Source organism: Streptomyces sp. NPDC048643, assembly GCF_040650615.1.
In the GTDB taxonomy this organism is placed as follows: domain Bacteria; phylum Actinomycetota; class Actinomycetes; order Streptomycetales; family Streptomycetaceae; genus Streptomyces.
Genome location: NZ_JBEZHO010000044.1, coordinates 1 through 57,132, shown reverse-complemented (window position 1 = coordinate 57,132; position 57,132 = coordinate 1). Strand labels below are relative to the sequence as shown.

The window sequence follows — 57,132 nt, the reverse complement described above, 5'->3', positions numbered from 1 at the left end:
TCCACGACGGTCTGGCGGACGCTGCCCGCCTCGAAGTGCCGGCCCACACCCTTCGCGAGGCTGTGGAAGCCGGACGCGACGGCGGCGAGGTGTTCGCTGTCCTCCCGGGTGAGGTCCTTGGAGGCCCCGGTGGGAAGGCCGTCGCCGGAGAGCACGATCGCCTTGCGGATGCTGGCGACGCGGTCGACGAGTTCGTCGAGCAGCCAGTTCAGATCACCGGTCCGGTTGCTGGTCTCGGTGGGTCCTGCGGCCTTCGGTGCGGTCATCGACCGTCCCCCTTTGTCGTTCGTGGTGCTGAGCCGTCCTGGGCCTGGTCGCCCACGGCGTTCTCCTCGCGGCCGCGCTGCCAGCCGCGCTGGAGCGAGGCCATCCTGCTGCGTACTTCGTCGGCGTCCCGTTCTGCGGGGTCGGGGCCCGCGGCGTCGCGGCTCGTGTCCCGTTCGGCGAGGCGCGCCGGTCCGTCCTTCAACTGCGGTGCCAGGCTGGCCTGTCGGACCCGTCGGGGCAGCGGCGTCGTACTCGTTCCCGACTCCCCCGTGTCCCTGTCGGAGCGCGGGAGGGTGTCGTCCGGGTCTGTCGGCGCGGCGGTGCCGCGGGTGCGCTGGGGCAGTGCCGGGGCATCGCGGAAAGCGGCCGCACCGCGGCCTGAGGCCTCCCGCGGGTCGGGGGCCGTGCGCAGACCGGGGATGCCGGGGCGGTCGTCGCCGCGCCGGGTCGGGCCGGAGGAGCGCTCACCGCGCCGCTGGGGCAGCGGCTTGGCGCCCTCGAACTGCGCGGGACGGCGCTCGGGGCGATCCGCGCCTTCCACGGTTGCCGGACCGGAGGGGGCGCTGCGGCCCCGCACGGGCTCCAGGTTCTGCGCCGACTCGACCTTGTCGGACACCCCGTCCTGGGTCTCGCCTCGTCGCGATCGCGTCGGGGAGACGGGACGGCCGTGGGAGCTGACGAGCTTGGGCGTCCGACGCCGCGGCAGGGGCACCGGTCCGGCGCCCGGGCGGTCGCTGTCCCCGGCCCGTGCGGGCTCGTCGCTGCCGTCCCGGGCCTGCTGGTGGTGCTCCGCGGGGACTCCGGCTATGGAGCTGCGCGGGCGGAAAATGCCGCCGCGTTCGCTGTCGTCGTCGCCGAGGGCGCCGGGGAACCCGGTGATCGCGTCGAGTTCGACGGGCGCCTCCAGCTCGACGGGGCCGTCCAGGATCGAGGCCGGCAGTCCCGGCAGCCGCACGGGCGTCTGGGAGAGTGCCGCCGTGCGGCTCTCCTCCGTCTCGCCCTCCTTGGTGGGCAGGGTGCGGTCGAGGCGGAAGCCGATGCCGTTGGTGTCCGGTACGTCGTCCGTGAGCAGGGCGTCCGCGATGAAGACGACCGCAGTGGTCCCGCCGTACGGGGACGGCTGGAGCGAGACGCGGACGTTCTGCCGCTGGGCGAGCCGGCTCACCACGAAGAGTCCGAGCCGGTCGGTGTCGGAGAGCTCGAACTCGGGGGTCTCGGCGAGGCGCAGGTTCGCGTCGAGCAGCGCCTCGGCGGCCATTCCGAGGCCGCGGTCGTGGATCTCCAGGGTGAAGCCGTTGGCGACGCGCTCGCCGACGACCTGGACGGCCGTGTGCGGGGGCGAGAACACCGTGGCGTTCTCCAACAACTCGGCGACGAGATGGGTGAGGTCGGCGACAGCGGGTCCCGTGACGGCGACGCGCGGCAGGCGACGCACCTCGATGCGCTCGTAGTCCTCCACCTCGGCGACGGCGGCACGGACGATGTCCATGAGCTGGACCGGCTTGCGCCACTGCCGGGACGGCGCGGCGCCGGACAGGATGACCAGGCCCTCGGCGTGCCGACGCATGCGGGTGGTGAGGTGGTCGAGGCGGAACAGGTCGGCCAGCTCGTCCGTGTCCTCGGTCCTGCGCTCCATGGTGTCGAGCAGGGTGAGCTGCTTGTGGAGGAGCACCTGGCTGCGGCGCGCGAGATTGACGAAGACCTCGGAGACGCCCTCGCGCAGTTCGGACTGCTTGACGGCCGCTTCGACGGCGGCGCGCTGAAGGGTGTTGAGGGCCTGGCCGACGTCACCGATCTCGTTGCGGTCGTACTCCAGTCGGGGCACTTCGGTCTCGACGTCGACCTGTTCGCCCGCGGAGAGACGGCGCATGACGCTGGGCAGCCGGACGCCGGACGCCTCGTGGGCCTCCAGGCGCAGCCGCCGCAGATCGCGGATGAGGCTGCGTCCGATACGAACGGACATGACCAGGGAGACGAGCAGGGCGATGAGGCCGATCACTCCGGCGATCACGGCCTTGAGGATGACGCTCATGGCCACGGGCCTGACGCGGTCCTGGTAGCGGTCGCCGGCCCGGTCGTCGAGCGTGCCCAGGTCGTCGAGCACCTGGCCCGCGGCGCTGTCCCAGGTCTTGGCGGTGACGCCGCGCGGTGAGCCGGCCGGGGAGGTGACGACAGCCTGCTCGGCCACGCGCAGGGGTGCCGTGTCGGCGTTCTTCCAGTACCGCTCGTAGCGTTCACGCTCCGAGGAGGGCAGGAGCGGAAGGCTGACGTCGTAGAGCAGGGTGCGCTGGGCGATGAGGTCGGAGATGTCGCGCAGCTCGTCGCGGGTGGTGCGGCCGGCGACCAGCGCGGAGCCGAGGAGCGCGTCCTCGCGGGAGAGGAGTTCACGTGCGCGGGCCACGTTGACCAGGGCACGGCCCTCCTTGTCCACCTCCACGTCGTCCACCACGTGAAGGTTGGCCAGCAGGACGTAGCAGGGGTCGATCAGCCGGTTGTAGAGGTCGAGGGCCTGGGACCGGTTGACGGTGCCCTCCTCGACGCTGCGGCGCAGCGAGTCGATCCCGTCGACGGCGTCGAGGATGGAGGTGAGTCGCTCGGCGGTGCCTTCGTCCATGTCCTCGCGCACCTCCTTGTCGCGGGAGTTCTCGCGCACCTGGGCCACGATCCGGTCCGTGGCGGCGCGGCTCCGCTTGAGAGCGGCGAGGCCGTCGGAGGCCCGCGGGTCGGCCAGGTAGACGAGCGTCTGGCGGCGTTCCTGCTGGAGAACCCTGACGGTGTCCTCGGTCGGGTATCCGATCTTCTTCACGATGTCGGACACGCTGAACAACTGGTCGGCCGCACGCCCCGTGAGCACGGTGGCGAAGGCCCAGATCGCGGTCAAGGACACCAGCGGCACGAGGAGCAGCGCCACGATCTTCCGGCGGATGGACTTCCCGCGAAAGCGCATGGCCTCCCCCAGCTCGACCCCTCCGGTTCAGGGGGGTACACCTGTGCGTCAACAAACGGCGTGAGCCTACTACTGACACACAGGTAACTCGAAGACCTGTCCGCACCCACTCCGGCCCCGACAGGGAACGAGACATGGGGAGTTGTCCGTTCATTGGGGGAGATTGCCTCCCCGAATCCGGCTCGTGGGGCCGGATCACAGTGAAGGAATAAACTTGGTCAGTTGGCCGGAATTCTTCGCTCGTCGGGAATCTTCGACGCAGGTCGTTCGTCTTTCTGTACGGGAGTTGAGGGCGGAATCGGCCACAGGCGCCGCATGACGCACTCAGGCGGCGTAAAAGAGCGCAAGCCGGGCAGCCACTGGGGAGCGGGTGTTGCAAGACACTCGTGCGAGATGGCTGCTGGGCGGTGGGGAGTGACGAGTTGATGGGCACGGCGGAGCGGAGCGGGACACTCGAGGCACGGGTTGCGACCCGCGAGGCGGCACAACGGGCCCCGCAGGCACCGGATCGCGACATACCGGCAGCTGGGAGCGATCAGCGGGACCGGCCGCGAGCGGCGACGGATGAGCGTGAGCGGGCGGGAGCCCGGCAGTCGGCTCGGGGCAGGCAGGACCGGGCCGACGAGAAGGGCGCCGTCACGGACGCGTACGCATACGAAGAGGACGAGGCGCGGGCGTACTACCGGCCGCTGTGGATCGAGGAGCCCGCGCGCAAGCGGCGGTTGCCCGATCCGGTGCGTACGTCGGCGGTGCGGGCGGTGGTCATCATCTCGGTGACGCTGACCCAGGCGGTCGTGGCCTTCCTGTGCACGGTGACGGGGTCGTGGCTGGCCTTCCCGATGGTTCTGAGCAGCGTGGCCAGCACGGTCGTGGCCACCTGGGCCGCCCTGGACGTCTGGGTGACCCGGCAGGTGTGGAACCAGCGGCACGGCGTGGTGTCGGAACCGAGCAGCACCGCACGGGCGCTGCGGCGCGAGCGTCGCAAGGCCCGGCGTCACGCCCGGGTCTCGGCGCGGGCGCAGGAGCGGATACGCAGGCGGGGCCGAGCCGGACAGCTGTCGCACTCGTAGCGGGCCCGAGGCCGGTTCTCAACGAGACGCCGGCTCCACCGGGTCGGCGGTGCGCGCCAGTTCGCGGCGGACGCGCATGAAGGGGCGGGGCCGGTTCACGGAGAGCACTGCCGTCGTGCGGTCTCCTCGCTCGTACAGGGCGAGGAGACCGCCCGCCGCCGGTGCGCCGTCGTCGAGGTCGCCCTCGACGATCCGGACCGTGTCCGCACTGTGGCGTCGTCCGGCGAACTGGATGCGCGCCCCGTACTGGTCGGACCAGAAGTAGGGCAGCGGCCGAGCGGTCTCGACCGTGCGTCCGGCGAGCAAGTTGGCCACGGCGGCGCGGGGTTGTTCGGTGGCGGAGGTCCAGTGTTCGGCACGGCCGCCGCCGACCTGGGCGACGTCGCCCACGGCGACCACGTTCGGCAGAGCGGTCACGCAGCCGTCGTCGCAGACCACGCCGTCCTGGAGACGGAGCCCCGAGTCGGCCAGCCAGCCGGTGTTCGGGACGGCGCCGATCCCGACGATCACGACCTCGGCGGGCAGCACGCGGCCGTCGCGGAGTGCCACTCCGGTGACGGCGCCGGGAGCGGCTCCGCTCACCCGGAACCCCGCGACCGCCGCTCCGGTCACGAGACGGGTGCCCGCGCGTCGGTGCAGCGCGGCGCACACGGCGGCCATTTCCGTGCCGAGTTGAGGCACGAGGGGCAGTGGGGCGGCCTCGACGACGGTGACGTCGTGGCCGAGGGCGGTGCAGGAGGACGCCGTCTCGGCGCCGACGAAGCCTCCGCCGACGACCACCACACGGCGTGGTCCCGCGGTGAGTTCGGCGCGCAGGGCGCGGGCGTCGTCGAGGGACCGCAGTGTGTGCACGCCCGGGAGGCGGTCACCGGGGAGGCACCGGGCGGAGGCTCCCGTGGCGATGACGACGCCGTCCGTGGGGACGGTGCGGCCGTCATGGAGGACGACGGCGCGGCTCCGGGTGTCGAGGCGGCGGGCGCGGCAGCCGAGGATCCAGGCGGCGTCGAGTTCCGCCCTCTCCTCGGCGTCGGTGAGGGCGAGTTGGTCCTCGCCGGCGTGGCCGGTGAGGAAGTCCTTGGAGAGGGGAGGTCTGTCGTAGGGGAGGTGGCGTTCGTCGCCGACGATCACGAGTCGCCCGTCGAAGCCCTGGGCCCGCAGCTCGCGGGCGGCGTACAGGCCGGAGAGGGAGGCACCCACGACGGTCACGGTCCTCATCCGGGCCACCTGCCCTCGGGGACTTCGTGCTGGGGCAGCTCACACTCGGGCCGTTCGTACTCGGGCAGTTCGTGCTCGGGCCGCTCATGAGGGAGGCTGTCGGCTTCGACACCGCTCCCGGGCCAGCCATGGCGAGTGCGGGCGGGAGATACGGCCTTCATGCGGCGGTGCCCTCCTCCGCGGCGAGGTGGACGTGGATGATCCCGTCGTCGACGGTGACGCGGTGCGTACGGACCGGGCGGCGCGCGGGGAGGCACGTCGGCAAGCCGGTGCGGAGGTCGAACGAGGCCGCGTGCAGCGGGCATTCGATCAGACAGCCCTCCAGCCATCCCTCCGAGAGGGAGGCGTCCTGGTGGGTGCAGGTGTCGTCGATGGCGTACAGCTCGCCGTCGGCGTTGAACACGGCGACCGGTGGTGTGGTCCCGACACGGACGGATTCGCCGACGGGGAGGTCTTCAAGGCGGCAGACGGGAATCATGGGCCCCCCTCTCGGTCCGGACGGTTCGTCCGCGACCTCTCAGGTCCAGGGGCGTCGGGAACCTTCCCGGTTCCGGACGCTTCGGTAACATGATGTTTCGCATGGCGCACGAGGGAGCGCTATGCGCAACAGAATCCGCGCGGGGGTCCCGTCACGTCAAGGGCTTCCCGCAGATGCGGCCCAAACCGGGCCGTCAGGTGGTGAGAGTTGACCTATGACCCGCACGCAGAAGCAGGCTGAACGCACCGAGGACACCCCCGAGAAGCAGAGCGGCCGGGGCGCGGGAAGCGCCGTCCAGTCGGTGGACCGCGCCGTGAGCGTGCTGGAGATCCTCGCCCGGGTCGGCGAGGCGGGCGTCACGGAGATCGCCGAGGAACTGGACGTGCACAAGTCCACGGCCTTCCGGCTGCTCGGGGTCCTGGAGAACCGCGGCCTGGTCGCGCAGGCCAAGGACCGGGGGAAGTACTACCTGGGAGCCGCTGTGCTGCGGCTCGCGGGGGCGGCGGCGGTGCGCCTCGACATCTCCCAGGAGGGGGTGCCGGTCTGTCGCGAACTCGCCGACGAGCTGGGCGAGACCGTCAACATCGCGGTGCTCGACGACGACGCGGCGGTCAACATCATGCAGGCCCGCGGCACCGCGTCGGTCACCGCGCAGAACTGGCTGGGAAGACGCACCCCGCTGCACGCGACCTCCAGCGGAAAGGTGCTGCTCGCGCACATGCCGCCCACGCTGCGGGAAGGCCTGCTGGCGCGGACCCTGCCGCGCTTCACGGAGCGCACGATCACCGGACCGTCCACGCTGCGGGGCGAGTTGGAGGCGGTGATCGAGCAGGGGTACGGGCTCACGCTGGAGGAGCTGGAGTTGGGGCTCGCCGCCGTCGCGGCGCCGGTGCGGGCACACGACGGCAAGGTGATCGCGGCGATCAGTGTGTCCGGGCCGGTGTACCGGATGAACGCGGACCGGTTGCCCGAGCTGGCGAAGCGGACGGTGGCGGCGGGAGCCGAGTTGTCCCGTCGGATGGGGTACGGCTTCTGAGGCGCTGGGAGTGGTCCGGTGCTCCGGGGCGGCGTGGTGCGCGGCGGCCGGCCGGTAGGAGAGCCACGTAAGGGAGTTGACGGTCCGGGTCCGAGCGCGAGCAGGCCCGTTCGTCGGTGACGCGGGGCCGGGGTATCCGGCCCCGCGTCGTTGTGTGTCCGCCGCGTTTCGGGGCTCCCCGGTCCTTTTGCCAAGGGTTAACTCCCACCCCTTGACGGCTCCCTGACGGCATTCTCAAGATGTTCCTCATCACGCAACCCATCGTGCAATGCGCAACAGCAGAGGAGCTTGTCGTGCCCCACGAGGTCCGTGCCGTAGTCGCTGTGAAGAAGGGCGCACCCGTCGAGGTGCAGACGATCGTCGTTCCGGACCCGGGACCGGGTGAGGTGCTCGTCGACGTCCAGGCGTGCGGGGTCTGCCACACGGATCTGCACTACAGGGAGGGCGCGATCAACGACGAGTTCCCGTTCCTGCTGGGCCATGAGGCCGCGGGAACCGTCGCGGCGGTCGGCCCGGGTGTCGTCGATCTCGCACCCGGTGACTACGTGGTCCTGGCGTGGCGCGCGCCCTGCGGCACGTGCCGTTCCTGTCGCCGCGGCCGCCCGTGGTACTGCTTCGACTCGCGCAACGCCACCCAGCCGATGACCCTCCTCGACGGCACCCCGCTGAGCGGCGCACTCGGGATCGGGGCCTTCGCCGAGAAGACCCTGGTCGCCGCGGGACAGGCGGTGAAGGTCGATCCGGCCGCACGTCCGGAGGCCGCGGGGCTGATCGGCTGCGGGGTGATGGCCGGATACGGCGCCGCGGTCAACACCGGCAACGTCGGGCGCGGTGACACCGTCGCCGTCATCGGCTGCGGTGGTGTGGGCAACGCGGCCATCGCGGGCGCCTGCCTGAACGGCGCGATGAAGGTCATCGCGGTGGACATCGACGACAGGAAGCTCGACCTGGCGGAGAGGTTCGGCGCCACCTACACGGTCAACTCGCGCGGAACCGACCCGGTCGAGGCCGTCCGGGCGCTGACCGACGGCTTCGGGGTCGACGTCGCCATCGACGCGGTGGGCCGACCGGAGACGTACAAACAGGCCTTCTACATGCGTGACCACGCCGGTGTGCTCGTCCAGGTCGGCGTCCCCGACCCCGAGATGACGGTCGACCTTCCGCTGATCGACCTGTTCTCGCGCGGCGGCGCCCTGAAGTCCTCCTGGTACGGGGACTGCCTGCCCAGCCGGGACTTCCCGTTCCTCATCGACCAGTACCTGTACGGGCTGCTCGACCTGAACGCGTTCGTGAGCGAGACGATCGCGCTCGACCAGGTCGAGGAGGCCTTCGCGAAGATGCACCGGGGTGAAGTGCTCCGGTCCGTGGTGGTCCTGTGACGGGACCGGAGGACTCGGCCTCGACGCCCGTACACGGCGAACCCGTCCTCACTTCCGAGCGGTTCGACTCCCCGGCCCACTGAGCGCTTCCACTCCCCCACCCGGCAAGGAGGGGCATGTCCAGCACTCCCGCACTCCGTCCCCGTGTCGTCGTCATCGGCGCCGGCATCGTCGGCTGTTCCCTCGCCGACGAGCTGACCGCCCGCGGCTGGACCGACGTCACCGTTCTCGAGCAGGGCCCGCTGCCCGCCCCGGGCGGCTCCACCTCCCACGCACCGGGCCTGGTGTTCCAGACCAGCCCGTCCAGGACGCTCGCCGCGTTCGCGCGGTACACGGTCGAGAAGTTCTCCTCGCTCCAGGTCGACGGCGCCTCCTGTTTCGACCAGGTGGGCGGCCTCGAACTCGCCACCACCCCCGAGCGTCTGGCCGAACTGCATCGCAGGGCCGGTTACGCCACCGCCTGCGGTATCCGCGGCGAGATCGTCGGCGCCGACCGGTGCGAGGAACTCTGGCCGCTCATCGACCGGTCGGCCGTCCTCGGCGGCTTCCACACCCCGGACGACGGACTCGCCCGCGCCGTCCTCGCGGCCCGCGCCCAGCTGGACCGCGCCGCCGGAAGAGGAGCCCGCTTCCTCGACCGTCACACGGTCACCGGGATCGAACAGGCGGACGGCCGGGTCACCGGCGTCGTCACCGACCGGGGCACGTTCCCGGCCGACCACGTGGTGTCCGCGGCCGGCTTCTGGGGCCCGGTCATCGGCCGGATGGCCGGCGTCGACGTACCCCTTCAGCCGCTCGCGCACCAGTACGTGAGGACACGGCCGCTCCCCGACCTGGCCGGAGCGGAGGCAGAGGCCTCGAAGCCCATCCTCCGGTTCCAGGACCGCGACCTCTACTTCCGCGAGCACCACGACCGCATCGGCATCGGCAGCTACGCCCACCGACCGCTGCCGGTCGACCCGTTCGCGGTGCTTCCGTACGACGCGGCACGCGCGCGCGGGATGAAGATGCCGTCCTCGTACCCCTTCACCGAGGAGGACTGGGCGCCGAGCTGGGAGGACTGTCGCCGGCTGCTGCCCGCGTTGCACGAGACGGAGATCGAGGAGGCGTTCAACGGCGTCTTCTCCTTCACGCCGGACGGCATGCCCGTCCTCGGGGAGTCCCGGCAACTCCGCGGGTTCTGGCTGGCGGAGGCCGTGTGGGTCACCCACTCGGCAGGGGTGGCGAAGGCCGTCGCCGAATGGATGGTCGACGGGCGTGCCTCGGTCGACCTGCACGAGTGCGACCTCACGCGATTCGAGGACGCGCAGCGTTCACCGGCGTACGTCCGTGAACGGGGTTCACAGCAGTTCGTCGAGGTGTACGACATCCTGCACCCGCTCCAGCCGATGGAACACCCGCGCCCGCTGCGCGTCAGTCCGTTCCACGCCCGGCAGGAGCAGCTCGGCGCGTACTTCCTGGAGGGCGGCGGCTGGGAACGCCCGCACTGGTACGAGGCGAACGCCCCGCTCGTCGACTCCCTCGGCCCGCTGCCCGCGCGCGACGCCTGGTCGGCCCGCCACTGGTCGCCCGTCGCCGCGGCGGAGGCGAGGGCGACCCGCGAGAAGGTCGCCCTCTACGACATGACCCCGCTGCGCCGTCTCGAGGTCACCGGCCCCGGCGCCCTCGCCTTCCTCCAGCGCATGACCTCCAACAACCTCCGCAAGAAGCCCGGCGCGGTCACCTACACCCTGCTCCTCGACGAGAGCGGCGGTGTGCGCTCCGACCTCACCGTCGCCCGGCTGGCTCCCGACCGGTTCCAGGCGGGCGCCAACTCCCCCGCCGACCTGGACCGGTTCCTGCGCCATGCGCCGCGGGACGTGCACATCAGGGACATCACGTCCGGCACCTGCTGCATCGGGGTGTGGGGACCACTGGCGCGCGATCTGGTCCAGCCGCTGACCCGCGACGACTTCTCGCACGAGGGCTTCGGCTACTTCCGCGCGAAGGAGACGTACATCGGCCATGTCCCGGTCACCGCGATGCGGTTGAGCTATGTCGGGGAGCTGGGCTGGGAGCTGTACACCACGGCGGACCTGGGACTCCGGCTCTGGGACACCCTCTGGGAGGCGGGCCAGGCATACGGCGTGATCGCCGCCGGGCGATCCGCCTTCAACTCGCTCCGCCTGGAGAAGGGATACCGGGCCTGGGGCACCGACATGACCGACGAGCACAACCCCTACGAGGCGGGGCTCGGCTTCGCCGTCCGCATGGACAAGGACGGCTTCGTCGGCCAGGAGGCCCTCCAGGCGCCGGCCGCGCGGACACCGGCGCGCCGGCTCACCGCGCTCCTCCTCGACGATCCGGCCGCCGTCGTCCTCGGCAAGGAACCCGTCCACGTCGACGGCGCCCCCGCCGGCTACGTCACGAGCGCCGCCTACGGCTACACGCTGGGCCGCTGCGTGGCCTACGCCTGGCTGCCCTCGCTGCCCGCCGGAACGGGCGTCCACGTCGACTACTTCGGCGAGAAGATCCCCGCCACCGTCTGCGACGAACCGCTCTTCGATCCGGAGATGAACCGAATCCGCCGTTGAATCCGATGAAGAGGCAAGAGCCGGACAAAAGGATCGAGGAGGCCCCGTGTCCCCCACGTACGACGTGATCGTGATCGGTCTCGGCGGTATGGGCAGCGCCGCCGCCCACCACCTGTCGGCGCGCGGCGCCCGTGTGCTCGGGCTGGAGAAGTTCGGCCCCGTGCACAACCGGGGTTCCAGCCACGGCGGTTCACGCGTCACCCGCCAGTCCTACTTCGAGGACCCGGCGTACGTCCCGCTGCTGCTGCGCGCCTACGAGCTGTACGACGACCTGGAGCGGGCCACCGGCCGTGACATCGCCACCCTCTGCGGCGGCGTGATGGTGGGGACGCCCGAGTCGCGGACCGTCGCGGGTTCCGTCCTCTCGGCGCGGCAGTGGGACCTGCCCCACGAGATGCTGGACGCGGCGGAGATCAGGCGCCGCTACCCCACACTGAACCCGCGCGACGACGAGGTGGCGCTCTTCGAGGCCCGGGCGGGACTGATCCGTCCCGAGAACACCGTCGCCGCGCACCTCCAGCTCGCCACTCGGCAGGGCGCCGACCTGCACTTCGAAGAGCCGATGACGCGCTGGGAGCCGTACCGGGACGGGGTGCGCGTGCACACGGCGGAGAACACCTACACGGCTGGCCAACTCGTCATCTGCCCGGGCGCGTGGGCCCCTCGGCTGCTCACCGATCTCGGAGTGCCGTTCCGGATCGAGCGGCAGATCATGTACTGGTTCCAGCCGCGCGGCGGGACCGGCCCGTTCGTGCCCGAGAGGCACCCGATCTACATCTGGGAGGACGCGGCCGGCGTCCAGGTGTACGGCTTCCCCGCCATCGACGGACCGGAGTTGGGCGCCAAGGTCGCGTTCTTCCGCAGGGGCGGTGTCGAATGCACCCCCGAGGACATCGACCGGACGGTGCACGAGGAAGAGATCCGGGCCATGGCCGACCAGATGTCGCGCTGCATCCCCGACCTGCCCGGCACCTTCCTGAAGGCCGCCACCTGTATGTACTCCAACACCCCCGACGAGCACTTCGTCATAGCGCGTCATCCCGCGCATCCGGAGTCCGTCACCGTGGCCTGCGGTTTCTCCGGACACGGTTTCAAGTTCGTGCCGGTCGTCGGCGAGATCCTCGCCGACCTCGCCCTGGACGGCTCGACCGAGCATCCCATCGGCCTGTTCGATCCCCACCGCCTCGCCGCCGCGCCCGCCTGAGGAGCACGCCCGTGACGACGACCCCCGCCTCCCCGTCCCCGCTCTCCCCCAGCCTCATCACCACCCTCCCCGGGCGGTACTACACGGACCCGGAGATCTTCCGCCAGGAACAGGAGCGGCTCTTCGAGTCGATGTGGTTCTGCGCGGTCCGCTCCGGCGACCTCGCGCGGCCGGGAGCCTTCCGCACCGTGCAGATCGGCCGCGAGAGCGTGCTCGTGACCCGCTCCCGCACCGGCGAACTGCGCGCGTTCCTCAACATCTGCCGCCACCGGGGCGCCCGGTTGTGCACCGAGGAGTCGGGCGAGGTGCGGCGCAACCTCCAATGCCCGTACCACGCCTGGACGTACGACCTCGACGGCAGGCTGGTGGCCGCTCCGAACCTGGTGAAGATGCCGGACGTCGACCGCGTCGCGTACGGCCTGGTCAAGGTCGCGCTGCGCGAGTGGCTGGGCTATGCCTGGGTGTGCCTGGCCGCCGAACCACCCTCCTTCGAGGAGACGGTGAAGGGCGCGGCCGTGGAGCGTCTCGGCACCGCGGCGGCCATCGAGCACTACGGCACGGAGCACCTCGCCCTCGGCCGGCGGGTCACCTACGACGTGCGGGCGAACTGGAAGCTGATCGTCGAGAACTTCATGGAGTGCTACCACTGCGCGACGATCCATCCGGAACTGACCGAGGTGCTACCGGAGTTCACCGAGGGATACGCCGCTCAGTACTACGTGGGGCACGGAGCCGCGTTCGGGGAGGAGATCAGGGGGTTCACGGTCGACGGCAGCGAGGGCTTCGCCAGACTGCCCGCGGTCGCGGACGAGCAGGACCGCCGCTACTACGCGATCACGGTGAAACCGACGGTCTTCGTCAACCTGGTCCCGGACCATGTCATCCTGCACCGCATGTTCCCGCTCGCCGAGGACCGTACGGTCGTCGAGTGCGACTGGCTCTACGCCCCCGAGGTCGTCGAGTCCGGTGCGGACCTGTCCAAGTCGGTGGAGCTGTTCCACCGGGTGAACGAGCAGGATTTCGAGGCGTGCGAGCGGACCCAGCCGGCCATGGCGTCGCGGGCCTATCGCGACGGTGGTGTGCTGGTCCCGACCGAGCATCACATCGGGATCTTCCACGAGTGGTTGATCGCGCGACTGGGAGGCCCACGTGCCTGACCTGTACATCGACGGTGGCTGGCGCGGCGCACTCGACGAGCGCACCCGGGAGATCCGTTGTCCCGCCGACGGCTCGCCGGTCGGCGTCGTCGACGAGGCGGGCGGCAAGGACACGGTGGAGGCGATCGCCGCGGCGCGCCGCGCCTTCGACGAGGGGCCCTGGCCGACGACCCCGGCGGCGGACCGCGGGGATCTGCTGCTGCGCGTGGCCGACCTCCTCGTCCGTGACAAGGACGCGCTCGCCCGTGCCGAGTCGCTGGACACCGGCAAGCGGCTCGTCGAGAGCGAGTACGACATCGACGACATCGCCAACTGCTTCCGCTACTTCGGACGGCAGGCCACCGCCGAGGCCGGCAGGGTCGTCGAGACGGGCACGCCGAGTGTCGACAGCCGTGTCGTGTACGAACCCGTCGGGGTCTGCGCGCTGATCACGCCCTGGAACTACCCGCTCCTGCAGACGGCCTGGAAGGTCGCTCCGGCACTCGCCGCGGGCAACACCTTCGTTCTGAAGCCGAGCGAGCTGACCCCGCACACGGCGATCCATCTGATGCGGATCCTGGAGGAGGCGGGTGTGCCGCCGGGGGTCGCCAATCTGGTGCTGGGCGCGGGCCCCGAGGCGGGCGCCCCGCTCGCCGACCACCCGGACGTCGATCTCGTCTCCTTCACCGGGGGCCTGGCGACCGGGCGCGCGCTGATGGCCGCGGCGGCCGGCACGGTCAAGAAGGTCGCGCTCGAACTCGGCGGGAAGAACCCCAACATCGTCTTCGCCGACGCCGACTTCGAGACGGCCGTCGACATGGCGCTGACGGCGGTGTTCCTGCACTCGGGGCAGGTGTGCTCGGCCGGCGCGCGGCTGTTGGTGGAGGACGGCCTGCACGACCGGTTCGTCGACGACATCGTGCGGCGCGCCTCCCGGATCAGACTGGGCGGGCCGTTCGACGAGCGGGCGCAGACCGGGCCGTTGATCTCGGCGGCGCACCGGGAGAAGGTCGAGGCGTACGTCGCCCGGGGGCTGGCCGAGGGGGCGGTGCTGCGCTGCGGAGGCGAGCGGCCGACCGGTCCCGGCCTGGACGAGGGCTTCTACTATCCGCCGACGGTGCTGGACGAGTGCAGCGGCGACATGTCCGTGGTGCGGGAGGAGTCGTTCGGGCCCGTGCTCACGGTGGAGCGCTTCAGCGGCGAGGCCGAGGCGGTACGGCTCGCCAACGACACGATCTACGGTCTCGCCGGCGCGGTGTTCAGCACCGACGAGGCGAAGGCGCAGCGGGTCGCGGCCCGGCTGCGGGTCGGCACGGTGTGGATCAACGACTTCCACCCGTACGTCCCGCAGGCCGAGTGGGGAGGGTTCAAGCAGTCCGGATCCGGGCGCGAACTCGGCCCGTCGGGTCTGGCCGAGTACCGCGAGACGAAGCACATCTGGCGCAACACCGATCCCTCCCCGCAAGGCTGGTTCGGCTGACCCACCACCGGGGACGGCCCCGGTGCACCCCGCGGACATGGCGCCCGCGCACGAACCAGCCCCTCATGGAACCCGGCACCCGCTCAGGCCGCTCCCTCACCCCTCCCCCAGGACCACCTGGAGTCCGCTCATGTCCACCACCGAGCAACCGACAGGACCACAGCACGACGACGCCGAACTGGCCGCGTTCGGGTACAGACCCGAACTGAAGCGCACCCTCGGCAGCTTCCACACCTTCGCCGCCGGCATCAGCTACATCTCCATCCTCACCGGCACCTTCCAGCTCTTCTACTTCGGCTACGGCAGTGGCGGTCCCGCCTACTGGTGGTCCTGGCCGATGGTCTTCGTCGGCCAGTTCATGGTGGCGCTCTGCTTCGCGGAGCTGGCCGCGCGCTATCCCGTCGCCGGTTCCGTCTACAACTGGTCGAAGAAGATAGGCAATCCGCATCTCGGCTGGCTGGCCGGCTGGATGATGCTCATCGCCTCCATCGTGTCGATCTCGGCGGTGGCGCTGGCCTACCAGCTGACGCTCCCGCAGATCTCGGACGTCTTCCAGTTCGTCGGGGACGGGACGGGGAAGTACGACGTCGCCACCAACGCGGTGGTGCTCGCCACGGCGCTCATCCTGTTCACGACCCTGGTGAACGCCTTCGGCGTGAAGCTGATGGCCACGATCAACAGCGCGGGCGTGTTCATCGAGCTGATCGCCACCGTCGTCCTCATCGTGCTGTTCGCCGTCCACATCACCCGAGGTCCGCAGGTGGTCACGGAGACCGCGGGCACGGGCGCCGGTCATACGACGGGGTACCTGGGCGCCTTCCTGGTGGCCTCGCTGGCCTCGGCATACGTCATGTACGGGTTCGACACGGCGGCTTCGCTCGGCGAGGAGTCCTTGGATCCCTCGCGCAACGCGCCGCGGGCCATCATCCGCGCCATCGTGGCGTCGTTCGTCCTCGGCGGTCTGGTCCTGCTGCTGGCGCTGATGAGCGTGTCCAGCCTGAAGGGCGAGAAACTGTCCACGGACGGGCTGCAGTTCGTGGTGCTCGACGTGCTCGGTCCGACGGCGGGCAAGGCGATGCTGTGGTGCGTGCTGATCGCGGTCACGGTGTGCGCGCTCGCGGTGCACACGGCGGCGATCCGGCTGGCCTTCGCCATGTCACGGGACAACAATCTGCCCGCGTCGTCCCTGATGGCCCGGGTCAGTCCGCGCTTCCGGACCCCGGTGCTGCCGGCCGTCGTCATCGGGGTCCTGGCGGTGGCGATCCTCGTCGTGAACATCCGCCAGCCGCAGATCTTCACCGTGGTCACCAGCATCGGCATCATCATGATCTACCTCGCCTACCTCGGGGTGACCGCGCCGATGCTGGTGGCGCGACTGCGCGGCCGGTGGCAGCCGGCGGGCGAGGGCAGGTTCTCGTTGGGCCGGTGGGGTCTGCTGGTGAACATCGTGGCCGTGGTGTGGGGCGCGGTCATGACGGTCAACCTGATCTGGCCGCGCGCCGAGGTGTACAACGCGGCGGCGCCGTTCCACTGGTACCTGCGCTGGGGCGCGGTGCTGTTCGTGGCGGTCATCGCCGGCGGCGGTTTCGCCTACTACTGGTTCGTCCAGCGGCACCGCACCGGTGTGCTCGACTCGCACCGGCCGGATCGCGCCCCGACGGCCCCGCTCACCGCCCCGGCAGCCGACTGAAGGAGGGCAACAGCGCATGAGCATCGATGAGTTCGACTATGTCGTGGTCGGCGGCGGCACCGCGGGCAACGTGGTCGCGGCACGGCTGTCCGAGGATCCGTCCGTCACCGTGTGCGTCCTGGAGGCCGGTCCCAGCGACGTCGGTGACGAGGACGTCCTCCGACTGGAGCGCTGGATGGGTCTGCTGGAATCCGGTTACGACTGGGACTACCCGGTCGAGCCGCAGGCCAGCGGCAACAGCTTCATGCGGCACGCCCGCGCCAAGGTCCTCGGCGGCTGTTCGTCGCACAACTCGTGCATCGCCTTCTGGGCTCCGGCGGAGGACCTGGACGACTGGGCCGCCGCGGGCTGTACGGGCTGGGGCTCCGCCGATCTGTTCCCGTTGTACCGGCGGCTGGAGTCGAACGACGCCCCCGGCGATCACCACGGCCGCACCGGGCCGGTGAAGCTGCGCACGCTCAAGGGTGAGGACCCGTGCGGCGCGGCCCTGTTGGCGGCGTGCGCCCAGGAAGGCATCCCGACGACCCCGTTCAACAGCGGGAGGACGGTGGTCCGGGGAGCCAACTGGTTCCAGATCAACTCCGACGAGAACAACATCCGGCAGTCCTCGTCGGTGGCGTACCTGCACCCGGTCATGGGCAAGCGGCCGAACCTCTCGGTGCGGACGGGCGTGCGGGCGAAGAAGCTGGTCCTGGAGGGTCGGAGGTGTGTGGGCGCGCAGTATCTCGACCCGGATCTCGTCCACACCCGGACGGTCCGCGCCCGTCGCGAGGTGATCGTGTCCTGCGGTTCCGTCGACACCCCGAAGCTGTTGATGCTGTCGGGGATCGGGCCCGCGAGGCATCTGCGCGAGGTCGGTGTGGAGGTGGTCGTGGACGCGGCGGGGGTCGGCGAGAATCTCCAGGACCATCCCGAGGGGGTCATCATGTGGGAGGCCCGGCAGCCCATGCCCACCACGTCGAGCCAGTGGTGGGAGGCGGGGATCTTCTACGACACGGAACCGGGCCTGGACCGGCCGGACCTGATGTTCCACTACGGCTCGGTGCCGTTCGACATGAACACCGCGCGGCACGGATTCCCCACGTCGGAGAACGCGTTCTGCCTCACCCCCAATGTGACCCGCGCGAAGTCGCGCGGCACGGTGCGGCTGCGCACCCGCGACTACCGGGACAAGCCGATGGTCGACCCGCGCTACTTCACGCACGAGCACGACGTGCGGGTCATGACGTACGGGCTGAAGCTGGCCCGGCGGATCGCCGCGCGGCCCGCGCTGAGCGGCTGGGCGGGCGCCGAGCTGGCCCCCGGCCCCGACGTCGGCTCCGACGACGAGCTGCTGGACTACATCCACAAGACCCACAACACCGTCTACCACCCGTCCTGCACCGTGAAGATGGGCGCGGACGACGACCCTTCGGCCCCGCTCGACGCCCGGCTGCGGGTCAAGGGGGTCGGGGGTCTGCGGGTCGCGGACGGATCGGCGATGCCGGATCTGATCTCCGTGAACCCGTGCATCACGACGATGATGATCGGCGAGAAGTGCGCCGACCTGCTGAAGGAGGACGCGCGGACGGGCCCCTGAGGACCCGGCGGCCAGCCGGGGAACCGCCCGACCGGCCGTGACCGGTGCGCGGCTCCCCGAGACGGGCCCCTACGGGGTGACCGGCGCCGGGCGCTTGTACATCCGCGTCGCGGTGATCTCCGTGTGCACGGCCTCTCCGGCCGGGGCCTCCTTCGGGAGTCCCGGCCGGAGGTGTTCCTCCACGCTGATGTACTTCAGGCCGGCGCGCAGGTCCGCGTCGTTGCGCAGGCGGATGACGAGCGGGAACTCGGCGAGCGCGGTCGTGTCGAACAGGCCGGTGGTGTAGAGGAGTTGGACGCCGAGCGCGTCCGAGACGGCCCGCTGGAGCTCCAGCAGGTAGGTCGCGTTGGCGCGGCCGATGGGGTTGTCGAGGAAGAGGGTGCCCGCGTGCCGGTGCTTGTCCCGGCCGCGGTCGTTGCTCCGCAGGGCCGCCATCGTGCAGTACAGCGCGATGGCGGCGGTGAGCAGCTGACCGCCGGAGAACACGTCTCCCATCTGCCCGACGGGGACGCGTTCGGCGCGCAGGACGGCGTCCGGCTTGAGGATCTCGACGGCGACGCCCCGGGGCTGGAGTGCGGCGCCGACCCCGCGCAGCAGCAGGGACATGCCGTCGCGCCGCATGTCGGAGTTCTTCTTGACCGCGGCGCGGGTCGCCTCGTCGACGACCTCGCCGAGCCGCTCGGTGAGGGTGGCCTGGTCGGGCTCCTCGAAGCGGATGCGCAGGAACTCCTGCCCGGACCACTCGCCGAGACCTTCCGGGAGCCGGGACAGCCGCTGCGCCGACCGCAGGGTGGCGAGGGAGGACTCCACGAGTCCCCGCAGCCGGTCCACGATCGAGTCCCGGTTGCGCTCGAGCTGCTCCAACTCGTCGGTCAGGACGCGCAGCCGGGGCGCGAACGCGTCCGCCCACTTGTGCGCGTGCTCCGGCAGCGAGGAGGCGGGCAGCTCACGGATCTGCTGCCGCGCGGGGGTCCGCACCTGCTCGTAGCGGGTGGAGTTGGCGTGCCGTACGAGGATGTCGCAGGCCTCGCGGACGGCACCCTCGGCCGCGCTGAGGTCGGCGGCGCAGCCGCGCAGCGAGCGGCGGCTCTCGGCGGCGGAGTGCCGCGCCTCCTCCAGGCTTCCGGGGTAGGGCTCGGGCTCCTCCTGCTCCTCGTCGGAGTGCTCCCGGAGCAGGTCCCTGAGCAGGGCGGACGTCTCGTCGAAGCCGCCGGCCGCGTCCTCGGCCGACCGGTGGGCGCCGAGGAACTCGCCGTGCGACTCCCGCGCCCGCTCCAACGCCTCGGCACGGGTGGCGAGTTCACTGGTGGCGGTGCGGAGCAGGGCCTGGGCGTGCTCGGCGTCGCGGGGCACGAGGTCCTCCGCCAGCTCGGTGTGCGCGTCGCCCTCCTCGGGCGCGTGCCGCTCCGCCTCGCCGCGCAGCCGGCCGAGCTGCTCGCTCGCGGTGGACATCCGGGCCTCCAGGAGCTGCACCAACTCGTCGGCGCGCGCGACGGCTGCCTGCCGTGAGGGGCCGTCGGATCCGTCGGGCGACTCCAGGAGCTGGGCCGCGCGGGTGCGGACCTTGTTGCTGAGGCGGTCCAGATCGGCGAGGGCCGCGCTCTCGTCGCTCTCGGCACGCGCCTGCTCGGCCCGCAGGTCGGCGCCGACCCCGACCTTCTCGTAGAGCTGCGACGCGGCCCGGTAGGCCTCCCGCAGGGCAGGCAGCGAGGACTGCGCGGCCGTGTCCTCCTGTGAGACGTCGTCCGGTGCGCCGGCGATCTCCGCACGCTCGGCCCGCAGGGCGCGGGCCGTACGGCGGGCGTCGTCGGCGGCGCGCTGGGTGGCGCGGCGGTCCTCGTCGGCGGCACGGGCGCGCTCCAGGCACTCCTGGGCACGGGCCTCGGACTCGGCGGCCTCGTCGGCGAGTTCACGGAGGCGGACCTGCCAGCCGGCGCGTTCGCGGAGCCGGAAGGCGAGTCCGGCGAGGGCGTCGGCGGCGCGCCGGGCCTTCTGCGCGGCCTCCTGCCGCTCGTCGCGTACGTGGGCGGCGTCGGCCGCGGTCTCGTCGGCCTCCGCCCGGACGGTGCGTGCCTCGGTCAGCTCGGCCTCGGCCTCCTCGGCGAAGGCCCGCGCGTCCCGGGCGGTCGCGGCCAGCTCGATGAGCCGTCCGGCCGGGCAGCCGGTGCGCCACGACGCGAGCCGTGCCGCCAGTTCCCGGTCCTTGCCGAGGCGGGCGGCGAGCGTACGGATCTCCTCGTCCCGCAGACCCGCGCGGGCCCGCAGCGCCTGACGCTCCTCGTCGGCCGCGTGCTCGTCGTGCATGGCCGGGTTCGGCGGTACGAGGAAGACACCACTGTCTCCCGCGTCGTCGGCCGGAGTCGGGGCGAGCAGGGCGGCGGCGGTGCCGACGGCGACCGCCGACCGCGGCAGCAGGGCGGCGTCACCGAGCGCCTCGCGGGCCCGGGCGTGGGTGTCCGGGTCGGTGATGATCACACCGTCGACCAGTTCCGGGCGGGCGGCGAGCACGCGCGCGTGGTCGACCGGGTCGACGGCCTGGGCGAGGTAGCGCCAGCCGGGGAGTGCGGGGATGCCGTGTTCGCCGAGGTACTCGACGGTGGCGAGGACGTCCGGGCCGGGGGGCAGCAGGCCGCCGTCGCCGAGCGCTCCGAGGATGCGGGCGTCGTCGGCCGCGGCGGTGCGCAGGTCGAAGAGGTGGCGTTCGGCGGAGGCGACTCCGTCGTCGAGGAGAGCCCGCAGGTCGTCGGCGTACTGGTCGAGCTGCTCGGGCGTCAGCGGCGCACCGTCGGCGAGGCCGATGGTGCCGTCGGTCTCCTCGTCGCGGCGGGGCCGGGGCACGGCGCCGCGGGTGTCGGCGCCCGGCAGGCCGAGCAGCTCCGCGAGCCGCTCCTCCTCCGCGAGAGCCTCGGCCGTGCGGCGCTCCGCCGCGTAGGAGCCCTCGGCGGCCGTCGCCGCGTCCGCCGCGCGGGCGGCCGTCAGTTCGGCACGGGACTCGGCGGACGCCGCCTCGCGCGCGTGGTCGGCGGCGCGCCGCGAGGCCTCGCGGGCGGTGTCCCAGCCGGCGACGGCGGTCTTCTCGGCGTCGCTGGCGGCGAGGGCCGCGCGGGCCGGGTCGGCGTCGGGGGCGGTGTCGTCGAGCCAGCCGGCGCGGACCGCCTCGGCGGTCTCCTGCTCGACCTCGGCCAGGCGTTGCTTCAGGTGGCCGACCTCGCTGCGGGCGCGCTGGGCCGCGGTGGCGGCGGCCGTCGCGTCGGCGTGCGAGCGCTCACCGATCTCCTGGAGACCCGCGGACCGCTCCTCCTCCTCGTTGGCCAGGGACTCGGCGCCGTCGGCGGCCCGGTGCAGGGCGCGGACGAGGTCGACGGCGGCGCGGGCGCGGGCGGCGAGGGCGGGTGCGGCGTCCCGCTCGGCCTCGCGGATCGCGGCGGCCACGCGCGTGGAGCGGTCGGCGGCGGCGCGGTGCCGCAGCACGGCCTCGGCGGCCTGCCAGGCGGAGTGGAGGGTGCGCGCGTCGGCCAGCTCCCGCTTCTGCGCGGCGGCCGACTTCTCCGCTCCGGCGAGGGCCAGGGAGGCGTGTCGGTAGGCGAGTTCGGCGGCGATCAACGCGCCGCGCTCGCGGGCGCCCTCGGCATGGGTGACGGCGTACGCGGCGGCGGTGACCCGCTGGGCGAGCTCTCCCGCGCGCACCCGTTCCCGCACGGCGCGTGCCGACAGCCGGCGGGCGAGGGTCCGGGTCCGCCGCTCGGCGCCGGAGTGGATGTCCCGCGCGCGTGCCCGTGCCTCGCCGGCGTCGACGATGCGTCCCAGCAGGTCGACGGAACCGGCGGTGAACTCCCGCTCGGCGATGAGTTCGGCCCGCCGTCCGAGCTTGTTGCCGAAGCCGCCGACCAGGTCCGCGAGTCCGTCGGTGTCGCGGGTGTCTGTGACCGCGCGCAGCAGCAGATCGGTGAAGTCGGAGTCCTTCTTGACCGCGAAGAGACCGGCGGCCTCACCCTCGTCGGCGTTCATCTCCCGCTGGTAGCGGAAGAGTTCGGGGTCCAGGCCGAGGTCGCCGAGGTGTTCGTTCCAGCGGTCGTGGATCTCCTCCCAGTGGACCTCCAGGTGGGGGTACGCCTTGCCCGCCTCGGTGATCGCGTCCCGGAAGCCCTTCATGGTGCGGCGCCTGCCCTGCGCGCCGGAGACTCCTTCGACGAAGGGCCGTACGGCGGTGGCCTCGGCGACGGGCAGGTTGTCGAGGCTGAGTCCGGGGCCGGGCCGGAAGGAGTACCAGGCCTCGGCGAACTTCCGCGGGTCGTTGGAGACCTGGCGTCCGCGCCATTCGCTCGCCTTGCCGACGACCACGCACTCGCCGGTGATCGTGTGCTGCCACTCCAGGGCGACGTGTCCGCAGTCGTCGGCGAGGAGGAACTTGCGCAGCACGCCGGAACTGGCGCCGCCCAGGGTGTTGCGGTGGCCGGGGAGCATCACCGAGAAGATCAGCTTGAGCAGGACCGACTTGCCGCCGCCGTTCTCCAGGAAGAGCACGCCGGCGGGCGCGGGGCGGCGCGGCGGGCCGACCGGCTCCTCCTCGAAGAACTCCGCCTGGGTCGGCGCGGGGTCGGGCACGGGCTCGCCGACTCCGCGCAGGTCCAGCACGGTGTCGGCGTAGCGCGCACCGGCAGGCCCGATGGAGTAGAGGCGGACCCGGGACAGCTCGTACATGGCGGCGGACTCTCGTCGTCGTGAGGGGAGGTGGGGCGTGGGCGGGGGCCGGGGCGGGCCGCGTCAGGAGTGGAAGGGCAGCCCGGCTCCGGCCGCCAGCTCCAGGTCGTCGGTGTCCTCGGCGGGCAGCAGGGTCGCGGTGCCGTCGGTCACCGGGACCACGCCCAGCTCCAGCAGCTCGCCCATGGCGGCGGTTCCCGCCATGTCGCGGACCTGGAGCTGGTAGCGCGCCGTCGTCCGGTAGGTGCCGCCGGCGTCGTCCCCGGTGCGCTGGAGGAAGCCGGACTCGGTGAGGAACGCGACGGCCTTCGCGATGATGCCGGTCGTCGAGCCGGCCAGTCTTCGGGCGTCCTTGGTGGCACCGGTGGAGCTGCGCCGCGCCCAGATCCGCCAGGCGGCCTCCAGGCCCGGCGCGTCCGTCGCCGGGTCGGTGTTCTCGCCCGTCTCCTCGGCCCGCTCCTCCAGGCGGCGGCAGGCCTGCCGTACGAACGCGTCGACGCCGTTCACCGGGACGCGCCCGATGTATCCGTCGTCCGCGAGGTCCTCGGGGCGCGGGAAGGCCATGGCGGCGACGGCGAGGTGGGCGAGGCCGTGCAGGAAACGGTCCCCGGAGTCGGCCGAGGCACGGCGCGCGTAGTCGCCCATGCGGACGGCGAAGACCGAGTCCTCGGCGGCGGTCACCGCCATCCCCGCGCGCGGGGACACCTCCAGGACGATGAGCCCGAGGCCGGCCGCGACCGCGTCGGCGAGGCGCGCGAACGGCGGGTCCTCGCGGTAGCGACGCAGCAGTTCGGCGTACTCCTGGTCGCGCGCGGGCTGCAGCTTGGGCTGGAGTCCGAAGGCGACGAGCCGCGCCGCGTCGGCGGCGTCGGCAGGGGTGACGGGGGCGTTCGCCGGAGCGGCGGTGGCCTCCGGTTCACTCCACTCGACGTGCTCGGTCACGGCTGGGACTCCTTGTTCGGACGTACGGGGTCGGGGTGCGGGTGGGGAGGTGCGGGGTTCGGGCGCGTACGGGCGGGGACGGGGACGTGAGCGATGGCGCCCTGTCGGGCTCGTCCGCCGGGCGGGGGCAGGTGTTCCGGCGGGGCGGTCACGCGCGGTCCGCCTTCATCCCGGCCGCGTCGAGGAGGGCCATGCCCACGATCAGGTCGGCGCCGCCGAACTCCGGGTCGTCCAGCTCGGTCCCGTCGTCCACGGCGAACAGCAGGCGCTCCTCGCCCTGCCGGTAGGCGGTGCCGACCGGTGGGCTCGCGGCGTGCACGGCCAGCAGGGCCACCAGGTACGGCAGTTCGGGGTCGCGGCGGCGGGCGTCGGCCAGCAGACCGGACAGCCGGCGGGGGGCGTCGGCGGGGAGGTTCAGCAGGTCCATGGCGGAGGCCAGCTGCCCCTCGCTGAAACGGCTGTCGTCCGGTGTGGCGATCAGGTCGGGCTCGGGCATCTCCGCGCCGAGGTGCTCCCGCTCCTGCGGCGGGGTCAGCAGGATGTCGACGAGATCCCCGACGCGGACGGCGACGGGGGTGCGCAGGCCCGTACCGCGCGCGAAGAAGGCGTCGGTGACGCGCAGCGCGCTCTCGACCGGGAGCGGCAGTACGGGCGCGACGAGATGTCCATACAGGTCGATGCCCGAGGTGGTCATGGGCGTGCCGAACGCCTGCCGGTCCTGCTCGGCGCGGAACAGCGGTCCTGCCTCCAGGAGGCGGGACTGGAGTTGGGTGTGCCGGCGGATGCAGTCCTTGACGATGTCGACCAGCTCGGCGGCGCGGCGCTTCTGCTCGGGGTCCTCGGACTCGTCGCGGGCCTTGCGGATGTTGGTGAGGATCGCGTTCTCGTGGCGGTACCGGTCGGCGACGTGGTCCAGGGCCTCGGCGATCATGTCGGGGACGGCCTGGAGCCAGTCGACCGCCCGCACGTTGCGCCGGGTCGCGTCGAGGGCTTTGCGGAGGGTCTCCGCGTACTGCACGGTGCGGTAGCGGGCCTGCTCGGCGGCGAGCTGGGCGTCGGCCAGCCGGCCGCGGCTGATCAGGACCTCCAGCTTGACCTCGGCGGCGATCTGCGCGCTGGTGACGTCCGTGTCGAGGGCACCGACCAGGACGTTGACCGCTTCGTCGGTCGTCCGGAGGTAGACGCTGCCCCCGTAGCCGGGGACCTCCTCGATCAGCTTGAAGTCGTAGTCGCGGCGGACGTACGAACCGTCCGGGGCGAAGGTGCCGTACACGGCGCGGAAGCCCCGGTCGACGCTGCCGACGTTGATGAGGTTCTCCAGGACCCAGCGGGCGACGCGCTCGTGCTCGACGACGGGGCGGCGGGGGGCCTGGGCGGCGATGCGCGGGATGAGCCTGGCCACTATCTGGTCGTGGTCGGCACCCGTGTCGAAGTCCATGTTCAGTGTGACGAGGTCGATGGCGGCGAGGGCGACCTCGGCCATGCCGTACACCGTGTACTCGCCCGCGAGGTTCGCCTTGCGCACGTCCAGGTCGTGCAGCGGCGCGGTGCAGGCGAGCGCGCGCAGCCGCCGCGCCAGGCCCTCGTCGGCGGCCGGGCCCGGAGCCGGGCGCGGCCCCGCGCTGAGCTGGGCCGGAACGCTGTCCGTCGATGCAGGCGAAGTCACGGTGCACAGACTAGGTCCTCGGTCCGACAACGGTCGAAACGACGCAGAAGCGACCGGCGCCCCCGGCCTGCCCACGCCCTTGCCCTCGCTGTTGCCCGCGTTCGCCTCGGCCCCGGCGTTCACCCCCGCCCTCGCGCTGCCCGACCCGGCTGGTCTGGCTGGTGCGGCCGGCCTGGCTGGCCTGACTGGTCCGGCCTGCCGGACCCGGGCCCAGGCGGACGAGTAGCGAGCAGGCCGATGTCCGGGGCAACGGCCGATGGCCCTCGCCTCGCCACCTGCCGGACCCCGGTCTCGGCCAAGGCCCTACGCCGCCGCGGCCTTGGACCCCGGTTCGGCACCGATTCCAGTCATGGTGTCGGTCCCGGTGGCGGTGCCGGCACCGGTCCCGGCGCCAGTCCTGGTGGCGGTGCCGGATCGGGCCCCGGTTCCGGCCTCCTCCGGATCGACCTCCCGGCCATGGAAGCCGGCGGTTCGAGCCCCGCCGCTCCCAGAGCCGGGGGCGGCCTGCCCGTGGCCTCGCAGCTCGCGACGACAGGGCAAGCCCGCCGGGCGCCCGCCCCTGCCGAGCGGCTCCCAGGCCTCCCGGGCTCCTCAGCCGACCCCTTGTCCCCCGTCCGCCACCCGGCGTGCGTACACCTCGACCAGACCCTTCAGGGAGTCGGTCAGATAGGCCGCGAGGAGGTGTTCGGCGGTGTCGCGGGCGCCGTCCTGGAGGTTCCGGAGGATCTCGTGGTTGCGGGCCAGGTAGGGCTCGTGGAGCCGGCGCGGGTCGTCCACGACGTGGAAGGCGAGGCGGAGCTCGGCGAAGACGCTGCGCATCACCTCGTCGGTGCGGGCGCTGCCGGCCAGGGCGACCAGTTCGCGGTGGAAGTGGATGTTGGCGGTGGACACTCCTTTCCAGTCACTTTCACCGGCCGCCCGCCGCCCCTCCGCGACGGCCGCCGCGAGCCCCTCCACGGCGTACGGGGGATCGCCGAGCCCGCGGACGACCGCGCACTCGACGAGGGCGCGGGTGCGGTAGATGTCCTCGACGTCCTCGACGGTGAGCACCCGAACGAAGACCCCGCGATTGAGCTCGTGCACCAGCAGCCGTTCGTGCGTGAGCAGCCGGAACGCCTCACGCAACGTGTTCCGCGAGACGCCGAGCGCGCCGCCGATGCTGTCCTCGGACAGCCGCGTCCCGGGCGGGAAGAAGCCCTCCGCGATGCGGGACCTGAGGATGTCCGAGACCCGCTCGGCGGTGCTGGTGCGCCCCAACAGGGCTCGGTCGTCGGCCAGTTCCGTCAGCTCTGCCATGCCCGGAATTCAACCGCAGACACAGGAACGAAACAACAGGGGTATTGAGGGATCGTTCAACGATCCTCTACCGTGTCGAACAGGCGCCATTCGATACGACCCACGGAGCCACCTCTTCGCACGGCCCGGGCGTCCACCGCTTCCGCACGGCACGGCTCAGTCCTCAAGCACCCTCCGTCCCTCACTGCGAGGTGCCCATGAGCACGACCCCTCCGTCCCCGTCGCTGACCGCCGACACTTCACCCGTCCCGGGTGAACCCATCGTCCAGGAAGGCGCGTTCGGCTGGCTGCGCGCTCTCGGCCCACGCGGCCGGCGTGCCTTCGGCGGCGCGTTCGGCGGCTACGGCCTCGACTCGTACGACTACTTCACCCTGCCGCTCAGCATGGTCGCCCTGGCCGCGTACTTCGGCCTGGACAGCGGCCAGACGGGCCTGTTCACCACCGTGACCCTGGTCGTCTCCGCGATCGGCGGCGCCGTCGCCGGTGTCGTCGCGGACCGGATCGGCAGGGTCAGAGCGCTGATGATCACCGTCGTCACGTACGCGGTGTTCACGGTCGCCTGCGGCTTCGCGCCCAACTACGAGACGCTGCTGGTGTTCCGGGCCCTTCAAGGCCTCGGATTCGGTGGCGAGTGGGCGGTCGGCGCCATCCTCGTCGCGGAGTACGCGAGCCCCCGGCACCGGGGACGGACGCTCGGCGCGGTCCAGAGCGCGTGGGCCGTCGGCTGGGGTCTCGCGGTGGTGGTCTACACGCTGGTCTTCCAGTTCCTCGGCGACGACCTCGCCTGGCGCGTGATGTTCTGGACCGGGGCCCTGCCCGCGCTGCTCGTGGTGTGGGTGCGGCGGCGGGTGCAGGACGCGCCCGGGGCGACCGCGGTCCGCGAGAAGAGCGCGGACAAGGGGTCGTTCACCGTCATCTTCAAGCCCGGCACGGCCGAGGCACCGGGTCTGCTGCGCACCACGTTCTTCGCGGTCCTGCTCTCCACCGGTGTCCAGGGCGGCTACTACACGCTGGCCACCTGGGTGCCCACCTATCTGAAGTCGGAGCGCGGGCTGTCCGTCGTCGGCACGGGCGGCTACCTGACGTTCCTGATCTCGGGAGCCTTCCTCGGCTATCTCACCGGCGGCTATCTCACCGACCGGCTGGGCCGCAAGCGCAACATCCTGCTGTTCGCGGTCCTTTCCGCGGCCTGCATCCTCACGTACGCGAACATCCCGAGCGGGGCCAACACCCTTCTCCTGGTGCTCGGTTTCCCGCTCGGATTCTGCATGTCGGCGATCTTCAGCGGCTTCGGCTCGTTCCTCAGCGAGCTGTACCCGGCGGCGGTACGCGGCACCGGACAGGGCTTCACGTACAACACGGGGCGGGCCGTCGGCGCCGTCTTCCCCACCACGGTCGGCTTCCTGGCCGACAGCTGGGGTGTGGGCGGCGCGCTGGTCTTCGGCGCGATCGGCTACGCCCTCGCCGCCGTGGCCCTGCTCGGACTGCCCGAGACGCGTGGCAAGGAGCTGCTGTGAACGACACCGTCCGGGTCCTCCCGCGGGCCCTCGCCCAGAACACCGGCCCGGGCCAGGTCCCCTCCCAGGGAGCGCGGGAGGCCGACCCCCACGCGCACGCGTGGACCCCCGCCGAGGCACGCCGTCGTTTCCGCGCCGGGCTGTCGCTGCCCACCGCCGGGGTCGCCGCGGGCCACACACAGGCGAACCTCGTCTCGGTCCCGGCCGACTGGGCGTACGAGATGCTGCTGTTCTGCCAGCGCAACCCGAAGCCGTGCCCGGTCCTCGACGTCACCGACGCCGGTTCCTGGACCACGCCGCTCGCCGCGGGCGCGGACCTGCGCACCGATCTGCCGCGCTACCGGGTCTGGGAACACGGCGAGTTGGTGGCCGAACCCACGGACGTGGTGGAGCACTGGCGCCCCGATCTGGTGTCCTTCCTGATCGGCTGCAGCTTCACCTTCGAGTGGGCGCTGAGCGCGGCGGGCGTGCCGATGCGCCACATCGAACAGGGCCGGAACGTCTCGATGTACGTGACGGCGCGGCAGTGCCGTCCGGCCGGCCGGCTGCACGGGCCGATGGTGGTGTCCATGCGCCCGGTGCCGCCCCAGCACCTGGCGGCGGCGATCCGGGAGAGCAGTCTGCTGCCCGCCGTGCACGGCAGTCCGGTGCACTGCGGCGAACCGTCGGGGCTGGGCATCGAGGATCTCTCGCGCCCCGACTTCGGCGATCCGGTGGTCGCGGCACCGGACGACATCCCGGTGTTCTGGGCCTGCGGGGTGACGCCCCATGCGGCCGTGATGGCGTCCCGGCCGCCGTTCGCGATCACCCACGCGCCGGGGCGGATGTTCCTCACGGACGCCCGCGACGAGCAGTACCGAGTGGCCTGAAGAGGCCGGAAGAGGAGACACGGCATCCTATGACCCGGATCGATCTCAACGCCGATCTCGGCGAGGGCTTCGGCCGCTGGCGGCTGACGGACGACGAACAGCTGCTGTCCGTCGTCACCAGTGCCAACGTGGCCTGCGGTTTCCACGCCGGGGACGCGGCCACCATGCGGCGGGTGTGCGAACTGGCCGCGGCGCGGGGGGTACGGATCGGCGCCCAGGTCTCCTACCGGGACCTGGCGGGGTTCGGGCGGCGCGCGATGGACGTGCCGTCCGACGAACTGGCGGCCGAAGTCGCCTACCAGATCGGCGCCTTGGAGGTCTTCGCGCGCGCGGCGGGCTCCCGTGTCGCCTACGTGAAGCCGCACGGCGCGCTCTACAACCGAGTCGTGCACGACGAGGAGCAGGCCGCGGCGGTCGTGGAAGGTGTCGTGCTCGCGGGTGCCGGTCTGCCCGTCCTCGGACTGCCGTCCTCGCGGTTCCTGAAGGTGGCCGAGCGGGCCGGACTGCCCGTCGTCACCGAGGCGTTCGCGGACCGCGCCTACACGCAGGAGGGCACGCTCGTGCCGCGCGCCGAGGAGGGCGCGGTGATCACGGACGCCGAGACGATCGTGGAACGCTCGCTGGAACTGGCGCGGTCCGGGATGGTCACGGCCCGCTCCGGCGAGCGCGTCCCGGTCCGTGCCCGATCCCTGTGTCTGCACGGGGACACCCCGGGCGCGGTCGGCCTGGCCCGTCGGGTCCGCGAGCGGCTGGAGTCCTCGGGCGTGCGCGTGGAGGCGTTCGTATGACGGCTCGCACGACGGGTCACGCGACACCGTCGGTATCCCCCGGTACCGGCGCCCGGGCCGACCACGGGGCGGCCCGGGCGCCCACGGGGGACGACACCCCCGTGGGTCGGCGGACGACACCGGCCGCCGCGCGGGCCGGTACGAGGGTCCTTCCCTTCGGGGACCGGGCGTTGCTCGTCGAGGTCTCCTCGGGCGAGGCGGCCCAGGCGCTGCACGCGGAGCTGCTGCGGCGCCGCGCCGAGGGCTCGCTGGCGGTGCGGGAGATCGTCCCGGCGGCGCGCACGGTGCTCCTGGACGGCCTGGACGACCCGGCGCGGGTGGCGGAACGGCTGCCCGGCTGGGAGATCCCGCCGCTGGGCACGCGCGCGGACGAGGCCGTCGAGATCCCCGTCCGCTACGACGGTCCCGATCTGGCGGACGTGGCGGCGCTGTGGGGGGTGCGGGTGCACGAGGTGCCGGCGATCCACGCGGCGGCCGGGTTCCGGGTGGCCTTCTGCGGGTTCGCACCCGGCTTCGGGTATCTGACCGGGCCGCCGGAGCGGTACGACGTACCGCGCCGGGCCACTCCACGGACCGCGGTTCCGGCGGGCTCCGTGGCGCTCGCGGGCCCGTACACGGGGGTGTATCCGCGCAGTTCGCCGGGTGGCTGGCAGCTGATCGGCACCACGGACGCGGTCCTGTGGAACCACGCGCGCGTGCCGGCCGCTCTGTTGGCGCCGGGCACACGGGTCCGCTTCGTCCCGGTGGACCGCTCATGAGTGACCGGGCTCTGTCGGTGGTGCGGGCCGGTGCCCTGACCACCGTCCAGGATCAAGGGCGCCCCGGCCACGCGCACCTCGGCGTGCCGCGCTCCGGGGCGCTCGACGCCCCGGCGGCGGCGCTGGCCAACCGGCTCGTCGGCAACGCCGCCGGGGCGGCCGTGCTGGAGACGACGGTCAACGGCTGTTCCCTGCGCCCCCGTTCGACGACGGTCGTGGCGGTGACGGGAGCGCCCTGTCCGGTCACCGTGGCCGGGCGTCCCGCAGCCTGGGGAGCGCCCGTCCGGGTCGCCGCGGGCGCTCTCCTGGACATCGGCCCCGCGCGCGCGGGGCTGCGCTCCTACGTGGCCGTGTCCGGTGGCGTGGCCGTTGATCCGGTGCTCGGCAGCCGGTCCACCGACCTCCTGTCGGGCCTGGGTCCCGCGCCGCTGACCGACGGAACGGTGCTTCCGCTGGGGTGCCCGGGTGCGCCGCACGCGCGCGTGGACGTCGTTCCGCACCCCGCGCCGCCCGCCGAGCTGGTCCTGCGGGTGACGCCCGGCCCGCGCGAGGACTGGTTCACGGGCTCGGCGGTCCGGGCGCTGACGACCCGCTCCTACCGGGTGTCACCGGCGAGCAACCGGATCGGGCTGCGCACGACCGGACCCGCCCTGGAGAGGACCGTCTCCGGTGAACTGCCCAGTGAGGGAATGGTGCTGGGCGCCGTACAGGTGCCGCCCGACGGACGGCCGGTGGTGTTCCTCGCCGACCATCCGACGACCGGGGGCTACCCGGTGATCGCGGTCGTCCGAGAGGTCGACCTCGCCGCCGCCGCTCAGGCGGTTCCGGGAATTCCGGTCCGTTTCGTGGCGGTACGGCGCCGTTGAGTCCCGCCTCGGGCCCGTCACCCCGCCGTGGGGCGCGGAGCCCGCGACGGCCCGCGCGTCCCGTACACGGCCGCCCGACCGTCATGCCGCGTCGGGCTGTTCGGTCACGGACAGGGCGGCCAGCGCGACGGAGACGGCGTGCGCCGCGCCGAGGTCGAGACGGGCGCTGGTGCCCCGGGCCCGGTGACGCACCTCGGACGCGGCGAGGGTGAGCAGTTGGGGAAGCAGGTCCGTGCACCGGCGGGCGACCCAGGCCGTTCCGGCGGTGGCGAGCCATCGCAGGCTCGCCGCGCGGGTGGGGCCGGCGACCTCGGGCTCCGCCGAGGGCGCGGCCCCGGTGGCGACGCCCCGTTCGGCGAGCAGGGCGTGGAAACGCAGGGCGAGTCGACGGTGCCCCCGCTCCCCCGGGTGCAGCCGGTCGGCGCTCCACAGGGCGCGGTCGGTCAGCCACTCCTCCTCGGCCGCGTGCAGATGCAGCGCCCCGTGCCGTTCGGAGAGCGCGTGCACCACGGTGTTGACCGCGCGCTGCCGACGGGCCAGCGGACGGGCGAGCGCCCCCGGCAGTCCGAGCATCGAGCCCGGATCCGGCAGGCAGGCCGTCATCACGAGTGTGTCCCGCGCGCGGAACGCCGCGTAGACGGTGTCGAGCCGTTCGGCGACGGAGCGGATGTCGAAGGTGCGTCGCAGGGTGTCGTTGACGCCGATGACGACGGAGACGACGTCGGGCCGCAGCGCGAGCGCCTGGGGGGTCTGCCGCTCCAGGACGTCCCGGGTCTGCGCACCGCTGACCGCGAGGTTGGTGAACTCCACGGCCGCGTCCGCCGGGGCGAGGCCACGGGCGAGCAGCGCCGCCCACCCCCGCCACCGGTCCCCCACGGGGTCGCCCACGCCTTCGGTGAGCGAGTCCCCGAGGGCCACGAAGCGAAGCGGTCTCATGCCACGCCCTCCTGGAGTTCCTGGATCCGGGGCGGGACCGGGACCGGGGCGTCGTGCGCGGCGAGGAAGCCCGCGACGGCGGCGTCCCAGCCGAAGCACTCGGCACGCGCGCGTGCCGCCTCGCGGCGCTCGTTCTCGGGGCGGCCGAGCAACAGCCCGACGGCGTCCGCGAAGGAGTCCCCGCTGTCCGCGGCGGTCGCTCCGGCGGAGCCGACCACCTCGGGCAGGGCGGAGAGCGAGCTGGCGACGACGGGCGTGCCGCAGGCCATGGCCTCCAGCGCGGCGAGCCCGAACGTCTCGGCGGGCCCCGGCGCCAGGCACACGTCGGCGGAGGCCTGGAGCGCGCCGAGCAGGGTGCGGTCGGCGACGTGTCCGAGGAACGTGACGGGCAACCTCCGTTCCCGCGCCCGCTGTTCGAGCCGGGCCCTGAGCGGTCCGTCCCCGGCGACGACGAGCACGGCACGCCGCCCGCGCCGCAGCAGCGCTTCCAGGGCGTCGAGCGCCGTGCCGGGCCTCTTCTCCACCGAGAGCCGGGAACACAGGACGAGCAGGATCTGGTCCGCGCGCGCGTGGCGGGCCCGCACCGCCGGGTCGCGCAGGTCCGGGTGACGCCCCTCCAGGTCGACGCCGAGAGGGGCGCGTACGACGTTGCGTGCGCCGATGCGGACGAACTCGCGCTCGGCGAACTCGGTGGTGCACACCACGCGCGCGTAGGTGTGCGCGGTACGGACGTTGAGGGCGTCGGCGGTCCGCCGGGCCATCGGCTCCGGCAGTCCCCAGGTCCGCAGGACACCGTCGGCGGTCTCGTGGGAGACCATCACGGCGGGCACCCGGGCGCGCCGGGCCCAGACTCCGGTCCAGCGCAGGGTGGTGCGGTCCGATACCTCCAGGCGGTCGGGGGCGAGCGACTCCAGGAGCCGGGCCACTCTCCGCCGGTCGGTCAGCACGCGGTAGCCACCGGTCCCGGGCAGCAGCGGGCCGGGCAGGGTGATCACGCGCCCCTGCCCGGTCTCGCGGTCGCTCGCGCGCTCGCCGGGGACGACGAGCACCGGGTCGTGGCCCGCCGCCAGGTAGCCGGCGCCCAGTTCCCGCAGGGCGGTGCGCAGGCCTCCGGAGGCGGGGGCGACGAAGTTGGCGAGCCGTACGATCCTGAGGCTCATGCGGCCACCAGCTTCCGTGCGGACAGGACGTTGTCGTAGTGGCCGATGAGCTGGTCGCCCACCGCGGCCCAGGTACGGCCCTCGACCATGGCGTGACCGGCGGCTCCGCAGGCGGCCCGCAGCGCGGGGTCGGCGGCCAGGGTCAGCACCGCGTCCCGCACGGCGTCGGCGTCGCGGGGCGGGACGAGCAGCCCGGTGCGGCCGTGGTCCACCAGGTCGAGCGGTCCGCCGGCGGCGGGCGCCACGACGGGCACCCCGCTGGCCATGGCCTCCTGCACGGTCTGGCAGAAGGTCTCGAAGGGGCCGGTGTGCGCGAAGACGTCCAGGGACGCGAAGATCCGCGCGAGGTCGTCACCGGTGCGCCGGCCGAGGAAGGCCGCGCCGGGGAGGGCGGCCCGCAGGGTGGTCTCGCTGGGCCCGTCGCCGACCACGACGACGCGGACGCCGTCGAGTCCGCAGACCCCGGCGAGCAGTTCGACCTGCTTCTCGGGGGCGAGCCGGCCGACGTAGCCGACGATCAGCTCGCCGTTCGGGGCCAGTTCACGGCGGAGCGCCTCGTCCCGGAGAGCGGGCCGGAAGCGGGTCGTGTCGACGCCGCGCGCCCAGAGCCGCACGCGGGGCACGCCGTGCGTCTCCAGGTCGTGCAGGGCCGCGCTGGACGGGGCGAGTGTCAGGTCGGCGGCGGCGTGCACCGAGCGGATGCGCCGCCACGCGGTGGCCTCGCCCGCGCTGATGTACGTACGGGCGTAGCCGGCGAGGTCGGTCTGGTAGACGGCGACGGCGGGGATGCCGAGCCGGGAGGCGGCGGCCATGCCGCGGACGCCGAGGATGAAGGGGCTGGCCAGGTGGACGATGTCCGCACGGTGGTCGGTGATGGCCGCGGCGACGCGTCGGCTGGGGAGGGCGACGCGGACCTGGGGGTAGCCCGGGAGCGGGAGGGAGGGGACACGGACGACCGGACACGGCGCGAGGGCGTCGGGTCCGTTTCCGGCGGAGGTGGCCGGGGCGACGACGAGGGGAGCGTGACCGCGATCGACGAGGTGCCGGGCGGTCTGGAGCGCGCAGTGGGCCACGCCGTTCACATCGGGGGGAAAGGATTCGGTCACGATGACGACACGCATACGGGTGTTCTCGCCGTACTGGACGTGCCCGCGTCAACGTCGATCTTTGCGAACGGTGAACGTCCCGTGAGCGTTGCGCTCCGCACCCGTCCAGGTCAGCCCGTGTCCACGCGACTCCGGCTCACGGGCCACCGACCGTTCATACGGCGGGCATGTCGGGCCCCATCCGGCTCCTGACGGCTGTCTGGACCTCGGCCTCCTCGGCCGGATCCGCCGCCAGTCGGCGCAGTTGCTCCACCACGCGCGCGTCGCCGGTCTCGGCGTGCCGTGCGGCGGTCTCCCGGGTGGTCTCCTCGCAGTCCCACAGGCACTCGACGGCGAAGCCGGCGGGGAAGGAGGGGTCGGTGACGGCCAGGGCACGGGCGGCCCGCTGGCGCAGGTGCGAGGAGGCGGTCTCCCGGTAGATGTGCCGCAGCACGGGGGCGGCGCAGGCGATGCCGAGCCGTCCGGTGCCGTCGACGAGGGTCCACAGGGTCGGCGCGTCGGGCCCTTCGCCCCGTACGGCCTCGCGCAGGGCGCCCAGCACCAGGTCGCGGTCCTGCGCTCCGCCGCGGCAGGCGAGGACGCGTCCGGCGGCGGCGCCGAGGGCGTCGGGCCGGTGCGCCCAGCCCCGGGCCCGGTCGACGGCGGCGACGCTGCGCATCCGCTCGAAGGCGTCGACGGCGGCCTCGGTGACACCCGTCGAGCCGTTCGCCACGGCGGCCTCGATCAGGTCGAGGGCGTCCGGGTCGTTGCCGTCGGCGAGGTAGCGCAGGGCCGTGCAGCGCGCGCCCTCCTCGCCGTGGCGCGCCGCCTCGACGATCTCGGGCCGGTTCTCGGCGCCGGCGACGGCGGTCAGGCAGCGGGCGGCCGGCACGTGCAGCGCGGCTCCGCGGTCGATGCCCTGCTGGGCCCAGTCGAAGACGGCCTGGACGCTCCAGCCGGGGCGGGGCCCGGACGGGCGCATCTGGCGCTGCCAGCGGTCGAAGGACCCGGCTTCCTGCGCGGCACGCACGCGTGCGGCGACGGAGGGGCGCGGGTCGTCGGCCCACAGCCGCCAGGGCCGTGGTTCGAACGCGTCGCGCACGGCGGCGGTGAGCGCGGCCTCGCCCTCGGGGTCGACCGGGAACCGGGCGAGGGTCGGGACGGCGAGCGCCCGCAGACCGGCGTCGTCGTCCCGCAGGGCGAGTTCGTCCAGGGCCCACGCCCAGTTGGTGCCGGTGGCGGCGTACCTGCGCAGCAGCGCGAGCGCGTCCGGCCTGCCGTAGGAGGCGAGGTGTCCGAGGACCGCGAGGGAGAGCCCCGTGCGGGACTCGCAGTCGTCGAGGACGTCCTCGGCGTCGAAGAGGTGCCGCTCGATCTCGTCCAGCTCACCGGCCAGATCGAGGTAGAGACGGGCGTAGTACAGGGAGCGGTTCTCCACCTGCCAGTCGTGGCGGGGATCCCGCAGCACACAGTGGTTCAGCGCCGCGAGCGCTTCGGCGCGCGGTGCGGTGAGCGCGTGCAGCGTGCCGTCGCCGCGGCCCCTCTGGAGCAGGCCGAGCAGCGTACCGCTGGGCGCTATGACCGGATCGAACATGGGAAACAGCCTCACATCAAGCGTCGACGCAACCGGGATCCTGCCTTACCTGGCCGCGTGACAACACGTGGGGGCGCCCGCCGTCTCTTGCTTGCTGTAGACCATCTTCCTCTGCCTCTCGTCGGTGGCCCATGCGGGCCGCGTCACGGCCCGCGCGGTGCGGCAACATCTGCCCGGCCATCACGTCCGTGAATCACGTCGTCATGATGACTCGGCAGTTCTTCCTGCCGCGACCGTATTTCCGGCGGCCCCGTTCCGCCTCCCCTTTTTCTTGCGTCGCGCCTGGTCAGGGCGTCGGCGTCAGTGCGCGCCGAACAGTTCGAGCAGGTCGGCCTTGGCGAACATGCGGGCCGTGTCGACCGCCGAGGGCGTCCCCGCGGCCGGATCGGCACCGGCGGCCAGGAGCGCCCGGATCACCGCTTCCTCGCCCTTGAAGACGGCCCCCGCGAGCGGGGTCTGGCCGCGGTCGTTGACGCGGTCGGCCTCGGCGCCGCGGTCCAGCAGGGCGCGGACCGTCTCCGCGTGGCCGTGGTACGCCGCGAGCATCACGAGCGAGTCGCCGCGGTCGTTGGTGAGGTTCGCCGGAACGCCCGCGTCCACGTACGCCACGAGCGACTCCGTCTCGCCGCGCCGCGCCAGATCGAAGATCTTGGTCGCGAGCTCCACGACCTCGGGGTCGGGGGCTTCACTCATCGGGGCGGACCGCCTCTCACTGCAACCGTTTGGGTGAATCGACAGGGTACTGCTCCACGGGCACATGACGGGCACCGCCCGCGGCAAAGATCACAAAGCGCGCGCAAGGCGCAACAGACCAGCTCAGGCGGCCCAAGCGGGCTCCATCGCAGGAGTGAAAACAGCCGGAATTCACCCAGTTGCACCTTTTATCGTATGGATACATGCTGTGATCCTGGAACAACTCATGGTGACTGTCCCCACGAACCAGGAGAGCTCAAATGATTCTGTCCATGTCAGGCGTCGTCCTTCTCGGCATCATCGTCTTCCTGTTCTTCAAGAAGGACGGCCTGAAGGCGTCGCACGCCCTGGTGGCCGCACTCTTCGGCTTCTACCTCGCGAGCACGGCCATCGCGCCGAGCATCAAGGCCGGCGGGGAGAGCCTGGCGGGCCTCCTCGGCGGGATCAAGTTCTGACGACGTCCCCCCACCTCGTACGCACCTTCAGGAGACAGCAGTGGCTCGGCGCCCTCTCCCCCGCATCCTCGTCAACGGCAACGCACAGATCGCCAAGAGCCGGGAGCTGGCCCGGACGGCAGCCGACAGCGCCACCGATGTCCTCCATCCACTCATCACGGTCACTCGTGGACTGCGCCGGCTGGCAGCCGCCGGACGGCGCAAGTGGGCCGCCACGCCCAAGGACCGGCGCGGACCGCTGCTGTTCCTGGTGGCCTCGGTGATCCTGGTGGTGGCTCTGGTGCCGTACGGGCCGCTGCTCGCCGTCATCAGCCTGATGGCGGCGGCAGCCTGGACCGGCCGGGAACGCACCCCGCCGCCCCCGACCGGTCCCGACGAGGCGCAGACCGGACGCCTCCAGTCGCTCTACGAGGCCCTCGTGCCGTACTTCTCCGCGGCCGAGGACCCCGCTCCCCTCTACGCCCACGGCGGCGACTGGGAGAAGGCCTTCGGCTCGTACGACTTCGACGCCGACGGCCGGATCTCCCGTCTCCTCGTCAACTACCCGGCGTACTTCACCGACGGCGAGCCGGACGCCCGCGCGCGGATCGAGCAGCTCCTGTACGCCAAGTCGGGCCGCGGCCGTGAGTACCACTTCGAGTGGGACGAGGAGGGCAACGAACTCACCGTGACCGTCCTGCCGCCGCTGCCCACCGACATCGCCGCCCAGCGCTTCGTCACCGCGCCCGGCGAGACGGTCCTCGGCTTCACCGATCCCGCCGACGTCCAGCGCACCCTCCCCCTCACCTACGGCGAGGAACAGCGGGACGTCCCGCCGGTCGTCTGGCGCACCGGCGTCCGCTCGACGGAACCCCACCTGCTGATCGCGGGCGAACCGGGCACCGGCACGACCACGCTCATGCGCTCCATCGCTCTCCAGGCCCTCCAGTACGGCGATGTCGTCGTCGTCGACGGCGGCGGCACCGGCGAGTACGCGTGCCTGACCGGGCGGGACGGCGTCCTGGCCGTGGAGTGCGGAACGACCGGAGCGCTCGGGAGCCTGGAGTGGGCGGCGCACGAGACGGAGCGGCGACTGATCGCCGCGAACCGCGCGCTCCAGGCGGGACACCCCGCTCCCGACGACATCAAGAACCCGCTGTGGATCCTGGTCGACCGGCCGACCGCGCTGGCCCACCTGGCATCCGCCGACGGCGGCACGGACCCGCAGTCGCTGCTCCAGGTGCCGTTGCGGCACGGCCGCGCGGCCGGTGTCACGGTCGTGGTGGCCGAGCACTTCGAGCACCTCGACTTCCTCAGCGACGCGGTACGGCAGCACACCCGCGCGCGCGTGGTGCTCGGGCAGGCCTCCGCCGGCCAGCTGGAGATGATCCTGGGCGCCCCGCCGCACACCACCCCGACCCGCGACGTGCCGCCCGGTCGTGGCTACGCCCGGCTGGGCACGGGACCCGTCCTGCGTCTCCAGGTGCCGGCGACACCGGACCCGTACGACGACGCGACGAGCGAGACGCACCGGCGGGCGGTGCTCGACCTCCTCCCGGAGCGGACCACTCCGGTGGACGCGGAGCCGGTCCGCTCGGAGGTCGCCGGGGTCGCGGTAGCGGAGGGATAGAGCCTCCACGGACGGCCGGCCGCCGCGTCCCACGGCACACGACTCGTCCGCGAGCCTCCCGCGCATGACGGAGGGGCTGGAGACCCGAACCGGGTCTCCGGCCCCTCCGTCATGCGCGGGCCGCAACAGGCCTCGCCGGGCGGCCCGCCCCTTCTAGGCCACGAACGTCCGCGGACCGTCGTCGCCCCCGCTGACGCCCGTTTCCACGAGGCGGGCCGCCGCGGCGAGCCGCACCGCCGCCTCGTCCGCGACCGCGCCGCCCACGGTGAACGGGAGCCGCACGTATCCCTCGAAGGCACCGTCGACCCCGAACCGGGGCCCGGACGGGACCCGTACGCCCACCCGCTCGCCGACCTCGGCGAGCCGCGAGCCGGACAGCCCGCCCGTCCGCACCCACAGGGTCAGACCGCCGCGCGGAACCGAGAACTCCCACCCGGGCAGTTCCCTGCGGACCGCGGTGACGAGGGCGTCGCGGTTCTCGCGGGCCTGGGCCCGGCGAATGCCCACCGCCTCCTCCCAGCCCCCGGTGCTGAGCAGCCAGTTCACGGCCAGCTGTTCCAGCACGGGCGTGCCGAGGTCGGCGTAGGCGCGCGCCGCGACCAGGGAGCGGATGACGTCCGGAGCCGCCCGCACCCAGCCGATCCGCATGCCCGCCCAGAAGGCCTTGCTCGCGGAACCGACGGTGATCACGGTCGAGCCGGCCGGATCGAACCCGCACACCGGCCGGGGCATCTCGACATCGTCGTCCAGGTGGAGTTCGCTCATCGTCTCGTCGACGACCAGCACGGTCCCCGCCGAACGGGCCGCGTCCACCAGCCCGCGCCGCTGCTCCTCGCTCGCGAGCGCCCCGGTCGGGTTGTGGAAGTCGGCCACCACGTAGGCGAGCCGGGGAGCCGCGTCGCGCAGGACCTGACGCCAGCGGTCCATGTCCCAGCCCGAGAGCCCCTCCGCCATCGCGACGGGCACCAGCCGGGCCCCGGCCTCGCGCATCAGCTGGAGGATGTTGGCGTAGGAGGGGGACTCGACGGCGATGCGCTCGCCGCGGCCCGCGAACAGATGACAGATCGCGTCCATCGCGCCCATCGCGCCGGTGGTCACCATGATCTGCTCGGGCATGGTCGGGATCCCGCGCGCGGTGTACCGCTCGGCCAGCATGGCGCGCAGCGCGGGCAGCCCGGCGGGGTAGTCGCCGTGGGTGTGCGCGTACGGCGGCAGCTCCTCCAGGGCGCCCTGCACGGCCCGTGTCAACCACGGTTCGGGGGCCGGCAGCGCGGCGCAGCCGAGGTCGATCATCGAACCGAGGGTCTCCGGCGGCAGCGGCTCCAGCCCGCGCGCGGGCAGCGGGTTCCCGGCGGGCACGGCGGTCCAGCTGCCGGCGCCACGACGGGACTCCAGGAAGCCCTCCGCGCGCAGTGCCTCGTAGGCGGCGGCGACGGTCGTACGGCTGACGGACAGGGCCAGCGCCAGTTCACGCTCCGCGGGCAGCCGCGCGGCGACCGGCACCCGTCCTTCGAGCACCAGCAGGCGGACGCCGTCGGCGAGCGCGCGGTACGCGGGCGGACGCCGGGTGCCGGGGCCCGCCGGGCGCTCCTGCTGGGAGTTGAGGAGCCGGGCGAGCTGTGCGGCCCCCACCGCCGAAGTCCACTGGGCCATGATTCCAGTCCACCTTCCCCGAATTGGCCATGGATGCGGCCAGTTCTCACGCCACAGAGTGTCATGGGTCAGGCCACTATCACCACCGGGGGGCATCCCATGACCACACGTTCCGAGTCCGCACCCGTCCCGGACTCGGCACCCGGCCCCGCTGCGCCCGCCGGACCCCGGCGACTCCCCCGCCGTCTCGTCCGGCTCTACGCCGGCCTGGCCCTGTACGGCGCGAGTTCGGCGCTGCTCGTGGAGGCGGGGCTGGGCCTGGAGCCCTGGAACGTGCTGCACCAGGGGCTGGCCGAGCTGACGGGTCTGACGATCGGCGTGGTGTCGATCATCGTGGGCGCTGCCGTGCTGCTGCTGTGGATCCCGCTGCGCCAACGCCCCGGGCTCGGCACGGTGTCCAACGTCTTCGTGGTCGGCATCGCCATGGACAGCACGCTCGCCCTGGTCCCGGCCACGCACTCCCTGGCCGTACGGGTCCCCCTGCTGCTGGCGGGTGTGGTGCTGAACGGCATGGCGACGGGCCTCTACATCACGGCGGCCTTCGGTCCGGGACCCCGGGACGGTCTGATGACGGGACTGCACCGGCGCACCGGCCGCTCGGTACGCCTCGTCCGCACGCTCCTCGAGGTGGCCGTCGTCGCGACCGGCTTCGCGCTGGGCGGCACGGTGGGCGTCGGCACGGTCCTCTACGCCGTCGCCATCGGGCCCCTCGCCCAGCTCTTCCTGCGGGTGTTCGCCGCCCGTCCGGCACCGGCCGGCAGCGCCTCCGTTGCCACCGGTCAACCGGAGGGCGCCATACTGCCCGGGTGAGCACGCGCATACGCCACCCGTACCTCGACCACCCCGGCCCGATCCCCTTCGCCCACCGGGGCGGTTCGGCGGACGGTCTGGAGAACACGCTGACCCAGTTCCGGCGGGCGGTGGACGCCGGGTACCGCTACATCGAGACCGACGTGCACGCGACGGCGGACGGCAGGCTGGTCGCCTTCCACGACGTGACCCTCGACCGGGTCACGGACGGCGCGGGCCGGATCTCCGATCTCCCCTGGGAGGACGTGCGCCACGCGCGCGTGGCGGGCAGCGAACCGGTGCCCCTCTTCGAGGAGCTGCTCGAGACGTTCCCCGAGGTGCGCTGGAACGTCGACGTGAAGGCCGAACCGGCCCTCCTGCCGCTGCTGGACCTGATCGGCCGCACGGACGCCTGGGACCGGGTCTGCGTCGGCTCGTTCTCCGAGGCGCGCGTCGTCCGCGCCCAGCATCTGGCCGGCCCACGGCTCGCGACGTCCTTCGGCACCCGGGGCGTGCTGAACCTGCGGCTGCGCTCGTGGGGCGTCCCGGCCGCCGTACGCCGCTCGGCCATCGCGGCCCAGGTTCCCGAGACGCAGTCCGGTGTGCCGGTCGTCGACCGGCGTTTCGTCAGCGCCGCCCACGCGCGCGGGCTCCAGGTGCACGTCTGGACCGTGAACGAACCGCAACGCATGCACCGGCTCCTGGACCTGGGAGTCGATGGCATCATGACCGATCACATCGACACACTGCGCAAGGTCCTGGAAGACCGGGGCACCTGGTTCTGAGCCTGCTCGCGCGGTCCGTTCACGGGGAAACGAGGGCACGGGTGAGCACGGACACCGTGCGGGCGGGGGCAGTCGGCGAGGCCGTCGAGCGCCGACGCGAACAACGCGGCTGGTACTTCTACGACTGGGCGTGCTCCGTCTACTCGACGAGCGTGCTGACCGTGTTCCTCGGCCCCTATCTGACGGCCGTGGCCAAGCACGCGGCGGACGCGGACGGATTCGTGCATCCCCTGGGGATCCCGGTCCGCGCCGGCTCCTTCTTCGCCTACGCGGTCTCCGCGTCCGTCATCGTGTCGATCTTCGTGATGCCGCTCGCGGGGGCGGCCGCCGACCGCAGCGGCCGCAAGAAGCCCCTGCTCGCGGCGGCGGCCTACCTGGGGGCCGCGGCCACCACGGGCATGTTCTTCCTGGACGGTGACCGCTACCTGCTGGGCGGCCTGCTGCTGATCGTCGCGAACGCCTCGCTGGCCGTGTCGATGGTCCTCTACAACTCGTACCTGCCGCAGATCGCCCCTCCCGAGGAGCGCGACGCCGTCTCGTCCCGCGGCTGGGCCTTCGGGTACGCGGCGGGCTCACTCGTCCTGATCGCGAACCTCGTCCTGTTCACGGCCCACGACAGCTTCGGAGTCTCCGAGTCGACGGCCGTCCGCATCTGCCTGGCCTCCGCGGGCGTCTGGTGGGGCGCCTTCACCCTCGTCCCGCTGAAACGGCTGCGGGACCGCCGAGCGCCGTCCACGTCCGCCGGGCAGCCGTCCGCGCACGGATGGCGGCAGCTGGCGGCCACGGTGCGCGACATGCGCGGCAAGCCGCTGACCCTGTCGTTCCTGCTCGCCTATCTGATCTACAACGACGGCATCCAGACGGTCATCTCACAGGCCTCGGTCTACGGCTCCGAGGAACTGGGCCTCAGCCAGTCGACGCTGATCGTGGCCGTCCTGCTGGTCCAGGTGCTCGCGGTGGGAGGGGCGCTGGGCATGGGCCGACTCGCCCGCACGTACGGCGCGAAACGCACCATCCTCGGTTCGCTCGTCGCCTGGACGCTCACGCTCGGCGCCGGATACTTCCTGCCCGCCGGCGCGCCCGTGTGGTTCTTCGTCCTCGCGTCCGCGATCGGTCTCGTCCTGGGCGGCAGTCAGGCCCTGTCCCGCTCCCTGTTCTCGCACCTGGTGCCGCAGGGCAAGGAGGCCGAGTACTTCTCCGCGTACGAGATGAGCGACCGCGGAATGAGCTGGCTCGGCCCGCTGCTGTTCGGGTTGACCTACCAGCTGACGGGCAGCTACCGGGACGCGATCATCTCCCTCGTGGCCTTCTTCGTCATCGGCTTCGTGCTGCTCGCGAGGGTTCAGGTGCGGCAGGCTGTCCGCGACGCGGGCAATCCCGTACCCGAGAGGATTTAGCGTCCGGGGCCAAAGAGCGGTAGTGTACGCGTTTGGCCTGCCTGGCGTACCGTTACTGCGCGTCAATGATACTGAAGCGTTGGGTGACATCTGATGCCAGATGTGACAAACCGGGCGACGGTGGGTACAACAAGGGGCGGCTACGACGGCGACGCATGACCCGTAACGGGAATCTTTACCGCCGACCGGACGTTGACCGGATGACGACGACAGCGACACCTGTCCTGTGGGCGACAAGCCCGGGAGGCACGATTCATGAGTGAGCGAGCTCTTCGCGGCACACGCCTCGTAGTGACCAGCTATGAGACGGACCGCGGCATCGACCTGGCTCCGCGCCAGGCCGTGGAGTACGCATGCGAGAAGGGACATCGTTTTGAGATGCCCTTCTCGGTGGAGGCCGAAATTCCGGCGGAGTGGGAGTGCAAGGTCTGCGGGGCCCAGGCACTCCTGGTCGACGGCGACGGCCCTGAGGAAAAGAAGGCCAAGCCCGCGCGTACGCACTGGGACATGCTGATGGAGCGGCGCACTCGCGAGGAGCTCGAAGAGGTCCTCGAGGAGCGCCTGGCCGTTCTGCGTTCCGGCGCGATGAACATCGCGGTGCATCCGCGCGACAGCCGCAAGTCCGCCTGACCCCCCGGGGTCGAGCGGCATACCGCACACGCCGAGACCGCGGACACCGTACGTCATGTACGGGGTCCGCGGTCTCGTGCGTTGTGCGGTCTCTGTCCTCTGATGCGGCGATCGAGACCCACCGCGCCCTTCCGCCGCCGGGGCGCCGTCGGCTCCCGGCGGTTCGGAGGCGTCGTCAACGGTTCAGCGGCGGGTACTGCTCGCCGGGCTCCCGCGGCTCGTCGTGGTGGATGACCTCGCCCTGGACGACCTTGCCGTCGGGACGGTGCATCCGGGCCTGCTGGAAGGCCCCGCCGACCGTGCCGGCGGGGGCCGCGCCCATCGTGCGGTCCAGGGTGCGCTGCGCGTACCGGCTGAGGAGCTTCTGGACGGGCGGGATCAGCAGGAGCAGGCCGAACGCGTCGGAGATCAGCCCCGGGATCATCAGGAGCAGGCCGCCGAGCATCATCATGCCGTTGCCCCCGCCGCCCTCGGTCGTCGGCGCGACGCCGCTCTGCTGCTGTTGCAGAGTCTGGCTGAGGTTCCTGAACGCGCGGCGGCCGGCGCGCTTGATCACCACGGATCCGAGCACGATCCCGCCGACCAGCAGCAGGAACACGAGGAAACCGCTGGTGGCCCGGGCGACCATCACCAGCAGCCAGATCTCCAGCACCAGCCACACCGCGACGCCGAGCGGCAGGAACGTACGCAGCCGCGAGCGCCGCGGTCGTGCGGAGCGGGTGGGGGTCGGAGCGCCTGTCGTCATGCTCCCAGTGTGCCTGGGCCGGGCTCAGTACGGGATAAGCGGATGATCAATCCCCGCCGCGCGACCCGTTCGGAGCCCTCAGGGCTGCTTGCGGCCCGTGATCCGTCCGACGCGCTCGCCCACACCCCATGTGGTGACGCGCCACAGCGCCTCCACGAGGATGTCGCGGCTCATCTTGGAGTCGCCGAGCTCCCGCTCCACGAAGGTGATCGGCACCTCGACGACGTGATAGCCGGCCTTCACCGCCCGGCGGGCCAGGTCGACCTGGAAGCAGTAGCCCTGGGAGGCGACCTCGCCGAGGCCGAGACCTTCGAGGGTCTCCCGGCGGAAGGCGCGGTAGCCGCCCGTCACGTCGCGGATCGGTACGTCGAGCAGGACGCGGGAGTAGAGGCTGCCGCCGCGCGAGATGAACTCGCGGGACTTCGGCCAGTTCACCACCCGGCCGCCCGGCACCCAGCGCGAGCCGAGCACCAGGTCGGCGCCCTTGAGGGCGGTCAGCAGGCGGGGAAGTTCCTCGGGCTGGTGGGAGCCGTCGGCGTCCATCTCGATGAGCACGCCGTAGCCGTGCTCGATGCCCCAGCGGAAGCCCGCGAGGTAGGCGGCTCCGAGGCCCTCCTTGCCCTTGCGGTGCAGCACCTGGACGTTCTCGTCCCCGGCGGCCAGTTCGTCGGCCAGCTTGCCGGTGCCGTCGGGGCTGTTGTCGTCCGCCACCAGCACGTGCGCCTCGGGCACGGCCGCTCGCACCCGGCTGACGATCTTCTTGATGTTCTCCGCCTCGTTGTAGGTCGGAATGATCACCAAGGCCGTGCCGAGCGGGCCGAACCGCCTCCCCTGGGCTTCCGCCGCGAGGGTCCCGTCGCCGTCGTTCACTGCTGCCCCTTCGTCCGTACGCAGGGGACCACCATAATGCGCCCGGCCTGCACTGCTGTGACGCAGCGTTCGGCCGGGGGTGTCGAATGCGGGTGAGCCGGAGGGGAGGGGTCACGCGGAGGCGACATCGCGTCTGCGGATCGGGGCCCGGCGCCCTTCGGGCCGACCAGGGACCCGCTGGCTGCGGGTCGACCGAAAGCCGTTGTCTACTGAACGTCCGGGCCCCACCCGGGTCGCACCTGCCGACTTGTCGGAACGTTCCCTCGCCTCGCTGCGCGGGCGCTGGGCCTGGCTGCCAGTGGTCGTGCGCCGGTGCGGCGCACCACCCCTGACCCAGCGGCACTGCGAGGCAGCGCGGAAGCTCCCCGGTCGGACGTCCGGTGGTGGACGCGGCCGAACCTACCGGCCCTCTGCGGCCGCCTGTCAACCGCCCTGTGATCTGCGCGTTCTCCGTCGCACCCCTGGTCGGCGCGGAGGATGCGCAGGTCGCGCGACGGGGTGGCGGGCGGTGGTCGCGACCGCGGGACCCCGGGACATCACTCGTTAGGCCGTACGAATACCGTCCGTCCGCCGACCACGGTGCGCAGACAGACCGGCAGGTCGTTCCCGGGGGTCAGATCGGGCAGTCCCGGGGTGCCCGAACGCGGGTCGGTGGACCAGCGCGCGACCCGGTCGTCAGGGGCCTGCACGACCAGCTCGGCGGTGCGCCACACGGCGTAGTCGGCGGGCGCGCCCGGCACCAGCACACCGGCGTCGTCCCGCCCGACGGCCCGCCAGCCGCCCCGGGTGTGGGCCGTGAAGGCGGCGCGGACCGACACCCGGTGCTCGGGGGTGCGGTGGAAGGCCGCGGCACGGACGGTGCCCCAGGGGTCGAGCGGGGTGACGGGGCTGTCGGAGCCGAAGGCCAGTGGTACGCCGGTGCGCAGCAGGGCGGCGTAGGGGTTGAGGGTGCGGGCTCGTTCGGCGCCCAGTCGCCGGGCGTACATGCCGTCCTCGCCGCCCCAGAGGGAGTCGAAGGCGGGCTGCACGGAGGCGGTGAGGCCCAGTTCGGCGAAGCCCGCGACGGTCTCCGGGGTGAGCATCTCGGCGTGTTCGACGCGATGCCGGGCGGCGCGGACACGGGCCAGGCCGACCTTCTCCGAGGCGGCGCGGACGCCGTCGACCACGGAGGCCACCGCGGCGTCCCCGATGGCGTGGAAGCCCGCCTGGAGGCCCGCCTCGGTGCAGGCCACGACGTGCGCGGCGACGGCGTCCGTGTCCAGATGGGCGACGCCGGTGTGGTCCGCGTCGAGGTAGGGCTGGTGCAGGCAGGCGGTGTGCGATCCCAGGGAGCCGTCGACGAACAGGTCGCCTGCCGCGCCGACCGCGCCGAGGGCCCGCACCTTGTCGACGTCGCGCTCGGCCCAGTAGCCGACGACGCGCGGGCCGGGCTCCGCGGCGGCGAGCCGCAGCAGGCCGGTGAAGTCGTCCTCGGAGGAGATCTCGGGGCCGCCGCACTCGTGCACGGAACCGATGCCGAGCGAGGCGGCGTGCGCGAGGGCGGCCCGCTGGGCCTCGGTGCGCTGGGCGCCGCCGACCGCCCCGAGGGCCGTGGCACGCACCCCGTGGTGGGCGTCGCCGGTCAGCGGGCCGTCCGGCACGTATCCGGCGCTCGCGGTGACGCCGGGGACCAGGTCCAGGAGCGCGGTGGTGGCGACGGCGGAGTGCACGTCGATGCGGGAGAGGTAGAGCGGGCGTCCGCCCGCGGCCTCGTCGAGTTCCGTGCGGGTCGGGGGCCGGCCGCCGGGCCAGCGGGCCGCGTCCCAGCCGTGGCCGAGCAGCACCCGGTCGGCCGGACGCGCGGCGGCGAAGTCGCGGACCAGGGCGAGCGCGGCGTCCAGGGACGGGGCGTCGGACAGGTCGAGGCCGGTGAGCGCGAGGCCGGTGGCGGTGGTGTGCACGTGGGCGTCGGTGAACGCCGGGGTCACCAGGGCGCCTTCCAGGTCCACGACCTCGTCGACCCCGGCGGCGAAGGCGTCGGCGGCTCCCTCCGAGCCGACCCAGGCGACTTGGCCGCGCTCGACGACCATGGCGGTGGCGAAGGGGTCTGCGGGGCTGTGGACTTCTCCACCGCGCAGCAGCACGGTGACCGACGGGGCGGTGCTCTCACTCATGGGACCAGTCTCCCGCCTCCCCGACACCGACTCTCGCCCGGGTGGCCGCCATGAGGCCGTGGAGCCCACGGACGGCCCCGGGAGGGCCCTGGGACAACTCGGAGGCACTCCGCACGGTCGACGGCGTTCTCGCACGCGTACGCGCGCGTACGAGCCCGCACCCGCGCGTACGGGCGCATGGCGCGGGCGGGCGCGGAAGCAAAGGAACGAGTGAGGGTCGCGGCCGACCGATTCCGGCGCTCACGGCCGGTCCGGCGTGAGCGGTCAGATGCGCGGGGGGCGCGCTTCGTACGGGGTCGACAGGACGACCGTCGTGCGGGTCGACACGCCGGCGAGGCTGCGCAGTCGCGCCAGGAGTTCCTCGAGTTCGTGCGGCGTGGACACGCGCACCTTGAGGATGTAGTTCTCGTCGCCCGCGACGCTGTGGCAGGCCTCGATCTCCGGTACGCCCGCGAGGCGTTCGGCGATGTCGTCGGGGGCGCTCGGGTCGAACGGCTTCACCGAGATGAAGGCGGTCAGGGGCAGCCCGACGGACTCCGGGTCGACGACGGCGGCGTAGCCGCGGATGACGCCACGCTGCTCCAGCCGACGCACCCGCTGGTGCACGGCGGACGTGGACAGGCCCGTGGCCTTGCCCAGGTCGGTGTAACTCATCCGCCCGTCTGCGACGAGCAGCTGCACGATCTGTCGGTCCAGCTCCTCCATGGCGCAAGAACCTACAGGGCCCTTGATCCCCGGGGTACTCGGCGGCGCAGGTCATAGCCGGTTTGTGATGTGGCTTAGAGTCACGTGTACGCCACCGGGCGGACAGATCCGCCGGGCCAGGCACCTGCGGGCGGCATGTGACGAACGCCACATGGATGCAACCGGGTCCGTGATGTTCTCGTGATTACCGCAGAGACGGGGCGGGAAGTGCTTGCTGTGGTCGAGGTCGCAGCGCCTTGTCGGCCCACCCGAGGGGGAGAATCCCATGCAGAGTCTTAAGCGCCCTGGTCGTACCGCGCCCAAGCGGCAGCAGTTCGTACTCGAACCCGAGCCGGAGGGTGTCGAACCCGACGCCCTGGACGGCGACGAGTTCGACGCGTACGACACGTTCGAGATGTACCGGGTGATCTGCCCGGACTGCGCGCAGCCGATCGCGCTCCTGGCGGACGAGGAGGTCCTGCCGGAGCACGCGCTGTGCGCTTCCCCGTGGAATCCGTTCGGGCTCACGGTCTGCTCGGGCACGGGCCGCACGGCGGCCGACGCGAGGCCGGCCGACGCGTCCGTGGAGCCCCAGGAGCAGCACACCGCGCTGCTGTTGACGCTCCCTCAGGGACTCGACTGGCGGACACAGCCGTTCTCCCACGTGGGTGGACCCGGCTCGCGTCCGGTGCGTGCCGTCCCGCTGATGGGGGATCAGGCCGCCTGAGTGGCGCGCTCGTTCAGCGGGCGACGCCCGGCCCGTCCCAGTAGCTGCCCTGCACCATGGCCCGCAGGCTGTCGTGGTGCAGGATCAGCGTGTCCGGGTCCCGGGGGACGGCCACCTCGCCGAAGTGCGCCTGGCGGTAGGCGATGCGCAGCATGACGATCGCGTGCCGCAGCGCGGCGTAGAGCGTGTAGAAGTCCATGTCGCGTGGTGTGTGTCCGGTGAGCCGGGCGTACCGGGCCTCGACGCGGTCCCGGCGCAGGAACGCGGGCAGCCCCGGCTGCCCGAAGCCCACGGTCAGGTCCTGGAAGAAGCGGTGCAGGTAGACGGTCCAGCCGAGGTCCACCTCGCGGGGGGCGGGCGCCGCCATCTCCCAGTCCAGCACCGCGACGGGGTCGAACCCGTCGTAGACGACGTTCCCGATGCGTGCGTCGCCCCAGTTGAGCACCGCCTCGCCCTCGTCGCGCGGCCACAGCGCCTCCAGCCGGTCGAAGGCGCTCTCGATGAGCGGTGAGGGCGCCAGCCCACGGATCACCCAGGCGTAGTAGGCGCGTTGGGATGTCACATGGCGGCGCAGCGGGCTCCCGTCACCGGGCAGGTTCAGGAAGTCCGCTTCCTCCAGCGGCACTTGGTCGTGCAGTCGGGCGATCAGCGCGACGGACGCCGCCTCCAGGTGCTCGCGTTCGGGCTCGCTCGCCTCGTGCAGCCAGTTGCCTTCGTACGTGTAGGGCATGACGTCCGGAGGGACGCGTCCGGCGATCCGCTCCATCACGAAGAAGGGCACCCCGAGCGGGCCCGGGTCCTCCTCCAGCCAGCGCACCCTGGGGACCGGCAGGTCGCCGTGTTCTGCGACCAGGCGCATCGTGCGGTACTGCCGGGCCATGTCGTACACGGGGAACACGCTGTAGGCGGCGGGGTCCGCTGCGGCTCTCAACGCGCAGGCCCTCAGGGGTGGTTCGGGGTGATCGATGTCGAAGAGCAGGGTCTCGCTGGACATGCCGTTGGACTCGGGGACCCGCACGTCCACCGCCCTGGCGCCCGGGAGGCGGACGTCGAGCCAGGCCGTCAGGCGCCGGGCGAGTTCGCCGGGGTCGCGGGTGGTCGTACGCGGGCGGGGTGCCGTGGCCATCACGCCACTCCTCTCAGGGTGCGACCGAGTCGAACCCGGTGAAGCCGCTCGGGTCGTGGCGGCCGAACGAGCCGTGCTCGAAGATCCCGTGTCCGACCTGCCCGTCGAGGGTGAAGCGGGCGGCGTGGTCGGTCACCCCGTAGTCGGCGAGCGGGTGGGCGGCCGGGTCCGCGAGGTCGTGGACGCGCCGGTCGGTCCATCCGCGGCCGCGCCAGGTGCCGTGCTGCCAGTCATCGGCGGGCGGATAGCCCGCGCCGACCGCGAGCGGCGACGAGCAGAGCACCTCGACGCCCAGTTCCAGCGGTTTGCGGTCCCTGGGGTCGGTGAGGTGGAGGACCGCGGAGGTGGGCCGGCGGGTGCCTGAGCGGTAGGCGATGTCCGCCTGGGGCCAGCCGAGTTGGAGGTCCCGGTGGCCGTCGCGCACCAGGGTCGCGTCGCTCAGGGTGCGGTACCCGTCGGCGTCCTCCTGGACGACGACCATCAGGAAGCGGTCCTCGAACCGCACCGGGCACCAGATCCAGTGGAACCCCTCGGCCGGGTTCTCGGCGGCGAGCCGGCCGCCCTCCTCGCCCGGGATCGGGCGCACCCCCCAGCTGCGGTCCCGGGTGCCGGTCCACTCCCCCGCGCCGACCGGGATCTCGTCACCGTCGACCCGGATGACGCCCTCGACACCGCCGGCCTGGACGAAGCGGCGGCCCTCCAGGGTGAGTCGGCCGCCGCGGCGCTGGACGTGGTGCGGCTCCCACAGGGCGGGAAAGTCGGCGGTCCAGGTGAGGTCGTACGCGAGGGAGTCGTCGTCGGACCGCAGCCGGAACCGGCGCAGCGGCTCCTCGACGGTGATCCGGAAGGGGCCGACGGCGAGGTCCATGCGGTCGTCGCCGAGGGCGTCCGAGGCACGGACGGCGTGCAGGCGGTCGCCGAGCCGCAGGGTGGCGTAGGCGTCGATCACCCCGACGTTCGGGTAGACGCCGAGGCCGAGGATCAGCAGGGCGCGGCCCCGGTGGTCGAGGACGTGGAAGATGCAGCGGTCGTAGGCGTTCCGGTCGCCACCGGCCACATGCTTCATGGACAGCGGGACCTGGTGCACGGGGTATTCGTCGAGGGGAACGGGGCGGTCGTCGGTCACGGCAGGCCTCCCTGGGCGCGCGGCAGTTGACGTCGCCCGGAGGGGTACGGCCCCCGGCGGCAGAGTTGACGGTACGTCAGATGACGATCGGGGACCAGACGGCGCGTTCGCGGTGGGAGCCCCGCAGGGGGGCCGTCGCGAACGCACACCCGAATCCGTGGGCGGGTGACCTGTCCGGCCGCCCCGCCGTTGCCCCGGTATGAACCCCACCCATGCTGCGACCGGGCGTCGACGCCGGATCCTCGTCCCGGTTCCGGCAGAATCGGTTCACCGTGCGCCTCCCCCGGCGGCTCCGCCCGCGCAGGATCCGCCCATCTACCGCGCTCTGATGCGCGCGTGGGCCGACCGCGGCCGCACGCTCCCGGGGCGCCACGACCCGGAGTGGGTGCGTCTGTCGGCGCCGTCGGCGATGTACGGGTACGCCACCTTCGGTGCGAGCCAGGACCCACGCGGGGAGCCGCGTTTCGTCCCGGTCCGCGATCCGCGGAACGAGGGGCAGTTCAACGCGTCCATGGATCCGCGCAACGAGTTCGGCGTGACCACGGACCGGCGCGGCGAACTCGGCGTGGGGTCGGACCCGCAGGGCGGCTTCGGGGCGCATCGGGGCCCGCGCGGGGATCTCGGTGTCGGCCGGGACACGCAGGGCGTCGCTCACTGACCGAGCCGCGGGACCGCCGACCGCGCGGCGGCGGCGGCCAACCCTGAACCGGGGCGGCCGAGCACACCCGTCGGACCCGACGGGTGCGCTCGACGCCACGGACGGCCCTCCCCGTCCACGCGCCGGGCAGAGCCCTGTCCCGGCGGCGCCGCGTCCAATCCGGAGTATCGAGTGGGGAGTTGAAGGGCGCCACCTGCACCGCGGGGAATTGGTCCGAACCATTGACGCAGTGGTCTAGTCCTCCTAGTGTTCCCCCAACGCCTCACCGCGTTCATGCCAAGCGGCATGCGGCGGCCCCTCACGGCCGCCGGCAGGTCCCGGCACGAACACCCCACGCTCCCCTCCCCCACGAGGAGAACCGATGCTCCGACCGCACCTCCCCAGCACTCTCTCCCCCGTCAGGCGTTCCCTCCGCGCCAGAAGCACATCGGTCCGCGCCCTCGTCTCCGCCGCGTGTTGCGCCGTCCTCGGCGCGGGACTGCTGGCCGGCGCCGGCACGGCGACGGCCGACGCGGGCGCGACCGCAGCCGCCAGGACCTCCACGAGCACCGTGCAATCAGCGAGCGCCGCGGCAGCGGGCTCCAAGGTCGTCGGCTACTTCACCGAGTGGGGCGTCTACGACCGGAACTACCACGTCAAGAACGTCGAGACGTCCGGCTCGGCCGCCAAACTGACCCACATCAACTATGCGTTCGGCAACGTCACCGGCGGCAAGTGCGCCATGGGTGACTCGTACGCGGCGACCGACAAGGCCTACACCGCCGACCAGTCCGTCGACGGCACCGCCGACACCTGGGACCAGCCGCTGCGCGGCAACTTCAACCAGCTGCGCGAGCTGAAGAAGAAGCACCCGAACCTCAAGGTCCTCTGGTCCTTCGGCGGCTGGACCTGGTCGGGCGGCTTCACGGAGGCGGCCAAGAACCCGGCCGCGTTCGCCCAGTCCTGCTATGACCTGGTCGAGAACTCCAAGTGGGCCGACGTCTTCGACGGCATCGACATCGACTGGGAGTACCCCAACTCCTGTGGCCTGTCCTGCGACACCAGCGGCAAGGCGGCGTTCAAGAACGTGATGGCCGCGCTGCGCGCCAAGTTCGGCAGCGGCAACCTGGTCACCGCTGCGATCACGGCCGACGCCACCACCGGCGGCAAGATCGACGCCACGGACTACGCGGGCGCGGCCCAGTACGTCGACTGGTACAACCCGATGACGTACGACTTCTTCGGCGCCTGGGACGCGACCGGCCCCACGGCCCCGCACTCGCCGCTGAACTCGTACACCGGCATCCCGAAGGCGAACTACTACACCTCGGCGACCATCGCGAAGCTCAAGGGCCTCGGCATCCCGGCCTCGAAGCTGCTCCTCGGCATCGGGTTCTACGGCCGCGGCTGGACCGGCGTCACCCAGGCGGCACCGGGCGGCACGGCGACCGGCCCGGCGGCGGGCACGTACGAGCAGGGCATCGACGACTACAAGGTGCTCAAGACGAAGTGCCCGGCGACCGGCACGGTGGCGGGCACCGCATACGCGAAGTGCGGCACCAACTGGTGGAGCTACGACACCCCGTCGACCATCGCGGGCAAGATGAGCTACAAGAACGCGCAGGGCCTGGGAGGCACGTTCTTCTGGGAGCTGAGCGGTGACACCTCGAACGGCGAGCTGATCAAGTCGATCAACTAGCCTTCACAGCAGGCGAGTCGGGGCGGACGCCGGTCACGGCCTCCGCCCCTTCCGCGTAGCCGCGATGGGCGTCTCGTGCGCGTCAGCCGTCTCTGCGGGCGTCCGGCGGAGCGACGTACGAGGGGTCGATCTCCTCGATCGCGCGCATCGTGCCGCCGAGCATCTTGACCAGCAGCTCGCGCATGACGTCGCGCGACACCGTCTGGTGGCCGATCCAGTCGAGGGTGGCCCCCTCGACACCGTGCAGCCAGCCGAGCAGCGCGATGCGGGGCAACGGCCCGATCCCGCCCCGGCCGTACGCCCCTTCGGCGATCGTCTCGACGATCACCTCGCGCACGCCATCCCGGATCGCCTGCACCTCGGCGTCGAACCCGACGCCGCCCGCGACGATCGTGCGGTAGGCGGCCTGGTTGTGCTCGGCGTAGCGGAGGTAGCCGTCGATGGTGCGGTGGACCCGCTCCACCGGGGGGAGTTCGAGACCGCCCGCGGCGCGTGAGACGAGGTCCGCGACGGAGTCCTCGACGATGGCGAGGTAGTAGCCGCGCTTGGACTTGAAGTAGTAGTAGATCAGCCCCTTGGCGACATGCGCCTGACGCGCGATGTCGTCCATGGAGAGTGCGTCGTAGGACGTGTCGGCGAACAACCTCCGCCCGATGGCGATGAGTTCGGCGCGACGCGCCAGTGAGCGGTCGGTGCCGCGCGCGCGTGGGCGCTCGACATCGTGCTGTTGACTATTATTCAATTCCGGCCCTGGTCTCCGACTGCCGACGGAACATCCGCAGTATGGCAGAACCGTGGCGACCGTTCAGTCGCACGCGATCAACGCCGCGTCCGGCAGTGGGACCGGCGGGCGGCCGGCCCTGCGGGGGCGGTTGCCGGCCCGCGCGGCAGCGGTGACCTCTGCCGCCCGGTCAGAACAGGCCGAGCTGCGTCACCAGCATCGCCACGACCATCACGAGGGTCCAGCCCAGCACGTGCTCGAGGATCTTCGGGCCGTCCTCCCGCGGGCCGCCGGTGCGGGCACGGAGACGGGAGGCGGTGGCGGAGCTCGCGGTCATGGCATCTCGCTGACGTAGTGGTGCGGTCGGATCGCCCGCCCCCGCCGGCTCCCCACCGGCCCGACCACCTTGCCACCGGAGCCGGCCTCGGCGGTAGAGAGCTTGCTCACGCGGACGCTTCGACCAGCGTCGAATGCCTGGGAATGGCGCGACGGCGCGCGAAGGGTGTGGGTCTCGTCACACATCCCGGCTCAGTCAACCGAAAGGTCCTCGATGAGCACGTTCCGGACGCCCCGCCGCCGCGCCCGCCTCGCCCTGGCCGTGGCGGTCGCCCTCACGGGTCCGGTCGCGCCGACGGCCTTCGCCCCCTCCCTCCGTGCCGACGTCCCGTCCCCCGGCACTGCGGGGGCTCGGCGACCCGGCGTTCCCGCTCGACGGCAACGGCGGCTACGAGGTGGGGCCGCTACACCCTCGACTTCGACGGTCCAGGGCCGAGCGGAGGGGCGGCCCCCACTGCGCGGGGGCCGCCCGTCGGCTCAGCGGATGCCCACCGCCGCCAGCGCCTTGAGCTGGCGCGGGGAGGGATGGGCGGGGAAGTACAGGTAGCAGACGCCGCCGGTCCCCGAGGAGACACCGCCGGAGGCGTTGTAGCGCTTGGTCCGGAGCCAGATGTTCTCCCACTCGGACCGCTTGTAGACCCTGCGCACCGCGTCGTCGCTCGGAGACGCCGGGTCGTTGGCGATCACGTCGCCGTCGGCGGTGAACCCTATGACGGTCATGAGGTGACCCGAGGTGCCGTACCCCGCGCCCGTCAGCTCGGTCTTGAGGAACGACTGGGACGTTATGGCCGGGATGCCGGCCGCGATCAGCGTCTCCAGGTCGGTGAGCGAACCGAGCCGGGTCACCACGCCCTGGAGGTCCTTGTACGTCGCCGCGTAGGCCGCGTTGAACGGCCAGTTGCCGCATCCGTCGTACTGGTAGTCGAAGGTCGAGCGAGCCGCGAGGCACACCTGCGGGTCGGCGTACGCGGGATCGACCCAGGCGAGCTGCTCCGCGGTGGGCTTACGGCCCCAGTACTCGATGATCATCTGCGAGGAGGTCGGGCTGCACCAGGCCTCGCCGCCGTTGTCGTACTCGGGGTACTGCCCGGCGTGGATCTCCTGCGAGTAGCGCGGGACCCGCAGTTCCTGCGAGAGCCCCGGGGTGGAGGCCGGGACGGTGAAACGGTCCGGGATGTCGGAACCCATCGCGCCGAGCCGCCACACGGTCGGCGTGAGCCGGGAGCCGGGGGTGCGGTAGAGGGTCAGACGCAGTCGGTACGAGACGAGGCGCAGTCCGGAGGCCGCGTCGTCGATGGCGAAGGTGTCCGTCCAGATGCTGCTGCGGCCGTCGCTCTGGTCGTCGACGGAGGTCCGCCGGATGTCCTGCTCGCCGGAGGCCCAGCGGCCCATGACGTACCAGGGGGTGGCCGTGCCGTCGGAGTACGTGCCGGTCAGCTCCACCTGGAGCCAGGTGCCGGCCGGGGTGTTCGCGTTCCAGGAGGCGATGACCTCCGTCGCGGGCACGCCGAGCCGGTGGACCGGGCTGGTCCAGGTCGCGTACTCCCAGGTGGCCGTCCTGCCGGTGTGCGGGTCGGTGTAGTCCGTGGTGCCGGCCCTGGCGACGATCACCAGACCGGGGCGCACGCCGGGCACGGCTCGTGTGCCCCGTGCCGCGCCGCTGCGCCAGTCGGTGTACGAGGTCCAGGCGCGGTTGTCCACAAGTCCGCCACGGGCCCTGGCCGGGCGGTCCGGGACGGCGGCGGCCGCAGGGCCGGTGGCCCCCACCGCCGCCGCCGCGGCTACCGCGGCGGCGAGGACTGTTCTGCGGGACGGCTGTTCGGCTCTGCTCATGGGTGGTTTACCCCCAGGTGTCCGGAACGGGCGGGCCCAAGCTCGGTAGTGGGCCAACTATGGACGCCGGGGGCCGACTTCTGCCAGCACTTTCGGCCATGCCACGCCCACCAATATTGGTCCGGACCACTGGCATGACCTGCGGCGCCCCGGCCCCGTCGGCCGACGCGTACCGGATCACCGCCCGGGCCCGCGAGAAGTCGGTGACCAAGGGCTTCCGGCTCGGCCAGAT

General features: G+C 72.5%; 45 protein-coding genes and 1 pseudogene (1 of these 46 only partly in view). 23 read left to right on the top strand and 23 right to left on the bottom strand.

The window, feature by feature from the left end; genetic code table 11:
* Nucleotides 1-266, bottom strand: the 5' portion of a protein-coding gene (locus AB0C62_RS32035; protein WP_362979141.1) for a roadblock/LC7 domain-containing protein. 175 nt of this gene lie to the left of the window's left edge; the window shows 266 of its 441 coding nt (coding positions 1-266); it begins with the start codon at nucleotides 264-266; the stop codon falls past the left edge of the window.
* Complete coding sequence (locus AB0C62_RS32030) at nucleotides 263-3,214, bottom strand: nitrate- and nitrite sensing domain-containing protein (RefSeq protein WP_362979139.1); 2,952 nt, start codon at nucleotides 3,212-3,214, stop codon at nucleotides 263-265. The genes AB0C62_RS32035 and AB0C62_RS32030 overlap by 4 nt, the downstream gene beginning before the upstream one ends.
* A gap of 425 nt (nucleotides 3,215-3,639) precedes the next feature.
* Between AB0C62_RS32030 and AB0C62_RS32025 the strand changes: the two genes are divergently transcribed.
* A complete protein-coding gene (locus AB0C62_RS32025; protein WP_362979137.1) occupies nucleotides 3,640-4,284 on the top strand; it encodes a hypothetical protein in 645 nt (214 codons plus the stop codon).
* A gap of 18 nt (nucleotides 4,285-4,302) precedes the next feature.
* Here AB0C62_RS32025 and AB0C62_RS32020 read toward each other — a convergent pair whose 3' ends face one another.
* Both AB0C62_RS32020 and AB0C62_RS32015 read right to left on the bottom strand, forming a co-directional pair.
* Entirely contained in the window at nucleotides 4,303-5,499 is a 1,197-nt protein-coding gene (locus AB0C62_RS32020) for an FAD-dependent oxidoreductase (protein WP_362979135.1), read from the bottom strand.
* 157 nt (nucleotides 5,500-5,656) lie between these two features.
* Nucleotides 5,657-5,977, bottom strand: a complete 321-nt coding sequence (locus AB0C62_RS32015; protein ID WP_362979133.1) for a bifunctional 3-phenylpropionate/cinnamic acid dioxygenase ferredoxin subunit — start codon at nucleotides 5,975-5,977, stop codon at nucleotides 5,657-5,659.
* A gap of 214 nt (nucleotides 5,978-6,191) precedes the next feature.
* Here AB0C62_RS32015 and AB0C62_RS32010 point away from each other — a divergent pair, with 214 nt between their 5' ends.
* The 8 genes from AB0C62_RS32010 (at nucleotide 6,192) to AB0C62_RS31975 (ending at nucleotide 18,054) form a co-directional block, all read left to right on the top strand.
* The gene (locus AB0C62_RS32010; protein ID WP_266611941.1) at nucleotides 6,192-7,013 is read left to right on the top strand and encodes an IclR family transcriptional regulator; all 822 of its coding nucleotides are present in this window, start codon (nucleotides 6,192-6,194) and stop codon (nucleotides 7,011-7,013) included.
* Nucleotides 7,014-7,306: 293 nt separating this feature from the next.
* Nucleotides 7,307-8,392: an S-(hydroxymethyl)mycothiol dehydrogenase gene (locus AB0C62_RS32005; protein WP_362979130.1), complete on the top strand. Its 1,086-nt coding sequence runs from the start codon at nucleotides 7,307-7,309 to the stop codon at nucleotides 8,390-8,392.
* A gap of 116 nt (nucleotides 8,393-8,508) precedes the next feature.
* Complete coding sequence (locus AB0C62_RS32000) at nucleotides 8,509-10,965, top strand: FAD-dependent oxidoreductase (RefSeq protein WP_362979128.1); 2,457 nt, start codon at nucleotides 8,509-8,511, stop codon at nucleotides 10,963-10,965.
* A gap of 46 nt (nucleotides 10,966-11,011) precedes the next feature.
* Nucleotides 11,012-12,169: an N-methyl-L-tryptophan oxidase gene (solA, locus tag AB0C62_RS31995; protein ID WP_362979126.1), complete on the top strand. Its 1,158-nt coding sequence runs from the start codon at nucleotides 11,012-11,014 to the stop codon at nucleotides 12,167-12,169.
* A gap of 11 nt (nucleotides 12,170-12,180) precedes the next feature.
* Nucleotides 12,181-13,326, top strand: coding sequence for an aromatic ring-hydroxylating dioxygenase subunit alpha (locus tag AB0C62_RS31990; RefSeq protein WP_362979124.1), 1,146 nt, complete (start codon nucleotides 12,181-12,183; stop codon nucleotides 13,324-13,326).
* Nucleotides 13,319-14,785, top strand: a complete 1,467-nt coding sequence (locus AB0C62_RS31985; RefSeq protein WP_362979122.1) for an aldehyde dehydrogenase family protein — start codon at nucleotides 13,319-13,321, stop codon at nucleotides 14,783-14,785. The genes AB0C62_RS31990 and AB0C62_RS31985 overlap by 8 nt, the downstream gene beginning before the upstream one ends.
* A gap of 130 nt (nucleotides 14,786-14,915) precedes the next feature.
* The gene (locus AB0C62_RS31980; protein ID WP_362979120.1) at nucleotides 14,916-16,475 is read left to right on the top strand and encodes an amino acid permease; all 1,560 of its coding nucleotides are present in this window, start codon (nucleotides 14,916-14,918) and stop codon (nucleotides 16,473-16,475) included.
* A gap of 16 nt (nucleotides 16,476-16,491) precedes the next feature.
* Nucleotides 16,492-18,054: a GMC family oxidoreductase N-terminal domain-containing protein gene (locus AB0C62_RS31975; protein WP_362979118.1), complete on the top strand. Its 1,563-nt coding sequence runs from the start codon at nucleotides 16,492-16,494 to the stop codon at nucleotides 18,052-18,054.
* Nucleotides 18,055-18,123: 69 nt separating this feature from the next.
* Here the strand turns inward: AB0C62_RS31975 and AB0C62_RS31970 are convergent, their stop codons facing one another.
* From AB0C62_RS31970 to AB0C62_RS31955, 4 genes are all read right to left on the bottom strand, one after another.
* A complete protein-coding gene (locus tag AB0C62_RS31970) occupies nucleotides 18,124-22,755 on the bottom strand; it encodes a hypothetical protein (RefSeq protein ID WP_362979116.1) in 4,632 nt (1,543 codons plus the stop codon).
* 63 nt (nucleotides 22,756-22,818) lie between these two features.
* Nucleotides 22,819-23,697 (bottom strand): hypothetical protein, encoded by an 879-nt coding sequence (locus tag AB0C62_RS31965; protein WP_362979114.1) that lies wholly within the window; start codon nucleotides 23,695-23,697, stop codon nucleotides 22,819-22,821.
* Between the two features lie 148 nt (nucleotides 23,698-23,845).
* A complete protein-coding gene (locus AB0C62_RS31960; protein WP_362979112.1) occupies nucleotides 23,846-25,363 on the bottom strand; it encodes a hypothetical protein in 1,518 nt (505 codons plus the stop codon).
* Between the two features lie 591 nt (nucleotides 25,364-25,954).
* Nucleotides 25,955-26,659 carry a GntR family transcriptional regulator gene (locus tag AB0C62_RS31955; protein ID WP_362979110.1) on the bottom strand — a complete coding sequence of 235 codons (705 nt, stop codon included), beginning with the start codon at nucleotides 26,657-26,659 and terminating at the stop codon, nucleotides 25,955-25,957.
* A gap of 197 nt (nucleotides 26,660-26,856) precedes the next feature.
* Here AB0C62_RS31955 and AB0C62_RS31950 point away from each other — a divergent pair, with 197 nt between their 5' ends.
* Genes AB0C62_RS31950 through AB0C62_RS31930 form a run of 5 tightly spaced genes read left to right on the top strand, consistent with a single transcriptional unit; the run spans nucleotide 26,857 to nucleotide 31,457 of the window.
* The gene (locus AB0C62_RS31950) at nucleotides 26,857-28,176 is read left to right on the top strand and encodes an MFS transporter (RefSeq protein ID WP_362979108.1); all 1,320 of its coding nucleotides are present in this window, start codon (nucleotides 26,857-26,859) and stop codon (nucleotides 28,174-28,176) included.
* Nucleotides 28,173-29,045, top strand: coding sequence for a putative hydro-lyase (locus AB0C62_RS31945; protein WP_362979106.1), 873 nt, complete (start codon nucleotides 28,173-28,175; stop codon nucleotides 29,043-29,045). Before AB0C62_RS31950 ends, AB0C62_RS31945 begins: the two co-directional genes overlap by 4 nt.
* A 29-nt stretch (nucleotides 29,046-29,074) precedes the next feature.
* A complete protein-coding gene (locus tag AB0C62_RS31940; RefSeq protein WP_362979104.1) occupies nucleotides 29,075-29,833 on the top strand; it encodes a 5-oxoprolinase subunit PxpA in 759 nt (252 codons plus the stop codon).
* Complete coding sequence (locus AB0C62_RS31935; RefSeq protein ID WP_362979102.1) at nucleotides 29,830-30,591, top strand: allophanate hydrolase subunit 1; 762 nt, start codon at nucleotides 29,830-29,832, stop codon at nucleotides 30,589-30,591. The genes AB0C62_RS31940 and AB0C62_RS31935 overlap by 4 nt, the downstream gene beginning before the upstream one ends.
* Nucleotides 30,588-31,457, top strand: coding sequence for a biotin-dependent carboxyltransferase family protein (locus AB0C62_RS31930; protein WP_362979100.1), 870 nt, complete (start codon nucleotides 30,588-30,590; stop codon nucleotides 31,455-31,457). The genes AB0C62_RS31935 and AB0C62_RS31930 overlap by 4 nt, the downstream gene beginning before the upstream one ends.
* A gap of 81 nt (nucleotides 31,458-31,538) precedes the next feature.
* Here the strand turns inward: AB0C62_RS31930 and AB0C62_RS31925 are convergent, their stop codons facing one another.
* The 5 genes from AB0C62_RS31925 to AB0C62_RS31905 all read right to left on the bottom strand — a co-directional run bounded on the left by AB0C62_RS31925 (nucleotide 31,539) and on the right by AB0C62_RS31905 (nucleotide 36,925).
* Nucleotides 31,539-32,393 (bottom strand): SGNH/GDSL hydrolase family protein, encoded by an 855-nt coding sequence (locus AB0C62_RS31925; protein WP_362979098.1) that lies wholly within the window; start codon nucleotides 32,391-32,393, stop codon nucleotides 31,539-31,541.
* Complete coding sequence (locus tag AB0C62_RS31920; protein WP_362979096.1) at nucleotides 32,390-33,553, bottom strand: glycosyltransferase; 1,164 nt, start codon at nucleotides 33,551-33,553, stop codon at nucleotides 32,390-32,392. Before AB0C62_RS31920 ends, AB0C62_RS31925 begins: the two co-directional genes overlap by 4 nt.
* Nucleotides 33,550-34,674 carry a glycosyltransferase family 1 protein gene (locus AB0C62_RS31915; RefSeq protein ID WP_362979094.1) on the bottom strand — a complete coding sequence of 375 codons (1,125 nt, stop codon included), beginning with the start codon at nucleotides 34,672-34,674 and terminating at the stop codon, nucleotides 33,550-33,552. Before AB0C62_RS31915 ends, AB0C62_RS31920 begins: the two co-directional genes overlap by 4 nt.
* A gap of 139 nt (nucleotides 34,675-34,813) precedes the next feature.
* Entirely contained in the window at nucleotides 34,814-36,232 is a 1,419-nt protein-coding gene (locus AB0C62_RS31910; RefSeq protein ID WP_362979092.1) for a HEAT repeat domain-containing protein, read from the bottom strand.
* Nucleotides 36,233-36,532: 300 nt separating this feature from the next.
* Nucleotides 36,533-36,925 carry an ankyrin repeat domain-containing protein gene (locus AB0C62_RS31905; protein WP_362979090.1) on the bottom strand — a complete coding sequence of 131 codons (393 nt, stop codon included), beginning with the start codon at nucleotides 36,923-36,925 and terminating at the stop codon, nucleotides 36,533-36,535.
* A gap of 260 nt (nucleotides 36,926-37,185) precedes the next feature.
* On the opposite strand from AB0C62_RS31905, the gene AB0C62_RS31900 reads away from it, so the two are divergent.
* Nucleotides 37,186-37,380, top strand: coding sequence for a hypothetical protein (locus tag AB0C62_RS31900; protein WP_037621052.1), 195 nt, complete (start codon nucleotides 37,186-37,188; stop codon nucleotides 37,378-37,380).
* 40 nt (nucleotides 37,381-37,420) lie between these two features.
* Complete coding sequence (locus AB0C62_RS31895; RefSeq protein ID WP_362979088.1) at nucleotides 37,421-38,989, top strand: hypothetical protein; 1,569 nt, start codon at nucleotides 37,421-37,423, stop codon at nucleotides 38,987-38,989.
* 153 nt (nucleotides 38,990-39,142) lie between these two features.
* On the opposite strand, the gene AB0C62_RS31890 is transcribed toward AB0C62_RS31895, so the two are convergent.
* Complete coding sequence (locus AB0C62_RS31890) at nucleotides 39,143-40,642, bottom strand: PLP-dependent aminotransferase family protein (RefSeq protein ID WP_362979086.1); 1,500 nt, start codon at nucleotides 40,640-40,642, stop codon at nucleotides 39,143-39,145.
* A 63-nt stretch (nucleotides 40,643-40,705) separates the two neighbouring features.
* Here AB0C62_RS31890 and AB0C62_RS31885 point away from each other — a divergent pair, with 63 nt between their 5' ends.
* From AB0C62_RS31885 to AB0C62_RS31870, 4 genes are all read left to right on the top strand, one after another.
* Complete coding sequence (locus AB0C62_RS31885; protein WP_362979084.1) at nucleotides 40,706-41,452, top strand: hypothetical protein; 747 nt, start codon at nucleotides 40,706-40,708, stop codon at nucleotides 41,450-41,452.
* Nucleotides 41,449-42,216, top strand: coding sequence for a glycerophosphodiester phosphodiesterase (locus tag AB0C62_RS31880; RefSeq protein ID WP_362979082.1), 768 nt, complete (start codon nucleotides 41,449-41,451; stop codon nucleotides 42,214-42,216). Before AB0C62_RS31885 ends, AB0C62_RS31880 begins: the two co-directional genes overlap by 4 nt.
* A 41-nt stretch (nucleotides 42,217-42,257) precedes the next feature.
* The gene (locus tag AB0C62_RS31875) at nucleotides 42,258-43,613 is read left to right on the top strand and encodes an MFS transporter (RefSeq protein ID WP_362979080.1); all 1,356 of its coding nucleotides are present in this window, start codon (nucleotides 42,258-42,260) and stop codon (nucleotides 43,611-43,613) included.
* Between the two features lie 255 nt (nucleotides 43,614-43,868).
* Nucleotides 43,869-44,243 (top strand): RNA polymerase-binding protein RbpA, encoded by a 375-nt coding sequence (locus AB0C62_RS31870; RefSeq protein ID WP_081223278.1) that lies wholly within the window; start codon nucleotides 43,869-43,871, stop codon nucleotides 44,241-44,243.
* Between the two features lie 175 nt (nucleotides 44,244-44,418).
* On the opposite strand, the gene fxsA is transcribed toward AB0C62_RS31870, so the two are convergent.
* The 4 genes from fxsA to AB0C62_RS31850 all read right to left on the bottom strand — a co-directional run bounded on the left by fxsA (nucleotide 44,419) and on the right by AB0C62_RS31850 (nucleotide 48,716).
* Nucleotides 44,419-44,988: an FxsA family membrane protein gene (gene fxsA, locus AB0C62_RS31865; protein ID WP_362979078.1), complete on the bottom strand. Its 570-nt coding sequence runs from the start codon at nucleotides 44,986-44,988 to the stop codon at nucleotides 44,419-44,421.
* Between the two features lie 78 nt (nucleotides 44,989-45,066).
* Nucleotides 45,067-45,858, bottom strand: a complete 792-nt coding sequence (locus tag AB0C62_RS31860) for a polyprenol monophosphomannose synthase (RefSeq protein ID WP_362979076.1) — start codon at nucleotides 45,856-45,858, stop codon at nucleotides 45,067-45,069.
* Between the two features lie 536 nt (nucleotides 45,859-46,394).
* The gene (locus tag AB0C62_RS31855) at nucleotides 46,395-48,011 is read right to left on the bottom strand and encodes an amidohydrolase (RefSeq protein ID WP_362979074.1); all 1,617 of its coding nucleotides are present in this window, start codon (nucleotides 48,009-48,011) and stop codon (nucleotides 46,395-46,397) included.
* 264 nt (nucleotides 48,012-48,275) lie between these two features.
* Entirely contained in the window at nucleotides 48,276-48,716 is a 441-nt protein-coding gene (locus AB0C62_RS31850) for an Lrp/AsnC family transcriptional regulator (RefSeq protein ID WP_081223282.1), read from the bottom strand.
* 265 nt (nucleotides 48,717-48,981) lie between these two features.
* Between AB0C62_RS31850 and AB0C62_RS31845 the strand changes: the two genes are divergently transcribed.
* The gene (locus AB0C62_RS31845) at nucleotides 48,982-49,422 is read left to right on the top strand and encodes a hypothetical protein (RefSeq protein WP_362979072.1); all 441 of its coding nucleotides are present in this window, start codon (nucleotides 48,982-48,984) and stop codon (nucleotides 49,420-49,422) included.
* A gap of 13 nt (nucleotides 49,423-49,435) precedes the next feature.
* Here the strand turns inward: AB0C62_RS31845 and AB0C62_RS31840 are convergent, their stop codons facing one another.
* Both AB0C62_RS31840 and AB0C62_RS31835 read right to left on the bottom strand, forming a co-directional pair.
* The gene (locus AB0C62_RS31840) at nucleotides 49,436-50,548 is read right to left on the bottom strand and encodes a phosphotransferase family protein (protein WP_362979070.1); all 1,113 of its coding nucleotides are present in this window, start codon (nucleotides 50,546-50,548) and stop codon (nucleotides 49,436-49,438) included.
* 13 nt (nucleotides 50,549-50,561) lie between these two features.
* Nucleotides 50,562-51,674 (bottom strand): hypothetical protein, encoded by a 1,113-nt coding sequence (locus AB0C62_RS31835; protein WP_362979068.1) that lies wholly within the window; start codon nucleotides 51,672-51,674, stop codon nucleotides 50,562-50,564.
* Between the two features lie 199 nt (nucleotides 51,675-51,873).
* Between AB0C62_RS31835 and AB0C62_RS31830 the strand changes: the two are divergent.
* Together AB0C62_RS31830 and AB0C62_RS31825 are read left to right on the top strand one after the other, a co-directional pair.
* Nucleotides 51,874-52,077: pseudogene (locus tag AB0C62_RS31830) on the top strand (hypothetical protein); the annotation flags it as partial.
* A 616-nt stretch (nucleotides 52,078-52,693) separates the two neighbouring features.
* On the top strand, nucleotides 52,694-54,010 hold the full coding sequence (locus tag AB0C62_RS31825) for a glycoside hydrolase family 18 protein (RefSeq protein ID WP_362979066.1): 1,317 nt from the start codon (nucleotides 52,694-52,696) through the stop codon (nucleotides 54,008-54,010).
* Nucleotides 54,011-54,092: 82 nt separating this feature from the next.
* Here AB0C62_RS31825 and AB0C62_RS31820 read toward each other — a convergent pair whose 3' ends face one another.
* The 3 genes from AB0C62_RS31820 to AB0C62_RS31810 form a co-directional block, all read right to left on the bottom strand.
* The gene (locus AB0C62_RS31820; RefSeq protein WP_362979064.1) at nucleotides 54,093-54,752 is read right to left on the bottom strand and encodes a TetR/AcrR family transcriptional regulator; all 660 of its coding nucleotides are present in this window, start codon (nucleotides 54,750-54,752) and stop codon (nucleotides 54,093-54,095) included.
* Nucleotides 54,753-54,921: 169 nt separating this feature from the next.
* Entirely contained in the window at nucleotides 54,922-55,068 is a 147-nt protein-coding gene (locus tag AB0C62_RS31815) for an SCO1431 family membrane protein (protein WP_107482899.1), read from the bottom strand.
* Nucleotides 55,069-55,544: 476 nt separating this feature from the next.
* Nucleotides 55,545-56,900, bottom strand: a complete 1,356-nt coding sequence (locus tag AB0C62_RS31810; RefSeq protein WP_362979062.1) for a peptidase C39 family protein — start codon at nucleotides 56,898-56,900, stop codon at nucleotides 55,545-55,547.
* Nucleotides 56,901-57,132: the final 232 nt, after the last annotated feature.

Bases quoted from the DNA above. Each gene is read 5' to 3' on its own strand.
- AB0C62_RS32030 (WP_362979139.1), bottom strand. From the start codon at position 3,214: ATGCGCTTTCGCGGGAAGTCCATCCGCCGGAAGATCGTGGCGCTGCTC.
- AB0C62_RS32025 (WP_362979137.1), top strand. From the start codon at position 3,640: ATGGGCACGGCGGAGCGGAGCGGGACACTCGAGGCACGGGTTGCGACC.
- AB0C62_RS32020 (WP_362979135.1), bottom strand. From the start codon at position 5,499: ATGAGGACCGTGACCGTCGTGGGTGCCTCCCTCTCCGGCCTGTACGCC.
- AB0C62_RS32015 (WP_362979133.1), bottom strand. From the start codon at position 5,977: ATGATTCCCGTCTGCCGCCTTGAAGACCTCCCCGTCGGCGAATCCGTC.
- AB0C62_RS32010 (WP_266611941.1), top strand. From the start codon at position 6,192: ATGACCCGCACGCAGAAGCAGGCTGAACGCACCGAGGACACCCCCGAG.
- AB0C62_RS32000 (WP_362979128.1), top strand. From the start codon at position 8,509: ATGTCCAGCACTCCCGCACTCCGTCCCCGTGTCGTCGTCATCGGCGCC.
- AB0C62_RS31980 (WP_362979120.1), top strand. From the start codon at position 14,916: ATGTCCACCACCGAGCAACCGACAGGACCACAGCACGACGACGCCGAA.
- AB0C62_RS31975 (WP_362979118.1), top strand. From the start codon at position 16,492: ATGAGCATCGATGAGTTCGACTATGTCGTGGTCGGCGGCGGCACCGCG.
- AB0C62_RS31970 (WP_362979116.1), bottom strand. From the start codon at position 22,755: ATGTACGAGCTGTCCCGGGTCCGCCTCTACTCCATCGGGCCTGCCGGT.
- AB0C62_RS31955 (WP_362979110.1), bottom strand. From the start codon at position 26,659: ATGGCAGAGCTGACGGAACTGGCCGACGACCGAGCCCTGTTGGGGCGC.
- AB0C62_RS31950 (WP_362979108.1), top strand. From the start codon at position 26,857: ATGAGCACGACCCCTCCGTCCCCGTCGCTGACCGCCGACACTTCACCC.
- AB0C62_RS31940 (WP_362979104.1), top strand. From the start codon at position 29,075: ATGACCCGGATCGATCTCAACGCCGATCTCGGCGAGGGCTTCGGCCGC.
- AB0C62_RS31935 (WP_362979102.1), top strand. From the start codon at position 29,830: ATGACGGCTCGCACGACGGGTCACGCGACACCGTCGGTATCCCCCGGT.
- AB0C62_RS31930 (WP_362979100.1), top strand. From the start codon at position 30,588: ATGAGTGACCGGGCTCTGTCGGTGGTGCGGGCCGGTGCCCTGACCACC.
- AB0C62_RS31925 (WP_362979098.1), bottom strand. From the start codon at position 32,393: ATGAGACCGCTTCGCTTCGTGGCCCTCGGGGACTCGCTCACCGAAGGC.
- AB0C62_RS31920 (WP_362979096.1), bottom strand. From the start codon at position 33,553: ATGAGCCTCAGGATCGTACGGCTCGCCAACTTCGTCGCCCCCGCCTCC.
- AB0C62_RS31915 (WP_362979094.1), bottom strand. From the start codon at position 34,674: ATGCGTGTCGTCATCGTGACCGAATCCTTTCCCCCCGATGTGAACGGC.
- AB0C62_RS31910 (WP_362979092.1), bottom strand. From the start codon at position 36,232: ATGTTCGATCCGGTCATAGCGCCCAGCGGTACGCTGCTCGGCCTGCTC.
- AB0C62_RS31905 (WP_362979090.1), bottom strand. From the start codon at position 36,925: ATGAGTGAAGCCCCCGACCCCGAGGTCGTGGAGCTCGCGACCAAGATC.
- AB0C62_RS31900 (WP_037621052.1), top strand. From the start codon at position 37,186: ATGATTCTGTCCATGTCAGGCGTCGTCCTTCTCGGCATCATCGTCTTC.
- AB0C62_RS31890 (WP_362979086.1), bottom strand. From the start codon at position 40,642: ATGGCCCAGTGGACTTCGGCGGTGGGGGCCGCACAGCTCGCCCGGCTC.
- AB0C62_RS31885 (WP_362979084.1), top strand. From the start codon at position 40,706: ATGGGTCAGGCCACTATCACCACCGGGGGGCATCCCATGACCACACGT.
- AB0C62_RS31870 (WP_081223278.1), top strand. From the start codon at position 43,869: ATGAGTGAGCGAGCTCTTCGCGGCACACGCCTCGTAGTGACCAGCTAT.
- fxsA (WP_362979078.1), bottom strand. From the start codon at position 44,988: ATGACGACAGGCGCTCCGACCCCCACCCGCTCCGCACGACCGCGGCGC.
- AB0C62_RS31855 (WP_362979074.1), bottom strand. From the start codon at position 48,011: ATGAGTGAGAGCACCGCCCCGTCGGTCACCGTGCTGCTGCGCGGTGGA.
- AB0C62_RS31850 (WP_081223282.1), bottom strand. From the start codon at position 48,716: ATGGAGGAGCTGGACCGACAGATCGTGCAGCTGCTCGTCGCAGACGGG.
- AB0C62_RS31845 (WP_362979072.1), top strand. From the start codon at position 48,982: ATGCAGAGTCTTAAGCGCCCTGGTCGTACCGCGCCCAAGCGGCAGCAG.
- AB0C62_RS31840 (WP_362979070.1), bottom strand. From the start codon at position 50,548: ATGGCCACGGCACCCCGCCCGCGTACGACCACCCGCGACCCCGGCGAA.
- AB0C62_RS31825 (WP_362979066.1), top strand. From the start codon at position 52,694: ATGCTCCGACCGCACCTCCCCAGCACTCTCTCCCCCGTCAGGCGTTCC.
- AB0C62_RS31815 (WP_107482899.1), bottom strand. From the start codon at position 55,068: ATGACCGCGAGCTCCGCCACCGCCTCCCGTCTCCGTGCCCGCACCGGC.
- AB0C62_RS31810 (WP_362979062.1), bottom strand. From the start codon at position 56,900: ATGAGCAGAGCCGAACAGCCGTCCCGCAGAACAGTCCTCGCCGCCGCG.